The organism is Acidimicrobiales bacterium (assembly GCA_041394185.1).
GTDB lineage: Bacteria > Actinomycetota > Acidimicrobiia > Acidimicrobiales > Poriferisodalaceae > JAAETH01.
The window spans coordinates 806,015-862,096 of the sequence record JAWKIQ010000003.1 but is presented as its reverse complement, the minus strand read 5'-3'; the positions used below and the strand labels follow the sequence as shown (position 1 = coordinate 862,096).

The following is a 56,082-nucleotide window of genomic DNA, read 5'->3' as shown; positions in this document are numbered from 1 at the left end:
CTCGGCCGGGTACACGTTCTCGCCGCCCGAGATGTACATGTCCTTCCAGCGATCGACTATGTACACGAAACCCTCGTCGTCCATCCGTGCAGCATCGCCCGTCTTCAGCCAGCGCCCCTCGAACGCCTTGGCAGTGGCCTCGGGTTTGTTCCAGTAGCCGGGGGTGATGTTGGGCCCTGCCACCCACAACTCGCCAACCTGGTCTGGGCCGCAGTCGTTGCCGTCGTCGTCGACGATGCGGAACTCGGTGTGCATCAGCGCCTTGCCGGTCGAACCGATCTTGCGCAACGCGTCGCCCGGGTCCAAGAAGATGCACGCCGGGCTGGTCTCGGTCATACCAAAACCCTGCGCCAGCAGCACACCTCGTTCGGTCCAGGCCTCCATGATCGCCAGAGCGCAGGGTGCCCCGCCCACACCCGCGATTCGCAGCCGACTGAGATCGGTGGTCTCGAAGTCTGGGTGCTGCATCATGAACTGGTACGGCGCCGGCACCGCAAAGAAGTGGGTGATGCCCTGAGCTGGGTCGCCCAACACCTGCAGTGTCTCGGCCGGATCGAACGTCTTCAGAATCACAACCGTGCCGCCCGCGTGCAGCACCGGGTTGCTGTAGCAATTCAAACCACCGGTGTGGAACAGCGGAAGGATGTTCAGGTGAACGGTGTCGACTCCGATGCCCGCCGGGATGCCCAAGTTGACGCAATTCCAGAAGTTCATCCCGTGGGTGATCATCGCCCCCTTCGGCAGCCCCGTGGTGCCAGACGTGTACATGATGGTGATGACATCGTCGTGGGTCAGGGCCGCCCTTTGAAGCTCGGCGCCCGTCGCTTCGCCAAGCGCGCGCTCGTATGCGCTATCGGGTTTGCCGCCGTCGATCTCGAGCAGGGAATCGATCGAGCACAGTCGCTGAAGCTCGTTTGCAGAGTCGGCGAACGACTCGTCGTGGATCAGCAGCATCGGTGAGCTGTCGTTGATGATGTACTCGAGCTCGCTGACGGTGAGACGCCAGTTGAGCAACACACAGATCGACCCCGTGCGGGCGCACGCGAACTGGATGTCGAAATACTCGACACCGTTGTGGGCCAGCACGGCCACACGGTCGCCCCGCCCGATGCCCAACGAGCCGAAGTATCCGGCCAGGGCATCGGCGCGACGATCCAGGTCGGCGTAGGTGAAGCTGCGGTCGGTGCCCAGGTCGCGAACCGCTTCCTTGGCGGGACGATTCGCGGCGTGATGGTCGAGCCAGTCGTAGGCCCGCACCGGGCCCCACCCCGACGGTCTCGAGGTCGTCATCGAGGCAAGGGCCTCGGAGGATGGCTCGAAGTCGATCGGATCAGATGCACTCGACACGCTGAACTCCTGTTGGCTGCCTGACGGATCTCGCGAACGTAGCAACTGCAGAAGCCGCACCGCGCGTCGGATGCCGTGCTGCCTGTGTGGAAGGGCTCAGGGAAGCTATCTGCGCCCGAGGTGGTTTCGAGTGTGTGAAGAGATCGAACGACGCTCGGTACGACCTGGTGGCAATCGGAGGTGGCACGGCGGGTCTGGTAGCGACCCTGGGAGTCGCAGGCATGGGCGGGCGAGCGATGCTGATCGAAGCCGACCGCACCGGTGGCGACTGTCTGTGGACCGGGTGTGTCCCATCGAAGGCGCTCCTGGCGGCTGCAGCCGCGGCGCAATCGGCCCGTACCGCTTCCAGCTTTGGAGTCGACTTGCCGGAGCCGGCGGTCGACTTCGCTCGGGTCATGCGATACGTCCACGCGACCAGAAAAGCGATCGAGCCCCACGACTCGCCCGAGCGCCTGGCAGCCAACGGGGTCGAGGTGGTGAGTGGCAGGGGCCGCTTCGTCGCCCCGGGTCAGGTTCAGGTGGGTGAGCGAGTTGTTCGCTTCCGCGCTGCGCTCGTCGCCACCGGGTCTCGACCGATGGTTCCGGCCATAGAGGGGTTGGCTTCGGCAGAACCGCTGACCTCTGACACCGTCTGGGATCTCGACTCGTTGCCCACGAGGCTGCTGGTTCTGGGTGGCGGTCCGATTGGCTGCGAGCTGGGACAAGCCTTCGCCCGGCTGGGCTCCAGCGTCACGCTGGTCGAGGCTCTCGGGCACCTTCTGCCCGGTGAACATGCAGACGTCGGGCGGGCGCTGGCCGATCGCTTCGCTGCCGAGGGGATGCGCGTGTTGACCGGTGCCCGGGTTGTTTCCGTGGCGGCCGCGGGGTCGGGTTCTGTGGCCACCCTCGACGACGGGCGGCGGGTCGAGTTCGATCGGGTCCTGGTGGCGGCGGGGCGCACACCCAACACGTCCGGCCTCGGTCTCGAGGACGTGGGCGTGCAGGTGGGGCCGCGTGGCCATGTGTTGGTTGACGACCTCATGGCGACCACGGGCGACCGCATCTTTGCGGCAGGCGACGTCACCGGCCTGATGCCTTTCACCCATGTTGCGGCCAATCAAGCCCGGCTGGTTGTGACGAACTCGATGCTGCGCACCCGTCGCCGCTTCGACAGCGAATCGATTCCGTGGGCGGTCTTCACCGACCCTGAGGTCGCCAGAGTAGGTATCGACGCATCGATGGCCGAGCTTCGATGGCCTGGCAAGGCCGTTGTGCAGCGGTTCGATCATTCCAAGTTGGACCGGGCTATCACGCACTCGTCGACCGAAGGATGGGTCGAGTTGGTCGCCGACCCCAAGCGCAGGCTGGTCGGGGCGACCATCGTGGGTCCGGCTGCGGGCGAGAGCATCGCCGAGATCGTCGCCTGGATCCGTCAGCGAGCGAGGGTCGACGACGTGTCCTCGGCCGTTCACGCCTACCCGACCTTTTCCGAGGGTCCCAGCCGAGCGGCCGATGAAGTGCTGAGGGCCCGGTACTTCGACCCCAAGGTCACCCGCCTCAGCTCGAGGTTGTTGACCGTGCTCCGCTCGATCGACAAGCCTCGAACCGCCGGCTAGGACAGCTCGCGGAGCCCGAACACGGTCCGTTGCGCGGCCGTGAACCACACCATGCCGGCGAATATCCACAAGATCGTGGTCGCGTGTTGGGGCAGCAGGCACACCAGCGAGTAGGCAACGATGGTCTCGAATCCCTCGGCCAGCCCCGACACGAAGCGCACGGTGCGATCGTCGGCGATCTCCAGGCCGCCACCCCTGGCGGAGTTCGCTGTCAGCGACCCCCACGACAAGAACGCGGTTACCGAAACGCAGTAGGCCGCCAGCAACACCACCGATGCCAGGCGAGCGTCGGGTACGCGGATTGCGATTGCCACCACGAACCCCGAGTAGACGACGAAGTCGGCCACCAGGTCGGCGAAGGCGCCCGCGGCCGACGTGCGTTCGAGGCGCGCGACGGCACCGTCGAGTCCGTCGAACACCCTCGAGACCAGCAGCGCAGCCAACGCCACCAGCCACAACCCGACCGCGGCTGCGGCGGCTGCGCCAAGTCCAAGCAGCAGGCCGGCGACGGTCAGTTGGGCCGGTCGCACCGATCGGCGGTGCAGCCAGCGACCAACGGTGGTGGCCGCCGGCGCATAGGCCGAGCGAAGGAGGGCGTCGATCATCTGGCCGTCCGTACCGCAGCTATCAGGTCATCGACGCTGGGCCTGTCGTCTGGCGACCGGGGCCAGTGGCCCCACACCAGCGTGCCGTCGGCGTCGACAACGAAATCGCCGCCCAGCTGACGCGTGTCCTCGGTCGGCCTGCGCAGACGCCGCCCGCTTCGCAGCAGCCGCGCATACAGCTTCAGCGTTCCCACGTTCCAGATGTCTGCGACGCTGCCCCTGCCGAGCCCAAAGCGGCCGTATAGCTCACGTCCAGGGTCGGCATAGACCGGGAACCCGATCCCCAGGTGTTGTTCGTGGGCGGCCAACCGCTCGGGCTCGGCAAACGTAACCGCCATTACGCCTACTTCGGCGAAGTGTTCCAGACGATCGCTCACGGCGATCAGGTGCTCTTGGCACGGCAGTCACATCAGGTGGCGATGGAAGATCAGCAGCGTTCGGCGTGAGGTCAGCTCCGCCAGTGAGCGACTGTGTCCCGAGCTGTCGAACAGCACCGCATCGCCGACGCGGTCGCCTATTTCGATCATGGGTTGCTCACCGCGGTGGCGTCGAGCGCATCACGGGTGGCAGACCAGAACTGCAGGGCTACCTCGACGTGGTCTTCGCCGTCGAAGTCTGCGACGCGCAACACTCGGCCGGCGAAACCGGGTGCGTTCCAGAATGGGTCTGACGTGTCCAGATCGAGCCGGTCTGGCCACCACGCCGACACGTACAGGTAGGGCTCCTCGATGCTCTGGTCGCCTGGCGAGGCCCCATAGCTGGCCCGGTGATTCTCGTCGCCCGCCTCGATTGCGGGGTCGAAGTGACCAGGCCACAGCTGGGGGCGGCTCGGGTCGACGGTGTCGCTGTCGGCTCGCAGCGCCTCCAGAGCCGCAAACGCCATGCCGTACCACTGGCCCAGAAAATCGGCGGCCGCGGGGTCGATGTCGAGCACCTCGTCGACGTCGCCAACCGGTGGGCTGTCGTGTTCGGCGGCGGTATCGGGATCGATGTCGGTACCCAGGAAGTTGGCCGCAGCGGCGAGGCTGGTCATCTCGACCTCGGCCACGCTGGCACCCCGTTGGTCGATGAGCATGTTGCCCGCGACCCGAATTTGACGGTCTTCGCCGAAGAAGGGGGTGCCGAACCCGTCCAGTGTCCACCGCAGGCCGAATTTCCCGTTGGCGGCGTGGCGAGCCGGTGCGATCACGTAGGCCGCCAGGCGGTGAAGCGCGAGGCGGGTGGTGACGAGAGAGTCGGGCACCGGCGGCAATCGGCGGGTTCCGCCAAGCCAACGCCGGCTGACCCAGTTGGCCAGGTCGGGCCTGGTCTCGACGAACTGGTTCCACGAAACAGTTCCCGGTGCCCCGGTGGGAGACAACGTCGTCAGGCGCCCACCGTGCACGGCGACGGGGTCGTCGGCGAAGTGTGGGCCGATGCCCACAGCAGGCGGTGATGGTTCCAGAACGGCCGGCTCGAACTGCGGGCCCACCACCTCGCGTGCTTCGGCTCGGGCATTTCGCGGCATCGAGTTCGGTGACATGGATCTAGAAACAACCTAGGCCGGTCGTGCCTTCCCGATCGTCTCAGATCCCGACCCCACCGAAGGCGATGCCAGTCAGGAAGTGCATGTCGCGGTCGAAGGTCGTCAGGTCGCTCGCTTCGAAGTCGCTGAGGCTGTCGTGGCCGCAAGCGCGGGCCAGCACCTTCATCAGCTCGACCGACGAGGTCAAGAAACTGGCTAGCTGCGCTGCCGATTGTTCGACATCGAGACGTGCCCTCAGGTGTTCTTGTTGGGTGGCGATTCCCACCGGGCAGTTGTCGGTGTGACACGCCCGCATGCCCAGGCAACCGATGGCCTGCATGGCCGCGTTGGACACTGCAATGGCGTCGGCGCCCAGCGCCAGCGCCTTGGCGAAGTCGGCGGCGGTTCGTAGCCCGCCCGTGATGACCAACGTGACGTCGGGGGCCGATGCGTCGAGGTGCCGGCGGGCGCGGGCCAGCGCCGGAATGGTCGGCACAGAGATGTTGTCTCTGAACAGCAGCGGTGCGGCCCCGGTTCCACCACCCCTCCCGTCGAGGATGATGTAGTCGACGCCTATGGCCAGGGCAGCGTCGATGTCGGCTTCGATGTGCTGCGCCGACAGCTTGGCGCCGATGGGTATCCCGCCCGATGCGGCCCGAACCTCATCCGCTATGCGCCTGAAGTCGTCCAGCGTTTCGATGTCGGTGAAGGTCGCGGGCGACACGGCGGGAGTTCCGGGTTCGAGCCCTCGCACCTCGGCGATGCGTCCCTTCACCTTTATTCCGGGCAGATGACCGCCCGTGCCCGTCTTGGCCCCCTGGCCGAACTTGAAGTGAAAGGCCTGAACCTCACGCGTCTTCGCGATGTCCCATCCGAACTTGCCGGACGCCAGTTCGTAGAAGTACCTCGAGCACGCCTGTTGTTCGTCGGGCAGCATGCCACCCTCGCCAGAACAGATGCCCGTACCCGCTCGCTCCGCGCCGGTAGCCAGAGCGACCTTGGCCTCCGCCGACAGCGCGCCGAAGCTCATGTCGGAGACGAAGATCGGTATGTCGAGGCGCAGCGGCTTCTGGGCTCTGGGCCCGATGTTCACCGTCGATTCGACGTGATGGTCGTCCTGCAGAGGTCGTCTTGCCAGCTGTGCGGTGACGAACTGAATGTCGTCCCATGCCGGCAGCTTCGAGTGTGGCACGCCCATCGCTGCGACGGGGCCGTGGTGGCCGGTGCGCTCGAGCCCACCTCTCGCCAACGATTGGATCGAACCGACGTGGGGCTCGTCCGGGGTGCCATGGGGGTCGGCATAACGACCCAGGTAGGCATCCCGATCGTAGGGCTGGGGGTTCTGGCGCTCCCACTCGGCGATCTCGTCCTCGTCGACGAACACGCCACCGTCTTCGATCCAAGACCCGAACTTGTGCAGCCGTTCGGAGTTGTCGTACGAGCTGATACCCGTGCGATAGCAATAGTCCCAGCCATGAAGTCCGCACAGAAGATCGTTGCCGACGACCTTGCCGTCGCACATCAGGGCTCCGCGGTGCAGGCAGCGTCCGTACATCACCGAGACCTCGTCGTCGTAGCGGACGATGACCAGATCGACGTTTGCGACGAGAGCGCCGGCAGGGTCTCGATCGGCCAGATTCTCGAGTTCGATGATTCGCAGCGGTTGCATCACAAGATCCTGGCATGGACGGGAATTAGTTACGACCGCCCGACGTTGACTGGGCCCGAACAGGAGATGATCGATCGATGTTCTTGGCCTTGAAGGAGATGACGCGTGCCAAGGCCCGCTTTGGCCTGTTGATCGCCGCGATCGGTCTCCTGGTTTTCTTGATCTTGTTCCAGCAGTCGTTGCAGAACGGCTTGCTCACCTCGTTCGTCGGCGCCATTCGAAACCAGTCGGCGCCGGTTCTCGTCTACACCGTCGACGGTCAGCGGGTCGTGCAGGGCAGCGTCATCACACCAGACCTCGAGCAGCAGGTCGGCGGATTGTCCGATGTTGCGTCCATCGGCCGCATCGGTCAGGGAACCTTCAGCGTCACCGCAGGCGACGGCTCGCTGTCTGAAACCACCATCTGGGGTTTCGAGGACGCGTCATTGGGTGCGCCAGACAACATCGTCGAGGGGCGTCTGGCCCAGTCGGGCGGAGAGGCCGTAGCCAGCGAGGCCGATGCCGACTTGGGGTTCGACCTCGGAGACACGGTGCTCGTCGAACCTGGCGGCCTCGAACTGACCGTTGTGGGTCTGGCGCGAGACTCGCAGCTCAACGCCGGACCGACCTTGTTCGTTCTGTACGACACCTACGTTCAGTCGGTCCAGTCGGCCAACCCAGACGCGGGTGAGCCCTTGCCCAACGTGTTGGCGATGGCACCGCGCGGTGGTCTGGATGCCGACGGACTCGTCGAGCAGGTCAACGCGCTGTCGGACGACCTCGACGCGCTCACCAAGAACGATGCCGCCGACCAAACGCCCGGCGTGGCTCAGGTTCGGCAGTCATTCGCCGTGATCTTCCTGCTGTACGGCCTGGTCATCCCGTGCATCGTCGGTTTGTTCTTCCTCATCGTCACGCTTCAGAAGTCGCCGAGCCTGACCCTGCTGCGCGCCATCGGGGCGCCGGGCAAGCGACTGGTTTCAGCCCTGTTGACCCAGGCTGTGATCATCGTTGCGGCCGGTTTCGCCCTGGGAGTGCTGATGTACACGCCCCTTTCTCAGCAACGGCTGGGCGGTATTGCGCTGCGCTTCGAAACCCCGGCCGTGGTCTTCTGGGGTGTCTTGCTCCTAGTGCTGGGCTTGGGCAGCTCGCTGCTGTCGGCGAGGCGGGTTCTGGCCATCGATCCCATCGAGGCGACCACCGGAGGTGCCAACCGATGAAGATCGCGTGGAAGGAACTGCTGCGCCAGCCGAGCCGCTTCGTCTCGGCAACAGCGATCTTGGCCCTCATCGCCTTGTTGCTGATGTTCCTGGGCGGCCTGCTCGACGGCCTGATCCGGCTGTCGACCGGGGCCCTTCGAGCACAGGATGCCGAGGCCATCGTGTTCTCGGAGTCTTCGCAGGCGTCGTTCCTGCGGAGTCGCGTCGATGCACAGACGCGCATCCAGATCGAACAGCTCGACGGTGTCGAAGAGGTCGGGGGCCTCGGGGTATCGCTTCTGGGCGCCCGCGTTCCCGGCAATGGCCCTCGCGACCTGGCCAGCGTCGCTCTGTGGGGCTACGAGCTCCCCACCGGGTCGCTGCCGGCACCGCCGGGCGACGGCGAGGCCTACGCCGACGAGGTTCTCTCGGCCGATGGGGTCGAACTGGGCGACGAGTTGTTGGTGGGCCCGGCCCGCACACCCATCAAGGTGGTGGGTTGGGTCGACGACACGGCCTACAACGGTCAAGGCGGCCTGTGGGCCAACATCTCCACCTGGCAGGAGGTACTGGCCCAGAACCGGCCCGGTGCGCGACTGGCCGAAGGCACCGTGCAGGCCCTGGCTGTGAGGTCGAGCGTCGACGCAGCCGAACTGATCGACCAGATCGACTCTGCGCTGGCTGGCAGCGCCTATGCGCTGAGTGTCCAGGACGCAATCAACGAGATTCCCGGCGTTACCGAGCAGCAGAGCACCTTCAACCAGATCCTCGGGGTCACCGTGGTGATCGCGCTTGTGGTCATTGCGTTGTTCTTCGCCCTCATCACCGTCGAACGAACGGGGCTGTACGGAGTGCTCAAGGCCATCGGCGCCCGCTCTCGAAGCATCTTCGCAGGGCTCGTACTGCAGGCCGTGGTGGTGACTGCGGTGGCTTCGGCGATCGCCGGCGTGTTGGCAGTGGTGCTCGACCTCTTGATCGGCCCGGGATCCATACCCCTGTACATCTCACCCGGACGCATTGCGTCGAGCGTCTTGTTGCTGTTGGTTGCGGCGGTGGCGGGCTGTGCGTTCTCGCTGCGCCGCGTTCTTCGTATCGACCCGGCTTCGGCCCTCGGGAGTTGAAATGACCGAACCCGCACTCCAGATGTCAGACGTCCGCAAGGTCTACCAAGTGGGCGACGACGAGGTCGTGGCGCTCGATCACGCCACGCTGACGCTGGGCGAGGACGAGATCGTTGCGCTGGTCGGGCCGTCGGGCTCGGGCAAGACCACTCTCTGCTCGATCGCCGGCGGCATCTTGTCGACCACCGAGGGGTCTGTGAGGGTCGGCGGCGAAGAGATCACCGACTACTCAGACTCCGAGCTCACGCGGTTTCGACAGAGCCAGGTCGGCTTTGTATTCCAGTCGGTCAACCTCGTGCCGTTCCTGAACGCTCGAGAGAATCTGCTGGTGGTGGACGAGATGGGCCGCCGCCAAGGCAAGCCGGCACGCGATCGCGCCGACCGCCTGCTCGAAGAACTCGGCCTTTCCGATCGGGCCAAGAACCTGCCGTCGCAACTCTCGGGCGGCCAAAAGCAGCGGGTGGCCATAGGTCGCGCCCTCATGAACGAACCGCGGCTGGTGCTGTTCGACGAACCCACCTCGGCTCTCGACACCGAACTCGGCGCCCAGGTCATGGAACTCATTCGCACCGAGATGAAGTCGCGAAAGACGGCGGCCATCGTCGTGACCCACGACGAGCGCATCACCGACTATTGCGACCGCACGGTCCACATCACCGACGGAGTGCTTCGTAGCTAGCCGGGCAATCGCCTGCCCGGGTCAGCTACCGCTGTCGGCCAGGCTCTCGAGCAGTTCGCCCACGTTGTGGGTGTTCTCGAGCGGGTGTCTCAGGGGAAGGTCGGGATTGATCTGGTAGCGGTTGCGCCTGCCGACTTTTTCGTGCGACAGATACCCACCCCGCTCCAGTTCGTTGATTATCTTTTGCACCGCTCCGACGGTGAGTCCGACGGCGTGCGCAATGTCGCGTTGACGAAGCTCGGGATTGCGGTCGATCGCGATCAACACGTGGGCGTAGTTGGTGAGGAAAGTCCACGACGGAAGATCGGGTTCTGGCTCCATCAAGTCCATCACGCCATTATACGTATCCGATTACGTATGTTCTAGGGTGCTTTTCGGGCATGATGTATCCGTTCGACTTCGATGCAATCGAGCGGAGGTAGCGATGCCAGACCAAGGGGCGCGAGGGGCCATCCGGACCCGACGTGAGCCGCCACCGTTCAGGACCGCGTCTGTGGCCGAAGTCGAAGAGCTCGGCCCTCGAATGCTGCGGGTCGTGGCCGGCGGATCCGAGCTTTGCGATTTTGCCACCCCCGAGCCTGCGGCCAGCATCCGCGTTTTGGTCCCCGCGCCAGGTGATCGGCTCGTGTTGCCACAGTGGAACGGCAACGAATTCCTCATGCCAGACGGCGAAAGACCCTTGCTGCGCACGTTTACTCCCGTCGTGGTCGACGCCAATTCGGGCCTGATCGAGTTCTGGGTGGTGCGCCACCCCGGTGGCGCGGTTTCGGGATGGGCAGAGACGGCCCAACCGGGCGACCCGCTGGCCATATCGGGGCCCGGAAGTGGGTACGAGCTGCCCGATGCCGCCCGCAGCCTGCTGATCTTGGGCGACGAGACCGCGATACCCGCAGTGAGACAACTTGCCGGTCTCGCCGCCCAGGCCGGCCTGTCGGTAGAGGCCCACGTCGAGGTAATCGATCCTGGCGCCGTGCTGGACCTCGGGTTCGATGTTCGCTGGCACGTGACACAGCCCGGCGCTGTTGCCGGCCGTCGACTGGTCGAAGTCGTCGACGCAGTCGCTCACCTCGACGAGGGAGTCCACGTCTGGGCGGCAGGTGAGGCTTCGGCGATGCAGGCGATCCGCAAGCGGCTGTTCGATGCCCTGGGGGTCGAGCGCACGCGCACTTCGGTTCGGGGCTACTGGAAACCGCAACGAGGCTGACGGCCCGCCACCGGGTTCGGGTATCGTCCGGCCCCTGGCTCATAACCCAGGTGAACCGGCGATGCTGAACCCGACACCCAATGTGGCGCCCACGGCCAAGCGCCGCGTTCGTCAACACCCACCGTGGCCGTTGCTGATGCTGGCAATGGTGGGCGCCGCGCTGTTTGCCGTGCCGCTGGTGGGCCTCGCGGCCAGAACTCCCTGGGGCGATCTGGTGTCGATCGTCAGGTCCGACGTCGTCGTCGATGCTCTCGGCTTGTCGCTGTTCACCTCGGTGGCGGCGACGGCTATATCTCTGGTGCTGGGTGTTCCCCTGGCCTGGGTGCTTTCTCGGGTCGATTTTCCGGGTCGTTCGGTGCTGCGGGCCGTTGTGACGCTGCCGATGGTGTTGCCTCCCGTGGTTGGCGGTGCAGCCCTGCTGTTCGCGTTTGGCAGGCGCGGGTTGGTGGGCGAGCCGCTGAACGACGCCACCGGCTTCCTGCTGCCGTTCTCGATCTGGGGCGTCGTTTTGGCCAACACGTTCGTGGCGATGCCTTTCCTGATCATCACCGTCGAGGGGGCGTTGTCCAGCGTCGACGCCGGCTACGAACGCGCGGCGGCAACACTCGGCGCCTCACGGTTGACCGTGTTTCGGCGGGTGACCCTGCCGATGATCGCGCCCTCGCTGAAGGCCGGCGCGGTGCTGGTGTGGGCCCGCGCACTAGGCGAGTTCGGGGCCACCGTCACCTTCGCTGGAAATCTGCAGGGACGAACCCAGACACTGCCCCTGGCAGTGTTCGTCGCTCTCGAGAGCGACCGCGACGTGGCGGTGGCCGTGAGCCTGGTGCTGGTGGCGATTTCGCTGGTGGTTCTGGTCGCCTTGCGCGATCGATGGTGGGGGCGGCAGTGAGCGGCCGCACCGACAACGAGGGTCTCGCCGCCCACATCGTGGTGAGGCGAGGCGAAACGTTCAATCTCGACGTCGAACTCGACATCGACCCCGGCACCACGGTCGCTCTGCTAGGCCCCAACGGTTCGGGCAAGTCGACGACTGTCGAGGTCCTGGCGGGCCTACTGCCCCTAGACCGTGGGCAGATCACGCTGGCGGGCCGGGTTCTGGACGATCCGTCTCAACAGTGTTTCGTCGAACCCCAACATCGCCGGGTCGGAGTGGTGTTTCAGCAGTACCTGCTGTTCGAACACATGACGGTTCGAGACAACATCGCATTCGGTCCACAGTGCCGTGGCCTCGGCAGAGGCGAGGCTCGCGCCGCAGCACAAACATGGCTCGATCGGCTCGATCTGGTCGACTTGGCCTCTCGTCGACCGTCGGAGCTGTCGGGAGGCCAGGCCCAAAGGGTCGCCCTGGCCAGAACCCTTGCCGCCGATCCCGAGGTGCTGCTGCTCGACGAGCCATTGGCAGCTCTGGACATTGCCACCCGCACCAGCCTGCGCCGCACCCTGGCATCGCACCTTCAGCACTATCGCGGGCCTCGATTGCTGATCACCCACGACCCGACCGACGCGTTCCTGCTCGCCGATCGGATATGTGTCATCGAAGGCGGCAGGATCAGCCAGACCGGCACTCCAGACGACATCAGAATGCGGCCTGCCACGACCTATGTGGCCGCGCTGGCGGGTCTGAACCTGTTGAACGGTGTGAACTCTGGTGGCGTGTTGACCATCGAAGGTGTCGACCAGCGCCTGCAGAGCGCAGACACGCAGACCGACGGCGCAGTGCTTATAACCATCGCTCCAAACGCCATTGCACTGCATTCACAGCAACCTCACGGCAGTCCGCGCAACGCCTGGCCAACCTCGATCGCCACCATCGAACCGCTCGGCGACATCACCAGGATCATGCTCGGCGACCCGCTGCGGCTCAGCGTCGACATAACACCGGGAGCGGCATCGTCGATGGGCCTCAGGCAGGGTTCGTCGGTGTGGGCATCGGTGAAGGCAACCGAGGTCAACCTCAACCCCGCCTGAGCGCGCCGGCGAAGGTCAGTACCTCATGGTCACGGTGCGATGGTGCTCGCCGAAGGTGGCCGCTTGCGGACCCAAGACGGCCTCCGACCACAACCGATAGTCCAGGGCCGGAGCCGGCACATCGTTGCCGCGTTGGGCCAGAGCCTGCTTGAGCGCCGCACCTGCGTACACCGTGGCCCATCTGATGGCGTGTTCCTCGACCGACTCGGCTGCGATCTCGGTGCGGCTGTCGATGGCCGCGGCCAGCGCAGGGGTATAGACCAACACCCCGAAGTGGCGAAACACGCGGGGCAGCATGTAGTCGGGGTACACGGCGAAGTCGTCGTACCCCGAGAAGCCTGCGGCGTCCCAGCCCACGCCCGCTGCCATCACCGCGGCCGCCAAGTGCGACAGCTTGTCGAAGGGCAGAACACCAACCTCGGTCACCGGGCGGTCTTGGTACCCGGGCACAGTGTCGGTCAGGAGGTCGGCGATGCGGTGGCCATCGCGGCCCGCGGCGTCGACCAGGTTCAACGCCGAGCCATCCCAGCGCTCTATCAGCACGGTGGACACACGCCGCAGGAGGTCAACCCGCTCGGGTATCAGCTGCAGGGTTCCCGTGCCGGCGAACAGCGAGGCGCCGTGATCGTCGGACATCGTCGACATGGCCGCCAGGTCCAAGCCACCCGACCCGAGCCCCTTGGTGAAGACCGAGAAGATCCCCGGGGCATCGTCGAGCCACTGTCCGTCCATCTCGCAGTGCCAAACCTCGTTGCCGGCCGGGGGCCAAAGGCACGCCAACACCGACACGGCGAGCGTCACATAGTCGAACCACCAACTCTCGTCACGAGACGCGGGCGTGCCGGGGTAGCTGAAGTCCGGCATCGAGAACGAGTCGTTCGACCATGCATCGGCCAGGCGAGACAACGCCGCCAGGTCCACCGTGACACCCCACTCGGGCGGCGGCGGGCCGGCCGTCAGATCAACCAGGTCGTGATGCTGCATGAACGCACGCTAGCGGCCGTCGCCACTGGCCTCGCACCCCGCGCTGGTACCGTCGTGGCATGACAGACCGCAGCGACGAAGGTCAGATCATCGAGTTCCCCGAGCCTCGGCCATCAAAGGCCCGAGAGGCCGTCGGCCAGGTCCTGCGAGAAGAACGCCGCACCCAGGACCGCACTCTGGCCGACGTCGCGGAGCAGGCGTGGGTCTCGCTTCAGTACCTGTCCGAAGTCGAGCGCGGCCGAAAGGAAGTCTCGTCGGACCTGCTCGATGCCGTGTGCCGCAGCTTGGGCATCGAGGTCGCCGACGTGCTCGAGCGTGCTGCGGGCCGCCTACGGCTCAGGTCGCAAGGCAACACCGTCATGCGTCTGCTCGCCGCCTGATTCCATAACCCTGTCGACGATTCCATACTCGACCGCAGCCGCGCTGCGCAGAATCAGAGCCCGCTCGGTGTCGCTGCGTATCTGGGCGGCGTCGCGCCCGGTGTGAATGGCCAGAACACCCTCGGCCTCGCTGCGGATCCGCTCCATCTCCTCGGCCTCCAGCGCCAAGTCGGTGATCGAGCCTCGGCTCAACGCCGCATGTGGCTGATGCAGCAACACCCGGGCGTGGGGTAGCGCCGAGCGCTTGCCCTTGGTTCCCGCAGCCAGCAGCAGCGCAGCGGTCGATGCCGCCTGCCCCACACACATCGTGGCTACATCGCAGCGAACGAACTGCATGGTGTCGTAGATCGCCATCGCCGAACTGAACGAACCGCCCGGCGAGTTTATGTAGATGTGAACGTCCTGGTCAGGGGCCGCGGCCGCCAGGTGGAGAATCTGCGCCACCACCACATTGGCGACCCCGTCGTCTATCGGCGTTCCGACGAAGACGATGCGCTCGGACAAGAGCCTGCTGAAGACGTCGAAGGCCCGCTCGCCCTTGGGTGTGGTCTCGACGACCGTCGGAATCGTGTAGCTGCTCATCGCGCAACCTCGGCACCGGCCACCAGTCCCACCTGCCTGGTTATTCGCCTGGGCACGATCGCATCGAGGTGATCGACGACGTGATCGACAAAGCCATACTCGCGGGCCTGGACTGCATCGAACCAGCGGTCGCGGCCCACATCTCGCTCGACCTGATCCAGTGAATGCCCGGTGTGGCGGGCGATTATCCGCCTCATCCGGTCGAGGGTGGCCATCAGGTTCGATGCCTGTATCGCCACGTCGGCCGCCGAGCCCGCCAATCCGGCCGAACCCTCGTGCATCAGAACCTGGGCGTTGGGCAGCGCGAACCGCTTTCCGGGCGAGCCCGCACACAAGATCACCTGCCCCATGCTGGCCGCCAACCCCACCGCCACCGTGGCCACATCGTTGGGGATCAGCTGCATCGTGTCGTACACGGCCAACCCGGCCATGACCGAACCACCCGGCGAGTTGATGTAGACACAGATGTCGCTTTCGGGATCGTCGGCCGACAACAACAACAGCTGCGACACCAGGCGGTTGGCGCTGTCATTGGTCACCTCCTCACCCAGCACCAGGATCCGACGCTCCATCAAACGGTCGTAGAGGCTGCTCGTCATGGCGACATTGTGGAGGCGAACCCCGGCACGCCCGCTCGATTCTGCTGAGGGCAGAATCGCTCGGCTCAGTCGTTGAAGCGAGCGATCTGATGCTCGCTCGACCATGCCTTGACGGTCGACTCGTGGGCCCAGAATCCCCTCGGGCACACCAGGAAGTCGATCATGTACTCGAGCGCCGGAGCAAACGTCATACGTGCCTGACGTGTGTAATCGGCCGCCTCCTCATAGGGCCGCAGGTCAAACCCATGGGCTGTCAGATCGTCGTACAAGAACCGGAACATGTCCTCGTTGGAGCCCTCCACCAAAGCGGTCTCGTACTCCGAAAGGTCATGGCCCTGGGTCAGCTCCTTGAAGATCGCCTCGGCCCGACGCAAGAACCAGAACGCGTAGCCGTCGGTCGCCCCATTGATGATCTGTGCGTGCAATGCGGCATCGCACAGAAGGCCCAGACCGGTCACCCAATTCTGCTGACGATCGTGCGAACGAAACATCGCCAGCAGCGGCACCGACGAATGGGTCTCGAGGATGCCCGCCGCCCACTGCTCCCACTGGGCGAACTTGGCGTCGAGCTTCTTGGGGTCGGCATCGGGCGCCCAGGCCTTCACCAACTCGGTGGGGGTGATGCGCTCGGTGCTTCCGGCATCGAGGGTTATCAACTGGCGCTCGCGTTCGGAGTAGGCCGAATACAGCGTTGGCAGATAACCGATGACCAGAGCCACGGTCACCACGCCGGCAAACGCCTCGAACAGGGCTCCACTCCTGGGGATCACCTCGGTCGGAACGACCTCACCGAACCCGACGGTGAAATAGACGACGCCCGAGTAGTACCAATCGTCGCCGAACGTCGACACGTTCGAGATACCACCCAACGCCCACCACACCAGGGCAAACCCGGTTATCTGGAGAAACACCCACGACGCCAGAAGCGCGATGACCAGCAGGGGCCCAAAGGCGGCAAGCATGCGCTCGCGTGCCGGACGATCGCCTGGGATCCGCCTCGCAACCGCGCGCAGCGACGCGAACAGGGTCATCCCGATGACACGCGACGGCCACCATCGAGCCGGTGAAGTCGAGGTAGACACCAGGGTGTTCACCAGATCGGCGAACGACACCGCAATCAGCATGACGCCAGCAACGATGGCGATTGTTTCGGTCACGGCGCAACGGTAGGCCGCCGCCGATCGATGTGCTGCCCCGCTTGGGTGGCCAGGCCGGTGTTGGGCCAGACTGTGCGACATGACCGATGTCACACCCGACCTGATCACCGCCCACGCGGCCGCAAACCCGGACAAGATCGCGATCATCGACGATCGTCCCGGCCAGCAACCGCGCCAGATCACGTTCGCCGAACTCGACCAGTACACGAACCGCATCGCAAACGGACTCCTCGATCTGGGTGTCGAGCCCGGCGACAAGGTCATGTGGCTGGGGCAGAACTCGCTAGAGGTCATGTCGTTCAGCCACGCGGCCCGCAAGGCCGGCCTCATCAGCGTTCCGCTCAACTATCGCCTGACCGACGAAGAGTCTGTCTACGTAGTCAACAACAGCGACTCGGTGGTCATCTGGGCCGACGCCGAGTTCGCCCACATGCTCGACCGCATCAAGGGCCACTTCGAGAACGTGCGCAAGGTGGTGATCTTCGGCGGCGAACCGGTAGCCGGGTCGGGCCAGATCTCAGAGGCCGATTTCCTGGGCGACGCATCGCCCCCACAGCGAGATCAGTCGACCTCGGGAACCATGATCTACACCTCTGGCACCACCGGCAATCCCAAGGGTGCGGTCAGGCACCGAACCGCCTCCAACGAGCAGAGTGCGGGGTTGCTGCAGCTCATCGGGTACGGCCCCGGCGACGTCTACATCACCTGCGGACCGCTGTATCACTCGGGGCCGGGCGGCTTCGCCAACATCGCCCATGTGCTGGGCAACACCATCGTGTTGCAGCACAAGTTCGATGCCGAAGACTGGCTGCGCCTGATCGACAAATACAAGTGCTCGTCGACGTTCTCTGCCCCCACGCCCATCCGCATGGTCGTGAACCTGCCCGCCGAGGTGAAGGCCAAGTACGACACGTCGAGCATGAAGATCATGGTCGCCAACGCGGCGCCTTGGCCCTTTGCGCTCAAGCAGGCGTACATCGAGGACTTTCCGCCCGAGTCGTTGTGGGAGGTCTACGGCTCGACCGAGATGGGGGTCAACTGTGTGCTGGCTCCAGAGGATCAGATGCGAAAGCCAGGGTCTTGCGGCAAGCCGGCCCCGTTGGTCGAGGTCAAGCTGTTCGACGAAGACGGCAACGAGGTCACAGAAGTGGGCCAGCCCGGCGAGCTGTTCGTTCGCGCTTCGTCGGTCTTCGACACCTACTACAAGGCCGACGAAAAATACGCAGCAGACGACCGCGACGGCTGGCACACCGTGGGCGACATCGCCTATCGCGACGATGAGGGCTACCTGTTCATCTGCGACCGCAAGAAGGACATGATCATCTCGGGCGGCATGAACATCTACCCCGCCGAGATCGAGGCCGCTCTCGAACTGCACCCAGACATATACGAGGTGGCGGTCATCGGTGTGCCGTCCGAAGACTGGGGCGAGACCGTTCTGGCAATCATCGTGCAGGGCGAAGGAGCAGGGCTCGACACCGATGCGGTGCAGGCCTATGCCCGCGAACATCTAGCCGGCTACAAGGTGCCCCGGCTGGTCGAGTTCATGGACGAGATCCCCAAGACCGGCTCGAACAAGATCCTCAAGCGCGAGCTTCGCGAGCACTTCGCCCATCTGGCGAGCTGAAGGCGGCCGGTTACCTAGTTGGACTCGACGACGGCCTTCAGGCTGGCGAGACCCTTCTCGAAGTCGGGTCCGACCATCTTGTCCATCGACTTGCCCAACAACCCCATGACCCGTGTCATCAAGGTGACCTTGCCTGTCATGGCCCACACGACGTCGGTTCCGTCCGCGTTCGGCGCTAGCGAGAACACGATGTCGTTGCGGGCTTTGAACGGCTTCAGGAACTGAAGGTCGATCTCGACCCGGTTGGGTTCGTCCAGGCCTGTGATGGTCATCGACCCCTCACCGACCTTGCGGTTGCCCTTCCAAGCCGACCTCGAGCCGACCTGACCAGTGGCGCCCGAATAGGTGTTCTGCATGTTCGGGTCCATGGCGGCCCATGGAGACCAGTCGTTCCACGTGGTCAGGTCACGGAGGCGCGCAAAGACGACGTCGGGCGCCGCACCGATGGTCGTCTCACGTGAAACTGTGTAACCGTCGCTCATTCGGTACTCCTGGTTGGGGTCGCAAGGAATCCCGATGATCCCACAGCGGTCAGCTGCGCGGCACCTCGATCCAGGGAACGTCCTTGTCTAGACGCGGTTCACCGGGCAGACCGAGAACCTGCTCGCCGAGGATGTTCTTGAGAACCTCGGTGGTGCCGCCCTCGATGCTGTTCGCCCTGACCCGCAGGAACGGGTGAATCGCGTTGTCGCCGACCATGTCGCTCGACTCGGGGCGCCTGAACGTGTAGTCGGCGCCGATCAGGCCGCCCATGCCGCGCATGTCGATGGCAGCGGTGTAGATGTCCTGGTTGAGGATCGCCCACATGGCCTTGCCCACCGAGCCCTCGGGACCGGGGTTACCCGAACGTGCAGCTTCGGCAGCCCTGGCGTTGGTGAGGCGGAATACCTCGGAGCGCACCCACAGCTTCATCACCTGGTCGAGGGCGCCGGGCGAGACGTTGTCGCGGTTCTCCCTGTATGCGTCGACCAAAGCGGCAATCGGGCCCGACCCACGCTTGGGGCGCGAGCCGCCACCACCGCTGCCGCCGATGGCGGTGCGCTCGTTCATGAGCGTCGTGAGAGCCGCCCGCCAACCCTCGCCCTCGGCACCGATGCGGTGGGCGTCGGGTACGCGGACGTCGGTCATGTAGACCTCGTTGAACTCGGCCTCGCCGGTGATCTGGCGCAGCGGACGCACCTCGACACCGGGAGCCTTCATGTCGAGCGCGAAGTAGGTCATGCCCCGGTGCTTTGGAACACTGGGATCGGTGCGTGTGACCAGCATTCCCCAGTCGGCGATGTGGGCGAGCGTGTTCCAGACCTTCTGCCCGTTGATGATCCACTCGTCACCGTCTCGTACCGCCCGCGTGGCCAGTCCGGCGAAGTCCGAACCGGCTCCGGGCTCGGAGAACAGCTGGCACCAGCGCTCTTCGCCGGTGAACATCGGACGCAGGAAGCGCTGCTTGACCGCGTCGTCGCCGTGGGTTGCGATGGTGGGCCCAGCGAGGTTCATGAAGAACTGCGACGGCTCGGTTGCCGGTGCGCCCGCCTCGGCCAACCGCCGGTTGACGACGCGCTGAAGCTGTGGGGCAAGACCGAGCCCGCCCGAGCCTTCGGGGAATTGGACCCATGCGAGGCCGGCGTCGAACTGATGACCCCTGAACTCTTGGTAGCTCTCGGTCTTGGGATCGTGCGCGGCGAGGAGGGTGTCGAGTGCAGCCTCGACCCGGTCCAAATCTGTTTCAGCCATGCTGCAAGTATGTTGCCGAGACCTGCCTCAGAGCAAGTGCAGAACGGGTTCAGCCGCGCGGTGCGTCGTCGGGCAGAGGGCCGGTCAGCGAGGCGCGTTGCGAAAGCTCGATCCAGTCGCCGTCGGGCAACCGCACCATGGCGAAGAATGCAACATCGCCCAGCCTTATGGGAGCTCGTCCCTCGGTCAACCCGTTGTCGAGGGCGTGGGCGAAAGCCGCACGCACGTCGGCGATCTGGATCGTCAGATAGCGCAAGCCTGCAGCGGTCATCTCGTTGGTAGGAGCCCGATGGGGTGCTGCCCGAACATCCAACAGCGTCTCGCCGATGCGCATGCCCGCAGCAGTTGGTTCGGCGCCGAGCGCGGCCAGCGCATCGGTGGTAGCGGCAACGTTGGTCGCGTCGATGCCGACGACCGTGCATATCCCGTCGGGAAGCGAAGCGGGCTCGACCATCTGAATGACAGTGCCATCGGGTGTCTCGACGCGGCCGGAACGTCCACCCGGCCCTGCGATGGTGAGGCTGTGGTAGCCCGTGGGCTCGTCCAGGGCCAGGTCTGCACGCACGCTGTTGACCTTGCAGACGGCACCGTGAAGGTCGAAGCGATGCTGGTGCACCCCGCCGCCGACCTTCAAGAGGTGGTTGTATGGCAGGCCGACCTGGTCGCGCCAGAAGGGCTCGTGTTCGGCCCACCGGTTTGTCTGGAACCCGACATCCACCGCCGGCTTGACGATCTCGATAGCGGCCATGATCAACCCCGTTCGGTCACACGTCGTAGTCGACCCGCACCACCGCCGTGGTGGGAACAGACCGACACGTCAGCACGTTTCCGGCCTCGACCTCGGAAGGCTCGAGACCGTGGCAGATGTCCATCGTGACCTCGCCTTCGACCAGCCGAGCCATACAGGTCGAGCACACGCCGGCGCGGCACGAATACGGCACATCTGGGCGCTGCCTCTGGGCGGCTTCTAGGACCGTGTCACCCTCGAACACCGGAACCGTGGTGGTCTTGCCGTGGAGGGTGATCATCGCCTGGGCCACCGGCTCGGCCCCCGCCACAACCGGCTGGGGAGCGGGGCGGCCAAGCCGGCCCTCACCGGCGGTGAACAGCTCGTGATGGATTCGGGACGCGTCGACGCCGGCGCTGATGAGGCCGCTGGTGACCTCGTCGACGAGGCCCTGCGGCCCGCACAGAAATGCGTGATCGACGTTGTTTGGCAGGAGGTCACGCTCGATCATCTGGACTATCCGTCCAGCATCGGGTCTGCCGTCGAGCAGTTCGATCGCGCTGGCCTCGCGGGTGAATGCGTACCAGAGCTGGAAACGGCCCATGTACTTGTTGCGCAGGCCCTCGACGGCATCGAGCAACATCGTCGACGCCGTCGTCTTGTTGACGTATAGCAGTGTCACGGTCGCCCTGGGCTCGGCCGCCAGCACGGTCTCGGCAATCGACGAGATCGGTGTGATGCCAGACCCGCCGGCCACGAGCAGATAGGTCTTGGCGGCCTCGGGCTCGAGGTCGTGCGTGAACCTGCCGCCCGGTGGCATCGCCTCGATTGTGTCGCCGGCGGCCAACTCGGTGTTGGCCCAGGTCGAGAAGGCCCCACCGGGCACCAGGCGTATTGCGACCTTCAGCGGGCCGTCGGGAGCCCCCGAACAAAGCGAATAGCTCCTGCGTATCTCGGTGCCGTCGATATTGCGGCGCAGCACCAGGTGCTGACCGTGTGCGAAGGTCCATGTCTGGCCCGCTGGTGGCAGCAGTGTGACGGTGACGGAATCTTCGCAGTCGCGCTCGACGGCCGCCACGCGGCACGCGGCGAACCCTGTTGTACCTGTGGCGTTCACAGCGGCTTGAACCACTCGAATGGCTCCTTGCAGGCGTTGCACACATAGGGCGCCTTACACGCTGTGGCGCCGAACTCGGACTGACGGCGGGTCTGGCGCGACCCACATCTGGGGCACGCGACTGGCATGTCGAGCAAGACGCCCAGGTCGCCTGCGGAAACACCTGACGGAGGGGGAGCGATACCAGCAGCGGCCAGCTTGGCCCTGCCCGCTTCGGTGATCCAATCGGTGGTCCAGGCGGGGGCATAGGCAAAGCGGACGTCGGGCTCGTAACCGGCGCCGCGCAGAACTTCCTCGACGTCGTCGGCGATCTGCTGGGTCGCCGGGCAACCGGTAAACGTGGGGGTCAGGGTCACCGAAACTCGACCATCTGCGCCGAGCTCGACCGACCGCACCATGCCGAGATCGCCGATGGTGACGTGGGGCAGCTCGGGGTCGTCCACCGACTCGACCAGAGCCAGGGGTGCCTTGTCGGGAAGAGGGCTCACCACTTGGCCCCGGGGTGGGCGCGGGCCACTACCTGCATCTCTGCGATCAGGTACGAGAAGCTCTCAGAGTGAATGCCCCGGCGGCCACCGGTCGAGAAGGCGGCAGCAGCCAGGTCTGGGATGGCCAAGGTGGCTTCGGCAAGAGTGGCCTCGACAGACTCGGTCCAGCGCTTCTTCATCTCAACCGGGTCGGCCGCGACACCACTTTCGAGCAACGCCGTCTCGACCTCGTCGACCTCGAACAGTTCGGCCGTGTAGCGCCACAACCGGTCGACGGCGTCTTGGGTTCTGCGGTGGCTCTCGTCTGTACCGTCGCCGAGACGAATCACCCACGACCTGGCGTGTCGCAGGTGATAGGCGGTCTCCTTGACGGCCTTGCCAGCGATGGCGGCCAGAGCGGGGTCGGCGCTGGAGCGCATCAGGTCCCAATAGGCGGCGGCCCACGAGTCGTGAAGGAACTGCCTGACCATCGTCACGGCGAAGTCGCCGTTGGGTTGCTCGACCAGCAGGGGGTTGGTGAACTCGCGGTCGCTTCGGAAGTACGCCAGGTCGTCTTCGGTTCGGCCCTGGCCTTCGACCTGCGCGGCGTAGGTGAACAGGGCGCGGGTCTGGCCGATGAGGTCGAGTGAGATGTTGCCCAACGCCATCTCTTCTTCGAGTTCGTGGGCGTTGGTCAGCCACTGAGACAGTCGCTGGGCCAAAACCAGTGAACGATCGCCCTGGCGTACGAGGTATGTGAACAGATGTTGATTCACCCGAAGCTCACATGTGGTCGACTTCGGCGGGCAGGGGATAGTGCTCGGCGTGTCGATAGACCTTGTCGGCGGCCGGGTCGAACAGGGCGTCTGCGTCTTCGGGCTGCGATGCCAGAATCGCCGAGGTCGGGACGACCCAAAGGCTGACGCCCTCGTTGCGCCTGGTGTACAGGTCGCGGGCGTTCTGCACCGCCAGTTCGGCATCGGGCGCGTGCACGGTGCCGACGTGGACGTGGCTGGTGCCGCGCCTGGCGCGAACGAAGACTTCCCAGGCCGGGGCGAGATGATCCGACATCAGGCTGCGGCCTCTTCACCCGCGGCGTGCTTGGCGGCGTAGGCCTCGGCAGCCTCGCGAACCCACTGGCCGCTCTCGTGTGCGGCCACGCGCCGTTCCATGCGCTCGCGGCTGACGGGTCCGTTGCCCTTGACCGTCTGCCAGAACTCGTCCCATGGGGCGTCACCGGTTTCGTAGTGCCCGGTGTCGTCGTTCCAGCGCAGGTCGGGGTCTGGGATGGTCAGTCTGAGGAGATCTGCCTGGGGCACGGTCTGGTCGACGAAGCGCTGCCTCAAGGTGTCGTTGGAGAACCGTTTGATACCCCACGCCATGTTCTGTTCCGAGTTGGGCGACTCGGCGTCGGGTGGGCCGAACATCATCAGCGAAGGCCACCACCAGCGGTCGAGGGCGTCCTGTGCCATCGCCTTTTGTTCGGCGGTGCCGTTGCACAGTTCGAGCATGATCGAAAAGCCCTGGCGCTGGTGGAAGCTCTCTTCCTTGCAGATACGCACCATGGCCCTGGCGTAGGGGCCATAGGAGCAGCGGCAAAGAGGCACCTGGTTCGTGATGGCTGCGCCGTCGACCAGCCAGCCGATCGCGCCCACGTCGGCCCACGTGAGCGTGGGGTACGTGAAGATCGACGAGTACTTCTGTCGGCCGGTGTGCAGGCGGTCGAGCATCTCGGCCCGATCCATGCCGAGCGTCTCGGCGGCGCCATAGAGGTAGAGCCCGTGGCCGGCCTCGTCTTGAACCTTGGCCAGCAGAATCGCCTTGCGGTGCAGGGACGGTGCCCGGGTTATCCAGTTGCCCTCGGGTTGCATGCCGATGATCTCGGAATGAGCGTGCTGGGCGATCTGGCGAATCAGCGTGTTGCGGTACTCGTCTGGCATCTCGTCGGTGGGCTCGATGGGCTCATCGGCCGCGATCAGCTCGTCGAATGTCTTGCCTGGCATGCAGAGCACCTCCCCTCGGGTGTGAGCGATATGATACAGCGATCGAAGCTGTAGCCAACTGTTCTGTGTCATATCGCGGTGCGTCAAATCGCTGCCTGCGGTCTTGGCGTGCCCCGCTATCTGGTGCCCCGTGCCGGTAGAGGTCGGCGGCCTGGCGGCCCAGTTTGCGCGCCGCGGTGACATCTCGGCTCGCTCGGTGTTGGTGACCGTGTTCGGCGACACGATCGCCCCGCTCGGCGGCCGGGTGTGGCTGAGCGATCTGTTCGATCTGCTGGCCCCCTTCCCGTTCACCGAACGCCTCGTTCGCACCTCGATGTCGAGGCTGGTGGCCGAGGGGTGGTGTGTGCCGGAGAAGGTCGGCAGGCGCAGCCGTTACGCCCTCACCGACGCCGCCGCCTCGGCGACAGACGCGGCGGCGCGGCTCATCTACTCGCGCTCGGATCACGATTGTTCAGGCGAATGGACCGTGGTCTTCGTCGAAGACGACGACGCCATGTCCACCCGGCTTCAATGGCACGGCTTCGCCCGGCTGGCGCGTGCCGTGGTGGCAATGCCAGACGACGGCTCGGGCCGGGCCGGTACCATCCTCGACAGCCACGACGTGAGCAAGCGATACCCGGTGGCAACCGCTCGCTTTTCCAACCTCGAGGTTCTGGGCGCCGGCGGGCGCATCTCTGCGAGTCCCGAGTTCGCCGACCTGGTTGCCGGCTACGAGCGGTTCGTGCAGCAGTACTCGACGCTCGAGGCGCCTGCTCTCGAGAAGCTCGGCTCGGCCGATGCTTTTGCCGTTCGAACGATGGTGGTGCACGAGCTGAGACGCCTGCGGCTGCGCGATCCTGACCTGCCCGCAGGCCTGCTGCCCAGCCCGTGGATCGGGGCCGAGGCTTTCCAACTGGCCGCCAGGATTTATCGAACCGTCGACGCCGGCGCTTGGCGTTGGGTGTGCTCCAAGACGTCGACCGACCCCGGCAAGATCGACACCGAGGTAGCGCAGCGCTTTGCCTGACTGTTGGCCCGGCTAGCTACGGGCCGCTGTGTCGAGGCGTTCTAGGAGCGACTCGTCGCGGCTCTGTCCGGCGTTGTCGGTGGTCAACAGTCGATCGCCCAAGAAGATGCTGCTGGCTCCGGCGTGTAGGCACAGCGCCTGCAACTCGTCCGACATCTCGTTGCGTCCGGCCGACAGCCGGATCACGGTCTCGGGCATCATCAAACGTGCCGCTGCGATCGTGCGAACCAGCTCGAGCGGATCGAGCTTGTCGGTACCGAACAGCGCAGTGCCCGGAATCTGAACCAGCAGGTTGATCGGAACTGTTTCAGGGTGAGGCTCCAAGCGTGCCAACTGGGCCAGCAGACTGGCACGGTCGGTGCGGGACTCGCCCAAACCAACGATGCCGCCCGTGCACAGTCGGACCCCCGCCGCTCGGACGTTGTCCAGGGTTTCCAGTCGATCGTCGTAGGTGCGGGTTGTGATGATCTGCGGGTAGTACTCGGGGGAGGTGTCGAGGTTGTGGTTGTAGTAGTCGAGGCCGGCCGCAGCAAGCTCCTCGGCCTGGGACGCGCTGAGCATGCCCAGCGTCACGCAGGTTTCCATACCCAGATCGCCGACCGCCGTGACCGCCCGGGCGACCTGGGCTACTTGGCGGTCGCTCGGTGATCTCCACGCCGCGCCCATGCAGAATCGGGTGGCTCCGGCGGCCTTGGCAGCGATGGCGCGTTCGACGATGTCGTCGACCTTCATGAGCGGCTCGGGCCCCAGATCGGCGTCGTTTCGCGCCGATTGTGAGCAGTAGGCGCAATCCTCTGGGCAGGCGCCTGTCTTGATCGAAAGCAACATCGCAGCTTCGACCACGTGTGGTTCGTGGCGGTCGCGGTGCAGCTTGTGGGCCTCGAACAGCAGGTCATGAAACGGCATTGCCATGATCTGCTCGGCCTCTGCCACCGTCCAGTCGAACCTGATTTCGTTGTTCACAGCCGCCGATGATGGCATGCCGGGTCTGCATCAACCAGCCTGCCGCTGGCGACCATCGTCGTGGTCAATAACCTGGGCTGTCATGGGCACGGCGGGTCAGCCGAACCGGCGCGAACGCATGGAGTTGATCCTCGACCGAGACGGCGCGGCATGTGTCTGGTGTCGCAGGCCGCTCGAGGTCGGCCTGGTGGTGGCGACCACCGAACACCTCGTCCCTCGCATCAAGGGCGGGCCCAGCTGGATCGAGAATGAGCTGGCGGCCTGCAAGCGCTGCAACGGTCAAAGAGGCCACCGCACCCCCGCCGACTGGATCGAAGAATGTCGAGAGCGCGGGTGGGAGCCCGACGTCGATGCGGTGGTGGGCGCCTTGCTTGCGTTACAGGACGCAATCGCTGCCCGTGGGGGACAACGCCGGGCGCGGCCCTACATAGCTTCACAGCTGAGACGTCTGGCGCCCGGCCGGGGTTAGGCGCGCAACGGGCGGCCACCCCATGCGGGTGTGGCCGCCCGCGTTGGCGAGGCGATAGCTGGCGATCGGGCTACATCACAGACTTGATGCCCAGATCGGCGAAGCCCTTCTTCTCGTAGTTGGCGCGGAACATGTCGCGCAGCTTCTCGGCCTGGGCGTCGTAGGCCGCAGGATCGTCCCAGGTCTGGCGGGGGTCGAGGATCTCGTCAGGAACGCCGGGGCAGCTGGCTGGCATCTTCAGGCCAAGCGTCGGCTGGGTCGACAGTTCGGCACCATCGAACTCGCCGGCCAGGGCGGCATTCAGGAGGGCCCTGGTGTACTTGAGCGACATGCGTTCGCCCTTGCCGTATGGGCCTCCGGTCCAGCCGGTGTTCAGCAGGATGCAGCGAGCCTTGTGCTGGCTCATCCGGTCGGCCAACAGCTCGGCATAAACCGACGCCTTCTGCGACATGAACGGGCCGCCGAAGCAGGCCGAGAACGTCGCTTCCGGCTCGGTGACACCGACCTCGGTGCCGGCCAGCTTGGAGGTGAAACCCGTGACGAAGTGGTACATGACCTCGTCGGTGTCGAGGATCGAGACGGGAGGCAACACGCCGAAGGCATCGGCTGTGAGCAACACGATGGTCTCGGGATGCCCGCCCTTGGCACCCTCGGCCACACCCGGGTTGCAGGTGAGGGGATACGCGAAGCGCGTGTTCTCGGTGATGGAACCGTCGGTGAGGTCGAACTCTTGGGGGTCGGTGTCCTCGACAGCCTTGCCCGGCAGAGGTGGCACGTTCTCGATGAGAGTGCCCTTCATGCTCATGGCCGCCGCGATGACGGGCTCGTTCTCCTTGCTGAGGTCGATGAGCTTTGCGTAGCAGCCGTCTTCGAAGTTGGACACACCAGAGTCGGTCCAGACGTGCTCGTCGTCACCGATCAGGAGACGGTCGGGGTCGGCCGACAGCGTGGTCTTTCCGGTGCCAGAGAGGCCGAAAAGGATCGCCGTGTCGCCACGGTCGCCGATGTTGGCCGAGCAGTGCATCGACAGCTGTCCCTTGGCGGGCAGCACATAGTTCATCGCGGTGAACATCGTCTTCTTGTTGACGCCGCAGTAGTCGGCGCGTCCACAGACGAGGGCGATTCGATTGACGATGTCGATCACGACGACGCGCTCGGAGCGGGTGCCGTCTCGTTCGGGGTCGCAACGGAACGAGGGGACGTTGATCATCGTCCAGCCTTCGCCCGGATAATCGGCGTCATCGCGAACGCCTGCCGGGAACATGATGTTCACGAAGTAGGCGTGGGTGGCGTACTCGCCGATGAACCGGTATGGCTCTGCAAACTCTGGGTCCCAGCCACAGAACACGTCGGTGACGTACAGGCTGGCCTGCCTTTCGTTGAGGTGGGCCACCACGCGCTCGAGCAGGGCGTCGAACTTGGCGGGATCGAACTTGGAGAAGCCGTCCTTCCACCAGACGGTGTCTTCGACCTCGGGGCGGGCGACGGCGAAGGTGTCGCTGACCGGGCGGCCGGTGCACGACGGGTCGGTGTAATAGACCAGCGGGCCGTCGATTCCCAGGGCGGTCGGGTAGGCCTTCTGCTCATCGTCTGGACCGTCGGGGCGGATGCGCCCCCGGTCGTTCGCGATGGCTGCGTTGAACAGGTCGTCTTGACTCAACCCGTAGTTGAGTGTGACTGACTCCAGACCGAGCTGCTGTTTCAGCTGCTCGGCAACGGCCGAGGTGGGGGTGCTCATGGTTCGCTCCGACGTCGTTGTCGCTCGCTATGTCATCGATCCACCACACCGGGTCTTTAGCGCTACGCGAGACATGACGCGATGCAAATGGATTTGTCCACGATAGCGAGGATCAGCGCGCCAGTCATCATCGGGAGCGATAGATCGGCGTGAGCGATACTGAGTGGCGATGACATCAGCTCCCTCCAATCAGCCGATGTGGCAGATCGAAGCGGCCGAATATCGACGCCACGAAGCTCGCCGCGGCCGTCGCCACGCATTCGAACCGCTGCCAGCCAAGCGATCGGCGTTGGTCGTGGTCGACATGATCTCGTTCTTCGTCGAAGAGTCGACAGCGGCGCGAGCGACCGTCGAACCGATCTCGCGGCTCGCCGCGTCGATGAGGTCGGCCGGAGCAGCAGTGGCCTGGATCGTCCCGGCCGTCACCAAACCCAACGAACGCGACATCGAGTTCTACGGCCGAGACGTGGCGACCACGTACGCACTCTCCGGGGGCGAGGGGCCGGTCGAGCAGAGGCTGTGGCCGGGCCTGGGGTTCAGCCCGCGCGATCTGTTCTTCGAGAAGGCGGCGCCGAGCGCACTGTTCCCTGGGCGTTGTGGCCTCGAGGCCGAGTTGACGAGGCGCGGAATCGACACCCTCGTGATCGCCGGAACCGTTGCGAACGTGTGCGTCGAGTCGACCGTTCGTGACGCCTTCACGCTGGGTTATCGCCCAATTGTGGTGGCAGACGGCGTCGCAGCACCCTCGATCGAGATTCTGAATGCGACGCTTCGCACCGTCTACCGATCGTTTGGCGACGTTCGCAGCAGTGACGAGCTGATAGCGCTGTTCGATACCGGGCCGAAGTAGGTGCGCCACCCTTCGATGGGGTGCAATGGGGCATGGTCGATCCGCTTGGAACACTGTCAGACGTCGTGGCTGCCCTCGAGGCGAGGGAGGTTTCGGCCGTCGATGTCGTAACGGCTCAGCTTCAGCGAATCGAGTCGCTGAACCCCCAGGTCAACGCGGTGGTGACCCTGGATGCCGAGCGGGCGCTGGCCACCGCCCAGGCTGTCGACGCCGCCAGGGTGCGGGGCGACCGCATGGGTCCACTGGCCGGGGTGTCGATCACCATCAAGGACGCGATCGCCACCGAAGGTATTCGCTCGACCGGTGGCGCCGTCGAGTTGATCGACAACGTGCCTTCGGTCGACGCCACCGTGGTGAGCCGGCTGAAGGCGGCGGGCGCCATCGTGGTCGCCAAGACGAACGTTCCGCGCTGGTCGGGTGATGTCCAGACCTACAACGAGATGTTCGGCGTGACCAACAACCCCTGGAGTCTCGATCACACTCCTGGTGGGTCGTCGGGCGGAGCTGCGACGTCGGTGGCCATGGGGTTCTCACCTTTCGAGGTGGGCACTGACATTGGCGGCAGCGTGCGAATTCCGGCATCGAACTGCGGCGTCTATGGCCACAAACCCAGCTACGGGCTGATACCGACCCACGGCTATCTCGACAACAAGGCACAAAGCATCGTCGACGCCGATGTCAACGTGTTCGGTCCCTTTGCCCGTTCGGTCGACGATCTGCAGTTCGTGTTCGATCTGCTGGCCGGACCCGACGATGCCCATGCAGCCGGCTGGAGGCTCGAGTTGCCGACGTCGCGGGCCACCGATCTGGGTGACTTCAGGGTCGCCGCGTGGCTCGACGACCCGTTCTGCCCGGTCAGCGACGCAGTGGCCGGGGTGCTTGGCGCATTCGTCGACGAGTTGGAGCGAAACGGTTGTGTCGTCGACCGCTCGGCCCGGCCGGCGCTAGACGCAGGCCGTGCGTCTCGTCAGGGGCTGAGGTTGATCGGCGCCGCTACCGACATCTCGTCGACCGACGAAGAGTTCGCGGCCAAGGCCGACGCCGGCGCAGCTGTGAGTCACCGCGACTGGGATCGGATGAACCGCGAACGAGCCGCGGTGCGAGCGTCGTGGGCCGAGTTCTTCGAGTCCTTCGACGTGTTGTTGTGCCCGGTTGCTCCCACCGAGCCGATCCGGCACACGATTTCGCAGCAAGGGTCGAATTTCCTTCACAGCACACTGGCCGATCACGGCGATCGTCCGTACGCGGATCTGGTCGGCTGGACCGCCCTGATCGGGTCTGCATACCTGCCCGCGACCGTGCCGCCGGTTGGGCGTACGCCCCAGGGTTTGCCCGTGGGTGTTCAGGTCGTGGCCCCGTTCCTGCACGATCAGACCTCGCTTGCGTTCGCCCGAGCCGTCGAGAAGACCTTGGGGGGCTTCGTTCCCCCACCCCTCGCTTTGTAGGGCCATGATGGTGCTACGGACCTGCCGCTTTGGTCCGTCGGATAGCCCGAACCGAAGGGTTGCTAGTCATGATCGACGTCGTAGATGTGTCGTCCCAGGGGGCGCCCGATGCGCTGGCCCGGGCCCTGGCTTCGACGGGTTTCGTCCAGATCGTGGGTCACGGGCTCGATAGCGTTGTCGCCGACTCGCTGTGGACGGCGATGGACGACCTGTTCGCCCTGCCGCTGGAACGCAAGCTCGAGTTGATCGTCGATGACCCACTGGCCAACCGCGGATATCGGGGGCGTGGAAGCGAATCGCTGTCGTACTCGCTGGGACGCGAGGCCCCACCCGATCTGTTCGAGTCTTTCAACGTCGGACGTGGCCGGCGTCGCGCGGCAAACCAACATCGGCTGCTGGCGCCCCCACTGTGGCCTGATGCCGTACCCCACTTCCGGCAGGCGGCGGAGGCCTACCTCGACGAGATGGAGGCCATCAGCAGGATGCTCGACGGCCTGATCGGCGACCTGCTGGGAATCACCGACCTAGCCGTTCGCTCGAACGCCGGTCCTGACACGATGGCGTGCATCCGGTATCAGGCGGGCGCCGACGAGGCCGAGTCGGGCAGTTCGCGTATGGGCGCCCACAGCGACTACACGACCTTCACCGTTCTGCGCGCAGACCCGGTCCCTGGGCTGGAGATCTTCATCGGAGGCCGTTGGGTTCCGGTGGTGCCCGAGCCGGGGGCTCTGATGGTCAACACGGGCGATCTGCTGGCGATATGGACCAACGACCGATGGCCATCGACGCTTCATCGGGTTCCGCTGCGCGGCGACGGAACCGATGCGCCCCTGCGACGATCTGTCGCGTACTTCCACTATCCCGATCTCGACGTCATGGTCGAACCTTTGCAGCGTTTCACTTCCGACGAAGAGCCTCGTCGATATGGGCCCGTATCGGTGGCCGATCACCTCGCTGGCAAGCTCCTCGGTCCCAAACAGATGACCGCATCCGAGGGTGCTTCGACGCTGGGCGACCGGCGACTGTGAAAGGTTCCGAGCCGAGGCCGCTGGCACCGCTGCCGGTAAGGCTGGTCTTGATGGCCGTCGGCTTCGTCTCGCTGGGTCTCGGAATCGTAGGGCTCGTGCTTCCGGTGCTTCCGACCACACCGTTTGTGCTGTTGGCGTCTGTCTGCTTCGCCCGCTCTTCTCCGCGGTTTCACGCCTGGCTGCTGAACACTCGTCTGTTCGGTCCCCTGATCCGCAACTGGGACGAGAGCAGGTCGTTCTCGAAGCGAGCGAAGACATCGGCTGTCGCCAGCATCGCCATCGTGGGAGGAGGTTCGGCGTTCTGGATTGTCGAGCCGCTTTGGGCTCGCTCTGCCATGGTGGCAGTGTTGGCAGCTGTGTCGGTGTGGATCGTCACCCGTCCGACCGCACCATCGGCCCGAGAGATGCGGCCTTCCGCAGGTCAGGCCAGAAAGAGCTTGTAGGCCGGGTTGTGAGACTCGTCCCAGTATCGGTAGCCGACCGTGGACAAGAAGTCCTGGAACTCGGACTGCTCTTCTGGCGGCACCTGGATACCCACGAGCACTCGCCCATAGTCGGCGCCGTGATTGCGGTAGTGGAACAGCGAGATGTTCCAGTCGGGGGCCATGGCGTTCAAGAACCGCAGCAAGGCTCCGGGGCGCTCGGGAAACTCGAAGCGATACAGCTGTTCGTTGACCGCCAGGTCGGACCGTCCACCAACCAGGTGTCGCAGATGCACCTTCGCCAGCTCGTCGTCTGTCAGATCGATCGCCGACAACCCTGCGCCTTCGAAGGCCTGGGCCAGTTCGGCCGCAGCCTTGCGGTTGGTTATCTCGACACCGACGAAGACGTGGGCCTGGTCAGGGTCTCCCATCCGATAGTTGAACTCGGTCACGTTGCGGTCGCCCAGGACCTCGATGAATCGGCGGAAGCTGCCCGGGGTCTCAGGGATCGTCACAGCGAACACGGCTTCTCGCCGTTCGCCGATTTCGGCCCGTTCCGCAACGAAACGCAAACGGTCGAAGTTCATGTTGGCCCCGCACGCCACCGCCACCAGGGTCTGACCCGACACATCGTCTCGGTCGACGTATGACTTCAACCCGGCGATGGCCAGAGCTCCCGAGGGCTCGAGGATGGCGCGAGTGTCGGTGAACATGTCCTTTATCGCGGCACACACCTGGTCGGTGTCGACCCTGATGACCTCGTCGACGAACTCGGATGCAACTCGAAAGGTCTCCTCGCCGACCAGCTTCACAGCCGTTCCGTCACAAAACAGGCCCACCTCGCTCAACTCGATGCGCTCGCCGCGCTCGAGCGACAAGGCCATCGCATCGCTGTCGCTGGCCTGAACGCCGATGATGCGCGTTTCGGGCCGCAACTGCTTTATGAAGGCACTGATGCCGGCGATCATTCCGCCGCCGCCGATGGCGACGAACACGGCATCGAGCGGTCCGGTCACCTGACGGAGGATCTCCATGCCGATGGTGCCCTGACCGGCGATGACGTCCGGGTCGTCGAAGGGGTGAACGAAGGTCAGGCCCTGCTGGGCCGCGATCTCCTGTGCTGCGGCGTTTGCCTCGTTGTACGAGTCGCCTGCCAAGATCACTTCGGCGCCACGCTCTCTGACCGCGTCGACCTTCAGCGCCGGTGTGGTCACCGGCATGACGATCACGGCGCGGCACCCGAGCTTCTGGGCTGCCATGGCCACACCCTGAGCATGATTACCCGCCGACGAAGCGATGACACCCCGTGCCAGTTGGTCGGGGCTCAGGTTGGCCATCTTGTTGTATGCCCCGCGGATCTTGAACGAAAAGACCGGTTGCAGGTCTTCACGCTTGATCAGAACCCGGTTGCCCAGTCGTTTCGAGAGCAGGGGAGCCTCGTCGATGGGCGTTTCCTGGGCCACTTCGTAGACCCTGGCGTTCAGAGTTCGCTTCAGATAATCGGTGTAGGGCATCTCAAGCTCCGTCTCGCGGCTGGCCGAAGCCCTCGCGGCGCACACGTACCCGGGTATGGGTGCCGCGGGCCACCACGGTGTCGCCCATTACCGCTTGGACCTCGAACCGATACAACCGCCCCTCGGCCGAGACCAGCTCGGCCGTCGCATCGATCTCGCTGCCGATTGGGCTGGGTGCCAGGTGCTCGATAGATATCTGGGTGCCGACGGTGGTGTCTGTCGGCTCGAGCGAACCCCCTACGGCGGCGACGGCCGCTTCTTCCAGCAGGGCCACCACTCGAGGGGTTCCCAGAACTGCGACATCGCCGCTTCCCAGGGCGAGGGCGGTGTCGGCATCCGACACCACCAGCCGACGGGTTGCGGTGACCGGGCGCTGTTCGTCCATGAGGCGACTGTACGCCGCCGTTGCTCGACCCGGCTTCAGACCACGACGATGTCGAACGTCGGCGACTCTTGCGCCAGTACCGCCGCGACCTTCTCCGTGTCGTTTCGAGAGGGTTCTACCAGAGGTGGGTCGTGCGGTCGCACTCCATAGGCCCTGTAGCCCATCACCTTCAGCCTCATCGACGGGTCGATGCCGGCCAGCCACTGCCCAGACCGGCGAATGAGCTCCTCGTCGTCGTTCATCCCCGCAACTATCAGCATCCTGACCTCGTGCAGCAGCCCCATCTGCGACAGCTGCGCTATCGAGGCCAGCACTTCGTCGTTGGGTGAGCCGGTCATCTGGGTGTGCAGCTCGGGGTCGAAGGCCTTGAGGTCGACCATGACGCCGTCGGTAACCGGTGCGAGGTGTGTCCATGTCTTTGGCTCGGCCATGCCGTTGGTGTCGACCATGCACGTAAGACGTGAGATGCGTGGGTCGCGATGTTGCTTCACGGCCGAGAAGAGAGCGTGTACGAACTCGACCTGCAGGGTCGCCTCGCCGCCCGAGACGGTTATGCCCGACAGGAAAGGGGCAGCGCGTCCTATGTCGGCCAGAAGTGACTCGACGGTGCGTCGCGTCGCCTTCGGCGTGGCATCGATGGGGCACACGTCGATGCAGGTGTCGCACTGCTCGCAGCTGTCGGCGTCCCAGACCACGCCCTGGGCGGTGATGCTGAGCGCCTCCGACGGGCAAGGCTCGACACAGTCACCGCAGTCGTTGCACACCCCGATGGTGTACGGGTTGTGGCATGCCAGACAGTCGAGGTTGCATCCCTGCAAGAAGATCGCGAATCGATTCCCTGGCCCATCGACGTTCGAGAACGCGATGGTGTCAGTTACCAGGCCGCGGGTCTCGTTCATTGCAGACAATGCGCTTGGAGGCCCGCTCGGTCAGGTGATAGGCGTTCTCGCTTCCGGCGGCCAGGAAGTCGCTGGTGTGGCGGGCGCCCCGGTCGTCGATGCCAACCAGGTCGCATTTGCGAACCAGATAGCCGGTGATGCGGATGAACTCGTTCGAATCGAGGTTGAAGGTGAAGTCGCGCATCCCCGAACCGAACGCGCCTCGGATGATGTCGACTATCGCCTCGGGATTTCGGGTGGCGGTGTCGTCGAAGTGGAAGATGTCGCTGACACCCGATGCGAAGTGTCGATGATGAGGTGCACACGTCTCGATGTGACTCAGCAGGTCGGGCTCCTCACCGACGGGAATCCTGGTGCCAGCGGTCACCCCATCGTCGAGGTCGATGCCACTCTGTGAGTGCAGGTACGCAAAGCCGCCCCCGCCTTCGCAGTAGGGCTGAGGACGCTGGGCCACCAGCTCGGCGACTCGCTCGATGACCTCGACCCCAAACCGGTTGGCCCGCTTGCTGTGCCCATAGCGTTCGTCGGCGGCTCCGTCATGTGCCATCAGTACGTTGACGCACTCGGCCAAGCCGAAGATGCCGAACATCGCCGAGAATCGCTCGGGTGCAATCAGGCCTTCTCGCGCCAGCCAGCTCGACTCGAAGAACTTCTGATCCTCGACCAGTGAGCGGATCCTGGCCTCCAGCAGCTCAGATGTCAGCTCGACGTATCGGGCAAGGGTGGTGTCCAGGAACGAGCGGGCGGAACCCTCGTGGCGAAGGGCGGCTTCTTTCAGGTTCAGGCGAACCAGCGAGTACGAGCCGCCCCCGATCTTCAATGAGTTGTAGCAGCTGACCGATGCGTAATGCTCGCCGTGGTCGTTCACCATCATCGGGTGGTTCACGAAGTGGGGCTTCGCCGTCTGGAACACGGTCTCGATGGCGTCGAGCAGCAACGAGTCTGGGGTGAGGTCCGGATCGACCTTGAGGGTGATGTTGGGCACCGCTTGGCGCAGCGAGCGTTCGACCCTGAGGATCGACCTGGTGATCCTGCTGTCGTGAGGGCCCAGATCGGTGTGAACGAACGCATCGGGCTGCATCCGGTCTATGCCAACCCAGAGCCGGCGCAACGTTGCGTCTAGCTCGGCATCGGTGATCGAGTCGTCGACGAAGGGCTCGAGCAGTTTGTCGAGATCGCCCAGATAGACCGGGTAGGTGGTCACCGAAGGGACGTTGGCGTACATCACCTGCAGGAACGCAACTGCGTCGGACAGAGTGGTCGGGGCGTCGAGTTCGAGGTACCGCAGACCCTGACCCATGGCCTTTTCGTAGTCGGGCAGGATGTAGCGCGCCGTGTATGGCGTGTTGCCCTCGTACATGTCGCAGATGATGCGTTTGTCGAGTGCTTCGGCGCACTCGGGCGACAGCTCGGGATAGGGCATCGCCTCCAGGGCGAGGGCCGCAAGCTGGCGCAGTTTCTGGTCGTATGCGAGATGGGTCGCCGAGATCACCGAAGCAACCCGCGTCTGAAACTCTTGCATGTGCACGATCTGAGCTTCGGGGGCCTGGCGCGTGCCCACAAGGGCCCAACGGCCTCTTCTGCGAGGACGGCACTTCGGTCAGCGCTCCGGCGTTTGCACCTACTCTTAAGCAATGGGCTCTCGGACAATGGGAATCATCGAGAACCGGCTGGCCGACCTGGGCATCGAGTTGCCGCCAGCCGTCATCACACCCCCCGGGGTGGTTCTGCCATTCGCCTTCGTGAACGTCCTGGGCAACCGGGCCATCATCTCTGGGCATGGCCCTCAGGCCGCCGACGGCAAGATCGCAGGTCCGTTCGGCAAGGTCGGCGACGACCTGAGCGTCGAGCAGGGGTATCGGGCGGCCAGGCTCGTCGGGTTGTCCATCCTCGGGTCGCTGCAGCGCGAACTGGGCACCCTCGATCGGGTCTCAGGTTGGGTTAAGGCCCTCGGGATGGTCAATGCAACCCACGACTTCGCCGACCACCCTGCCGTCATCAACGGATTCTCCGACCTGATCATCGAGGTCTTTGGCCCCGAGGTCGGTCGTCACTCTCGTTCGGCTGTCGGCATGGCCTCGCTGCCGTGGCAGATTCCGGTCGAGATCGAGGCCGAGGTCGTCATCGACTGATGCCCCGCTCGGCGGCAACGATCGATTCGGCCAAACGAGCCCATTCGGGACGGCCGCGAAGCTGGTCGACGGTGCTCTCTAGGCGAAACGACCAGTTGTGAGGCCCGATGGTTCCTGGCTGATTGATGCGATCGTCGATCATGAACAGATCGTTGACCATGATGGCGGCATAACGTGAATGGCTGCGCATCAACGCGTCGATCAGCGACCACCTGACCCTGCTGGTGTAGCTACCCCTCGGCCTCACTCCGGCGAAGTCGGCCAATCGCTTCCACAGCGCGGTGGCCTCGGCAGCGTCTTCGGGGTCGTCGGACGCAGCGCGGGCAGCGATGTCCTTCCACTGGGCCGAGATCGGGTCGTGGTCGTGAGTCGCAAAGGTCGCGAAGGCGCACTCGTCCATATCCTCGGGTTTCACCACCGCGCCCTGCGGGTCGGCGTCCCAGTGCGGAATACGAAAGCCCGCTATGTCGAGTTCGGCGAGGTGCGGCCTGACATAGTCGGGGACCGTGCCGAGGTCTTCGCCCACGACCTCACCCGGGCCGGCGGCGTCCAGCACCACCCGCAGACGTCGGTCGCCGTCTGCGAGGTTCGCCTGCTTGTTGGTGACGTAGTCGTCGGGGCGAGGTACCCAACGGGGCAAGATGCCGCCGGTGGCCTCGGCGGCCTGAGCCCCGTCCATCTCGAGGAACTCTTCGTTTCGTTGGGGCAGCCACGGAAACGCATAGATGCGGTAGAAGCCGAGCACGTGGTCGATGCGGAACACGTGGAAGACCGACGTCAACTTCTCGATCCGCTGGCGCCACCACGGGTAGTCCTCGGAGCGCATCTTGTCCCATCGATACAGCGGGATGCCCCAGTTCTGGCCCCACTTGCGAATGAACGCGTCGTGCTTGAACATCGTCTCTGGCGGTGCACCCCCGCACCAGTCGAGGTCGAAGTCGTCCCTGCCGAAGAAGACGTCGGCCGAGTACCGACTGACCCCTATGGGTATGTCGCCCATCAGTTTCACGCCGCGCTGGTCGGCGTGCCGCCTGACCTTTCCCCACTGCTCGAACCCCAACCACTGAAGCCAGGCGAAGAACGAGATGCGCTCTGGGTGCTCGGCCGCGACGCTCCGGGCCGCATCGACTTCCTGCCATTCGTTTGGCCAGTCGTCCCAAACCGCCGAATCCGCCTTTTCGACCAGCACCCGAAACGAGCAATAGTCATCGAGCCAGCGGGCCTCGCGCTCGCGGAATTCGGCGAAGCGCTTCTGCAGGTCTGGTGACGCGTCTGTCCAGCGCTGCCAGGCGGCCTCCAACAGCGCGAGCTTCGTGGCTCTGGAGCGCCCGTAGTCGACCGAACCCTCGCCAACCTCGGTCGCAGCACGATCTAGTTCGCCGAGGTCGATGCCCGGAACGTCCTCCATCGAGAGGTAGAGCGGCTCGAGCGCCACACTGGAGATTGCGTCGTAGGGACTGTCGACCGAGCCCAGCTCGTTGATCGGCAGGAGCTGAAGAAGCCCCACCTGGTGGTCTGCCAGCAGATCGATCCACTCGAGCAGAGCGCGTGTGTCGCCTATGCCGAGGTCGCCGTCTCGGCGCGCCGAGAAAGCTGGCAGCAAGATTCCCGCTACTCGTCTGCTGGATTGGCCCGACACCGCTAAGAGAGTACGCCCTATTGGACCGATTCAGGCCCTGAGCAAGTAGTGTCGCCACGTGGTGTGTTTGGCAAGGAGCGTTCGGTGACGTACCAACTGGGTGTCGATCTGGGCACGACGTATACGGCTGCCGCCATCCACAGGGACGGCCGCACAGACATTTTCGAGCTCGGGAATCGCAGTTCGACGATTCCTTCCGTGATCTTCCTGGGAGAAGACGGAACGATCCTCACCGGCGAGGCGGCCAACCGACGCGGCGTTACCGAGCCCAACCGGGTAGCCCGCGAGTTCAAGCGTCGCATCGGTGATCCAACGCCCATCCTGCTCGGCGGTTCGCCCTATTCAGCCGAGGCCCTTTCGGCCAAGCTGCTGAGCTGGGTGATCGAGCGGGTCAGCGAGCGCGAAGGGTCACATCCCAGCAGGGTCGCGGTGACCCACCCCGCCAACTGGGGTCCGTACAAGCTCGACCTGCTCCAGCAGGCCGTGCGCATGGCAAACCTCGAAGACGTCGTGACGCTCACCGAACCCGAGGCAGCCGCAGTTCATTACGCCACCCTCGAGCGCATCGAGCCCGGCATGGTCGTGGCCGTTTTCGATCTGGGCGGCGGCACTTTCGACGCTGCCACCCTCCGCAAGAACCAGACCGGGTTCGAGTTCCTCGGTCGCCCCGAAGGCATCGAACGTCTTGGCGGCATCGACTTCGACGAGGCGGTGTTCGGGTTCGTAACCCGCTCGCTGGGTGGGGCGATGCAAGATCTCGACCCGTCCGACCCCGCAGCGGTTGCCGCGGTGGCGCGCTTGCGAGCCGAGTGTGTCGACGCAAAGGAAGCCCTGTCTGGCGACACCGAGGCCACCATCCCGGTGGTGCTGCCAAACATCCAGACCGACATCCGCATCACCCGATCCGAGTTCGAGCAGCTGATCCGGCCCAGTCTGGCCGATGCGATCGCGGCTATGCGCCGTGCCGTACGCAGCGCTGACCTCGAGATGGATCAGGTCGACATGGTCCTGCTCGTGGGCGGCAGCAGCCGCATCCCGCTGATCGGCCAGATGGTCGGAGGCGAATTGGGCCGACCGGTCGCGGTCGATGCGCACCCCAAACACTCGATCGCTCTGGGCGCATCGATGGCCGCGGCCGAAGAAGGCGCCACTCACCCCGTCACCGAGGCGGCAGCGTCGGCAGCCAAGGCGCTCGATACTCCAGAGGAGTCGGGCGCGGCGCAGTCGGCTGCATCTGCAGCTGCCGTTGTCGAAGCCGCGCCTGCAGCCCAGACCTCGCAGGCCGCCCCGGCACCCATCCGAGAGACCATCGCGCCTACCGAGGCGTCCGCTGCTGGCGGCTCGACGGGTGGCACGCCGCCACCGGCCCAGCCGCCGACGCCTGGCCCCGACCGCGAACCGGCGCCCCAGCCGTTGGGTGTGCAGGCGGCATCGTCGGGTGGTGGGGGTATGAACAAGGGTCTCCTCGTCGGCATCGCGGCCGCTGTCGTGTTGCTGATCGTGGGTGCAATCGTCGTGTTCGGCGGTGGTGGCGACGACGACCCCGACATCGTCGCGGGTGGCGCCTCCACCACAGAAGAGTCATCGACGACCGAGGCCGATGCCACGACCACTACCGAGGAACCGGCAACCACAACTACGCAAGCCTCGACCACCACCGAGGCGACCACCACGACCGCAAGGCCCACCACCTCGACCACGACCGAGCCACCGTTCGTGTGCAACGGCTTTTGTGCCACCATCGACGACTTCGAAGTGGTCGATGGTGAGTTGGTGGTCGAATGGACGGCCCACAACTTCACCCCAGACACCAGCAACATCCACGTGCACTTCTATTACAACGTGTTCGATGCTGCTCAGGTCGGCACCAACTTCGCCCAGTGGGGCGAGAGCGTTCAGGGCTTCTGGCAGCTCACCCAGGACATTCCGTTCCGAACGGCGGGCACTCCGGTGGCGATGGCCAGCCTGCCGGCGGACGCGACTCAGCTTTGCGTGACGCCCACAGACTCGGCGCATGGCGTGCTCGACCCAGAGCATTTCGACTGCCTCGACATCCCAGACGACCTGCTTCGCGGATGACGCTGAGACTCCGCACCGCCACTTTGCGCGTGCGGAGTTAATGGTTGTGCGCGAAGATCGCCACGATGCGTGAATTGCTCGACCAAGAGCGCCTGCATGCACCCGGCCGCAGCGGCTGGGTCGTGGTTGGCAAGGGGGGAGCCGGAAAGACGGCTGCCCTGGCGACCATTGCGTCGGGTCTCGCAGATGTGAGCGCCACCCGATGGATCAGGGGTCGCCGTCTCGGATCCAGTGAACCCTTCTCGTCCATCGAGTCGTTGCTGTCCGATGATGTGCTCGAGGAACTGCTCGTCGACGCCACCCGGCTGGTGAAGCTGAAGGCTCGGCGGGCGCTGCTCGAGGGGCTCCAAGACGGTGGTCTGCTGGTGATCGACGACGCGCAGTGGCTCGACACAGCCTCGTTGGAACTGTTGGCCGCGGTGGCAGACGCACGTGAATCGTTCGGGCTGCGAATGTTGGTGGGTCACCGGCCCCGTTTGGACCGCGAACACCTGGCCCACCTCGACTCGATCCTCACCTTCGACCATCCCGCGGTGGTGTTGGGCCATCTCGACGAGGAATCGTCACGCAGTCGGGTGGGCGTCGGGCCGATCGGAGAGCTGGGACCGATAGCCATAGATCACGCCACTGCGATGTGTGGTGGCGTGGTTGGTCTGATCGACCTGTTGGCCGACTCGTGCTCGGTGGAGCGCAGCGCCTATGAGGCTTGGGTCGCCGGGTCGGCGCCACCTCCGCATGTGGTCGAGGGTGTCCGGTCGCGGGTTGCCCTGTTGCCGGCGGCGGCCCGCGAGGTGTTGCTGGCGATGTGCTTTGGTGCTTCACCCGACGAGCCGCTCGTGGCCCAGCTCGAGTCGGTAACAGACCACCGCGCCCTGGGCCAGGCCATGCACGAGATCGACGACGAGGGCCTGCTCGACGGCGACAGCGCCGAGCCGGTGCCGCTGGTGGCCGAGGTCGTACCCGAGTTGCAGGCTCCCACCGAGCGCAGCCGCTATCACCTGGCCGTCGCTGCGGCACTCGCCGACCGCGCCGACGCCGTCGTCGGCAGGGCCGAACACTTGCTCGCCGGCGGTGACCACTCGGACGAGGCCATCCGGGTCTATCTGGCCGCGTGTGATGATTTGGCCGACGTGGCTCCTGATTTGGCCGATGGCTGGCTCGAGCGAGCCGAATCGGCGGGTGCCCACCGCAGTGCTGTTGCCGCCAGACGTATCATCGTCAGCGCAAGGCTGGGCCGCCCGCTCGACGCAATCCGCGCCGCCGAGCCGGTGCTCGGACAGCCGGGCATGGTTGATCAGCTCTTTGCGGTGGCTGGCGCATACGTCGATGCCAGGCGTCCGTCGCAGGCCATAGGGGCCCTCGAACAGATCGTATCCAGCGGCGACGACCCTGAAACGCGCGAGGTGGCTCGCATGTCGGCAGGTTTGTGTCGGGTGATTGCAGGCCTGCTCGACGACGACTGCGACATAGTCACCGAGGGGATGCAGTCTCGTCCCAAGGCCGACCCTCAGTCTGAGGTGGCACGGCTGGTAGCGGTGTCACTGTGCCTGCTGGGAGTGGACGATCTCGTCGCGTCGCTGGCGTCGGCATCCGATGCCAGCTCGCTCGAGTTGGCGGTACTGCGCGATCAGAGGCTTCCGTTCTCGGCCACGTGCTTCACCACCTGGCTGGGCGTGTACCTGGCCGATCTGGGATTCGCCCGTCTGGTCTGCGACCGCGCGCTGGCCGCACCGTCTCGCACCGATGCCGTTCGCCGCAGCAGGGTGTTGCGAAGCGAGCTGATCTCTGTGTTGTCGGGCTCGATCGAGACCTCCGTCGACCCTCATGCCGACTGGGACAGCCTGGGGCCGAGCGACCGCCTCGTGGCGGTGGCGGCCGCGTCTGGTGCTGCAAGGCGCGCAAACGACCTGGGCAGGCTTCACCAGCTGCGTCCTTACCTGCACGAGGTGTTGTTGCAGCCTCCAGACCTCTTGGGGTTGGTCGCCTATGGCGAGGCGATGGTGTGCGCCTCCCGGCTCGGAGATGCCGACGTGGTCGATTCGGCACGTGTGGCTCGCGATCGTTCGCTGGCGCTTTGTGTGCAGCGACCGGTTCGGATCCTCACGGCTTGGATCGACCTGCAGGTCGCCGTCGCAGCCGACCGCAGGCATGAAGCCGAGTCGCTGTCGAGCCGCATCGCCGAGTTCGCCGACGTGGGCGGACGCTTGGGCGACCTTGTCTCGGCTATGCAGGCATGGTGTCGATCGCTGGCACGCGATGTCGACGCAGAAGCGGTCACCGTTGCCGGACAGAAGTTGCGGTCTCTGGGGTTTCGATGGGAGGCCACCCGCATCGTCGGCGCGGCAGCCATGCACATCGACGACCAGGTGGCGGCCAAGAGCCTGCTGGCAGCGGCGCGGGAGATGAGGGCCGATCTGAAGGTCAGCGAGGTCGGTCATGCACCGCTGTCGGCCAAGCTCTCCGAGCGCGAGCTCGAGGTGGCCCAGTTGATCAGCGATGGTCAGACCTACAAACAGGTGGGCGCCAAGTTGTTCATCTCGCCCAAAACGGTCGAGCATCACGTGGCGCGGATACGGCAGCGCCTGGGGGTCGACTCCAGGGCGGAGATGCTCGAGCTGATCAGAGCCGAACTCGAACCAGCGCCGGCCTAGCCGGTCGGGCTACACCCGGGCAGCGTGGCTGGCGGCTATGAGGCCTTCACAGGTGCGGGTCAGCACCCTGGCGGCGTCAGCGGCGTCGCGCGACATCAGCGGGTTCTCGGAGAGGCGCTGCCAGTAGCTGTGTTGATCCAACGCCAAACGACCCAGCTCGGCCGCGGTGGTCGACTCATCGGCATCGAGGCGCTGGTGGGCAAGACCACCCGCCGCGCCCAACAGCCGCTCGGCGCGCTGCACATCGGACTCCGAGAGCGTGACGTATCCAGACCGCAACCCGTTGAGCAGCTGCACCTCTGCGAACTCGTGAACACTCGACGTGATGCGCTCGAGTTCGACGTCGAAATCTCTCGTGTCGATACCGTCGACCCCCGAGACGATGCGGTCCAGTGCCAGAAGGGCCGACCTGGCCCTCAGAATGTCGCTGCGGGCTGCAAGGTGGCTGTGAAGTGTTGCTCTCAGCTCGCCCAGGCCGCTTCGGTCGATGAGCACCTTCGCCAGTTCGGTGCTGGTCGTGGCGCGACCCTGGCGAAGCAGTGCGTTGGACAAGCGGATACCGAAGATGCCGAACCGATCGAGCAGCTCGGCCCTTTCGATTGGCGCAATCGACAGGTCGGTCTCTGCGTTGGCAAACCGGTCGACGGTGAGCGTCAGGGCATCGACCTCGGCACGCTCGGCCTCGGCCAGGATGCGCAACAGCCTGAATTCGTCCTGGCGCAGCGTCGTGGCCGTCTCGGCGAGCAGACCCGCTACGGGCAGCACTGTCTGACACAGGCGGCGGATCTTCGGATCCGAGCCGTATCTCTGGGCGATGCGCCGGGCCGAGCCGAGGGCGTCGATGCGCCCGACACCGATCTCGTCGGCCCGCGACAAGATGCCGATCGAGTTGATCGCGCTGGGTCGCGACGCCTCCTGGTCATGGAACGACTCGAGGAACCGCACGTCGCTGGCGTGCAGGTGCCGCATCAAATACAGCACTGCGTCGGTGGGGCTCGATCCGTCGTCGGGGTTCAAGAACTCGTGGGTGCGATCGGACAGATGGGTGCTGATCGAGTCGATGCCTGGCGTGTCGATCAGCGTCATGTCTGCCAACGCCGACGATGGCCACTCGACCTCGAGGTGATCGACGTCTGCGGTCGGCATGCCCTTGAGGTCGATGTTCAGCGAGCCTTCCTCGCGGGCGAATGGCAGCTGTCGCGGGTCGCCGGCACGCGGATGCATGGTGACCCGATAGGTCGAGCCGTCGCGGTACCACGTGACGATCTTTGTGCACTCGCCGGCGTCGGTCGGGGCCAATCGCTCGCTGACCAGGGCGTTCAACAGCGTCGACTTGCCAGCCTTCACCTTGCCGGCGATGGCGACGCGCAGGGGCTCGTATAGACGCCGGCGCGCTTCATCGACAGAAGCCTGCGCTGACGTTCCGGCCAGAGCCTGGGAAGCGAGCTGCGACAGATGCTCGATCTGATGGTCGAGTGGAGTCACTGGTCCATCACCTCCACCGAGGCCTTCAGTATTCGCTGGAGCTGGTCGATCGAAGCATCGAGTGTCTTGACCTCGGCGTTGCGCTCTGCCTCGTCGGTCTTCAGCGCAACCTGAGCCGCCTTCATCGATTCGGCGGCGGTCGTCGACAACTCCTTGGCCCGCTCGAGGTTGCTGTCGCGCAGGTCTCGCTGAATCTGGCGCAGCGTGTCCCGGCTGTGCTTCGAGACGCTGAACACGACCTCGTCGATGTACTTCTTGATGCCGATCTTGGCCTGTTGGCGGCGAAGTGTCAGCTGGCGTTGTCGTTCCTCTTTGGCCGCTTTGCGGCCCATGAAGCCACCGATGGCCAAGGTGACGGGCCCGAAGGTGGCCAGGCCCACCAGCCCGCCGAGCATGCCGAACATCAGCATGCCGCCGTAGCTTCCGCGCATGCCGGTGAGGAGCGACTGGGCGTACGACGGGGCTTCGCTCAGCTCGACATCGAGTCGCTGGCGGTCTTCCAGCAAATCCGATGGCGAAGCCACCTGGATGTCGGCCAGGTTGGAGTCGATCTCGAAGACCTCGAGAACCCGCTTCGACAGGTCTACGGCGTCTTGGCGCAGCAGGTAGTAGTTCTCGGCGATGTCGGCCATCAGCCGTTCTTCGACCATCGGAAACAGTTCGTCTCCGATCTTTGCGGGGTCGTTCTCGTCGATCAGGTCCTCTACCTCGGCTATCAGGGCCCGAGTGCGTTGCTTGAGGTCGTGGTCGGTGTTGGAGGTCAGGTCGGCGAAGCCGTCGTTCAGTACGACCTGCCACCGAGTCGCCGCCAACTTCATGCCCTCAGCGCGGTCTCTGGCCTCGTGGGCTCGGGCCAGCAGTGCCTCTCTGGTGGCAGGGTCGGCAATGGCTTCGCGTTTGGTGGTTTCGGTCTCGAGGAGCTGGTCGGCGACCGCTCGCACGTCCTTCATCGCCATGCCCACGTGGATGGCCTCGGCCGAGGACAGGATCTCTTGTTCGATGCGCTCCATCAGGGCCGGAAAGCCGCTCTCGTCGTGCAGCGCGGCGTCGTTGAGCTCGAGGGCCCGGGTACGCAGTGGCGAAGCGATCGGGAATATCTCGATCTCGAGGCCGGCGTCGGCCAGGTGGCCCTGGTTCAGTTCCATGATCTTCGACCAGCGGGGGTAGATGTCGATCTTGCTCATGGCACAGATGACGTTTGGGCACCTCTGGTGGGCGGTCTTCAAGAACTCGAGTTCGCTGGCCGTCAGCTCCTGCGAACTGTCGGTGACGAAGATGACCGCATCGGTCATCGACAGGGCGCCCATGGTGGCCTTGCCGTGAGCGGATTCGAGGCCCCCGACGCCTGGGGTGTCGACGACCCTGAGGCCGGCCCTCAAAATCTTGCGGGGAATCCTGACCTCGACGGTGTTCACCTTCTGGTTGGTGCCTGCGATGCGCCCCGAGACCACGAAGCCGCCGGCGTCGGCGACCTTGATCTCATAGTGCTGCTCTTCGCCGGAATCGTCGAGCGGTTCGCACGAGATCGACGCCCTCGAGTGGTCTGCGTATCCGATGACGGTGGCCACCGCCGTGGCGACGTCGTCGTCGACCGGGCACACCGGCGCCTTTATCAGGGCGTTGACCAAGCTGGACTTGCCCTGCTTGAACTCGCCGATGACCAGAACGGTCACCTCGGGTTCGGCCAGCCGTGCCGAAGTGGTCTCGAGCCGGGCCAGCAGGTCGGCCCGCTCGAGTCGCGATGCGGCCCCTTTGGCGGCCTCGACGATCTCCTCGGCCCTCTTGCGCTTTGTCGATTTCTGTGGAGTGTTCACTGGGCTGTCCGTTTGGTGGCTTGCTAGGAGGACCCGGTCCGTTCAATGAACCGACTCGGGCCCCGGCCTTGCGGCCAGGACCCGAGTCTGTACCTCGCTAGGGATTAATTCCAGCTCAGTCCATGTCCATGTCTTCGCTGATGTCGACGCTGTCGTCGATGACCATCTCGGATTCCTCGAGTGCCGTCGAGGTGCCGAAGTCGTCAGACACCGCCGATCCGTCGTCTGCGAAGGTCGAGTCTTCGATGACGGTGGTGTCGATATCGGTCTCGATATCTGTCGAGATATCGGTGTCAGTGTCGATGATCGTGTCGTTGTCCTCGATGGTGGTCGTGGTGGTGTCGTTGTCTTCGAGGGTGGTCGTGGTGGTGTCGTTGTCCTCGATGGTGGTGGTGGTGGTGTCGTTGTCCTCGTTGGTCGTTTCGACATCGGTCACCGTCTGATCGCCCTGAAGGTTCAGGTTCAGATCGTCACCGCTCGAGATGTCGCCGATCGACAGGTTGGTCTGGCTGCCGGCACCGGTGTTGACGTTGCCCTCTGAGTCGATGGCGTCGCCGCCGGCTGCCTGAGCGCCCTCGCCATTGGCGACGATGTTGCCGTCGCCCACGGTGGTGGGGCCGCTACCGCTGGTCTCTACCTGCGTCAGCTCCGATCCGTCGTCGGCGAAGGCCAGGTCGCCGCCGCCCGAGTCGAGGTCGTTGATCTCCGAACCGTTTGTGGCGAAGTTGGCATCGCTGCCGGTGTTGGTGATCATGTCACCGCCGACCTCACCAGTGTTCAGACCAGTTGCCTCGGCACCCTCGCCCAGCACGGCACCCTCGACGTCGCCGGTGACGGTGCCGCCGCTGACATCGCCCTGGACCACAGTCGAGTCCGTCACCTCGCCGGTGATCGCACCCTCGACCGAGCCGTCGGCGGCGATTGCGCCGTCCGTGGCGATCTGAGAGTCGGTGACATTGGCATCCTCGCCGAGCTGAACCGATCCGTCACCTGCGGTTTGGGTGGTGTTCTCGATCTCGAACTCTTCGGCGAACACGTCACCCTCGATCTCGACGCTGTTGTCGATCTCGGTGTCGCGGTCGTCGATGTTGTTGGTGGTGCTCTGGTCGACGTTGTTCGTGACGTTGGTGACGTAGTAGTTGATGGTCTGCGTGACCGCCTCGATCGGCGTCGCCGCCTCGACGACAGGTGGGGCGGGGGGAGGCGTCGGGGCTGCCGCAGCCGGGGCCGGAGCCGGGGCTGGGGCTGGGGCAGAGACAGGGCCGCTGGTCACCGGCGAAGCCGCTGTGCTGGCATCGACCTGGCTGACGCCGCCCACGTTGCCGCCGGCGACCGTGGTGTCTCCGGCGACCTCCTGGTTGATGACCGGGCCGGATTGCACCGTGGTGTCGGCGTTGGAAACGTCCTGGTCGGCCAGGGCCGTGGTGGCCGCAGCCTGTGCGGTGGCGCTGGTCGTGGAGGGAGCCAGCAGGCTCACCTGCTCAGGAGGAAGCTCTTCGCTCATCAGGGTGACCGCCTCGTGGAGGTCCTCGGGGGTCAGCTGGTCGAGGCCCTCGTCCTCGAGCATCTGCTGACGTCCTGCGTCGTCAGCCTCTGCCCACGCCTGCTGCTGGTCACCGAAGATGATGTTGTAAAGCTTGTCGAAGATCATGGTGTCAACCGCCATTTTCCTTCCTCTTTCTTCTTTCCCGGCCCTGTTCGCCGTGTCGTTTGTTGTTCACACCAACACTTCGTGGTGTGTGACATAAACGTATGAAGAAGTGAGGAGCCGTACATCGGGGACGATCCACGTTCGAGCACCCCAGATGCCACTGCGCGATCCCCTAGGGGATTAGGGGGGGAGGGGCCGCGACCATAGGGGACGCTCACAGCGGATCGGGGTCGGGCCCGAGCCGCGGGTCGCCGGGGCTAGGAACTGGAGACGATGAAGCGCGCCAGATCGGTTGTGGTGACGATTCCTGCCAGCTCGTCCCCATCGAGGACAACCACGGAGTGGAAACCTCCCTGGGCCAACACTTCAGCAGCGTCCTTGACCGTTGCCGTCGAGGGGATCGATCGCAGCTTCGAGGTCATGGCATCGTCGATCGAGTAGAAGTCGTCGATCGAGTTGCGCAGCGGCCCATCGAATTCGATGTCGAGCTCGTGCAACAACCGGACGATGTCGGTGGTCGACAGCATCCCGATGGGCTTGTCGTTCTCGGTGACGACGAGGTGGTGATACGGGGCCGACTCGAGCGCTCGGATGGCATCGGAGAGCGGGTCGGAGCGCTCGATCGTGGTCGGGTCGACGGTCATGATCTTGGTCACTGCTGTCATCGGCAGCGAGCCTAGGCCAAGGGTCAGGCCTTGCCGTGGAGCCGGGTGCGTATCCGTTCTTCGGTCTGAGGGTCGATGACGGTGTCGGGGTCGCGGAGCTTGCCGACGGCGGACTGCAAGCCCACCAAGGCCGCATAAAGGGGCGGACACGTGGGGCACACCCTCAGGTGCGACTCGATCAGATCAGCGGTGACAGCGTCGAGGTCACCGTTCATGTAGTCGCTGACGTGGGTTCTGGCGTCCCAGCAGTTCATGGGCACTCCTCGGGTGGCGGCGTCGCGGTCGGCGCCTGCGGCCAGAGCACTCACCATGGCCATACGCCCGCGTCTGAGCCTCTGTTTTGCTGCTGGTAGCGACACGTCTTGGATCTCGGCTATGTCGGCCACGCGCAGCCCCTCGATGTCGTGAAGTACCACGGCCGAGCGATAGATGAACGGCAACCGGACCAAAGCGTCCAGCAACTCGGCTCTGGTGGCGGCTCGTTCGACCACTTCGGCCGCATCGACCGTGTACGCATCGTCTGACCACGACCGCTCGATCGACTCGATCGACAGCTCGTCGGCGGGCACCTCGCGGCCGGCCCTGCGTCCCTTGTCGATGATGAGGTTGTGGGCTATGCGCATCAGCCAATGGCCCAAGGGGGCGTCCGAGCGATACTGCGCCCGGCGTTCGAGAGCTCTGACGATGGTGTCTTGGACGACATCGGCGGCCAGATCGGGGTCGCGCGTCACCCCGAGGGCATATCTGTACAACGGCTCGAGATGCTCGCTCAGCTCTGGCGCTTCGAAAGTCACCGGCGAGAACCCAGCCAGCCTCTGGCAAAGCCCGACAGTGCCCATAGACACAGTGCGCCGCCGATGGCCACCAGCGGCACGGTCGACATGATGATTCCGGCGCCCAGCAGCGCGGCGCCTGCCGCGCCGCGAATGGCGGTGAGTGACCCGGGCGGCGAAGTGTCGACCTTGCTTGCGGGGTCGGCTGCCGCCTCGAAGAGGCTCGCTATGGCGCTTGTGGTGTGAACCCCCACCAGCCGACCCGTCTCTTGGCCGTCGTTCAGCGCGATCAGCACCGGCACCGACTTCAGCCCGAATCGGTCGACCAGGTCGGGCGATTCGTCTACGCGCACCCGAACCAGCCTGGCCGCGTGGTCACGTTCTACCTCGGCCACAAGGGGTTCGATGGCCTTGCAGTTGTTGCACCACGGCGCCCAGGCCGACACGACCACAGGGCCGTCGTCGAGCTGGCCAGACGGTTCGCTCGACGTAGACATCAGGACTGGGAAGAGCCCTTGGCGGTGTTGATTCCCAGCATCGTGTACAGCGGGCAGAAACCTACGAGACCCGTGGCCAACGGAACGAGGCCCACGATTCCGAGGATCGTTCCGCCCGTGCCGCCGATAACGGCGAAGCCGACTATCGCCAGGACGATTCCCAGTACCACCCGAGCGATGCGATCTGCGCTGCCTTCATTGACCTTCATCTCAATCCTCCTCGATCGTCCTCGACGGGGTGTCGACGACTCGATGTCCAATAGACGATCCGACGATGCCCAGCGATACCCGATTTCTCAGATTTTTTCGTCGTACCCGGCCAGCGAACGAAGCTGGCCCCCAGAAACACGGCATGGCAGCCACTCGCGCATCACCTCGGCGCCCAGAGCTTCGTAGAAGCGGATCGATGGCTCGTTCCAGTCGAGCACCTGCCACTCGAGTCGGCCGTAGTCGCGCTCGACGGTGATCTCGGCCAATGCCGACAGCAAGGCCTTGCCTGCGCCGGTGCCTCGATGTTCGGGCAGGACGAACAGGTCCTCGAGGTATATCCCGGGCCTGCCCTTCCAGGTCGAGTAGCTCGGGTAGAACAGCGCAAACCCGATGGGCGTCGAGCGGGCCTCGGTGCCGAACTCGGCGATGAGGCACTCGAATGGAGGTCTGGGCGACTCGAGTTGTGTCCTCAGGCTCGCCGGTGTGGCTTCGACGGCGTCTGGTTCGCGTTCGTACACGGCCAGGCCCACGATGAACTGGTGAATCACCTCGGCATCAGCGGGACCTGCGGGCCTGATCATCAGACGGTCGGCCGAAGGCCCGGCGGCCAGCTCCACGATCGACTGGCAAACCTGCTCGACCGACCGGCCGGTCGTTTCGATCTGGATGAAGCGCCGATAGTGAGGGCCCCTTTCGGTCAGCAGTTGAGCGATGCGGGCTTCGTAATCGGTCCCCGAGAGAAGTGGCCTGGTGGAGCCGTCGGCTGCGACCCTGGCCGCGATGGCGTCTGGCGAAGCGCTCAGGCAATAGATCCGCGATGTCGGAGCCAAGGCCGCAACGTTCAGCGGGTCGAGCATCAGGCGACCTCCGGTGGCCACCACCAGCCGCGATCGCTTGGCCAGTTCGGATGCAACCTGTTGCTCGATCTTGCGAAATGTGGCTTCGCCGCGCTGCTCGAAGATGTCGGTGATGGGCCCGTGGAGGGCTTCGATCATCTGGTCGGTATCGACGAATTCGTATCCCAGTCGTTCGGCGACCAGGCGTCCCACCGTGGATTTGCCCGTGCCCATGAAGCCGGTGAGGACGATCTTGTCTGGTGTCATCAGCTCTACCGGGCGCACGAACTCTGTCACCACATACCTCTCTTGAACTGACGGCGAATCTAGCGGGTCCCCGAGCCGCCACTTGGCGCCGGCGCCCTCGATCGGCGAGGCTGGCGTCGCATTGCTAGAGCGGAAGAGGACGCACAATGGCGCCAAACCAGCTGGTCATTCGAGCCGACGCGGACGGGGTGGCGACGCTCACCCTCAATCGGCCCGACAAGCTCAACGCGCTGACGCCGGACTCGTTCGTCGAGTTGCGCGACCACCTGTCGGACATCGCAGGCGACCGAACGGTTGGTTGTGTGTTGCTCAAGGGCGCGGGCCGATCGTTTTGTGCCGGAAACGATCTCGATGCCATCGCCCGAGGCGAGCGAGGCCCATCGGCCAATTTCGAGTCGCTGACCGTCGAGGCCCTCGAGCACCTGCCCCAGCCGACCATCGCCATGATCCACGGGCATTGCTTCACGGGCGGTCTCGAACTGGCGTTGGGCTGCGACCTCTTGGTGGCGGCCGAATCGGCGCAGATCGCAGATACCCACGGGAAGTGGGGCCTGGTGCCCGTGTGGGGAATGACTGTGCGACTTCCCGAGCGTGTTGGCATCAGCGCAGCAAAACGTTTGATGTTCACCGGCCGGCGTGTCGACGGGCGTGAGGCGTTGGCCATGGGCCTCGTCGACTTCTGTGTCCCCGACGACGAGATCGAGCGGTTCACAGCCGAACTGGCCGGCGAGATCACGGCCAACTCGTGGGGCACCAACCGCATCGTCAAACAGTTGATCTCGGACCGTCAACAGCGAACCCGCACCGATGCGCTGGGTCACGAGCGCGTGCGGCCCTATGGGATGCCAGAAGACCGAGAAGAGCGCATGCGTCGAGGCTAGGGCTTGCTGTCCGGGGGTTGAGGTTGCAGGTCCCTCAGTCGAGGGGTCTGGTGATGGACTCTGTGGTTCCTTCCAGAGAACACAGGAGTCACATCACCATGGCCACCCCGACCGACATCATCTTCGCTCGCCGCGTGCGTTTGTTGGAACTCGCCGACGAGTTCGGCAACGTCTCTGAGGCGTGCCGGACGATGGGGATCTCCCGGACCCGCTACTACCAGTGGAAGAGGATCGCCGACGCGTACGGGCTCGAGGCGTTGATGCCCAAACAGCGCCGCCGTCCCCAACAACCGAATGAGACACCGACCCATGTGGTCGCGGACTTGTTGGCGGTCGTGGTGGTCGAGCCCACCATCGGGTGCCGCCAGCTCGCAGACCGCCTCGACGAGCTGGGCTATGAGATCTCCAAGTCCACCGTCCAGCGGATCCTGGTGGCCCACGGACTCGGCCAACGCCACCAACGTGTTGCCCGAGCCGCAGCGGTCGCCACGTTGGCTGGGCTGATCACCGAACCCGTCACCGAGCAGGCCGCTGAGCCGTTCGGGTTCTGCCACTGGGCCGCCCAACCAGGCGATCTGGTTGCTGTGGACAGCTTCTACATCGGGAACCTCAAAGGCGTCGGCAAGGTCTACCAACTCACCGCTGTGGACACCTGCACCCGGTGGGCCATCGTGAAATTGATCATCGGACCGGTCACCGCAGCCCACACCATCGCCTTCATCGACCACCTCCGCAAGGTCATGCGCCGATTGGGCATCCCGCTACGGAACGTACTGAGCGATAACGGGCCCGAATACGTGGCCCGAGCCTTCCAGGACCACCTCGCCGAAGTAGGGATCGGCCATGTCCGGATCCCACCACGCTCACCCAACCACAACGCCGTCGTGGAACGCTTCCAAGGCACCATGCTCCAAGAATGCTGGCGCCCCGCCTTCCACCGCCGCCGATTCACCTCACTGCGCCAGCTCCAAGCCGAAGCCGACACCTGGCTCACCCGCTACAACACCCGCCGCCGCAACCACAGCCACTACATGGCCGGCCGACGCCCCATCGACATCCTCGACAACCACCGAACCAACCAGGCAGCATGACCACCAACCACAGAGCCCATCTGCCACCTCGAACCCCGGACCGGAAGGGCTAGGGCCGCGGTGCAGACCGGCCGGCGGTGCGCAGTCTTGGGTGAACCCGCCACACCGAGCGGGCCAAGGCCATGCCGATGACGACCATCGCGACCATCACTGCGGCGGTCGTCAGGTACACAACCGCCCGACCGGCGGATTGATACAAGCCTCCGGCCACGGCGGCCATGGCCCCAGCGGCCAGCGCCTGTGCCGCGCCCAGCACGCCCTGGGCGCCCGCCTGCCGTTCCGGCGGCACCGTCAGGGCCACCGCGACCCCGCTGGTGGCGATGGTTATGCCGTCGGTCACCGCATGCACCATCGCGAACGTGAAGATCCAACCGCCCGACGGCAACAGTCCGTACGAACCCATGAACCCGGCGGCGAACAGCAGGCCGGCGGCGCCCAGCCGGAAAGGTCCCAGCTCCTGGGCCAGCCGGCCCCCGGTGGGTCCGAGGACGATGAGGGGAATGGCAAACAGCGAGATTCCCAGGTTGGCCATCCAGTCAGCGGTTCCGAGGTCGCTGTGTACGACATCCCACAAGGCGTCGAATGTTCCGATCATCAAGAACGCCGTGGCCCCCAGTACGACTGCCCCAGCGAAGGGTTTGATGGCCAGCAGGTCGAGCGCGAGCCGGTTGCCGGTGGGTTCGGCCACCTCGTCGACCTTGGCGCCGAACGTCAGTGCCACTACCGCCACCGAGGCCGCGGCGATTGCGATGAACGGAGCGGCCAGCCCGAAGGGTCCGACCAGCACCGCCGACACTGCGGGGCCCAGGGCGAAGCCGAACACGTCGGCCGATAGCAACCGACCCAGATTCCTGCCGAGGTTCGCCGGGTCGGCCAGCACGACGATGCGCCTGACAGCAGGGTTCGCTGCGCCGATCGCCAATCCCGATACCACGCGTCCGGCCAGGATGGTCGTCAGATCTTGACCGAATCCCATCATCAGGAGGCCCACTGCATTGAGGGCGACACCGGCTAGCACCAGGGTGCGGGCATGACCTCGGTCGCCGATGGGGGCGATGGTCATCTGCGAGACGAATCCGGCGAGGAAGCCGATGCCGATTATCCAGCCGATGGCGCTCTCGGAGATTCCATAGTTGTCGCGATAGTCGGCGACCACCGTGAACAAGACGCCATACCCAGCCGATAGGCAAGCCGACAGGGCACTGAAGCTGAACAGAAGTCGGTTGCCTACGGCGGGCTCGGTCACCAGGTGAGGCTAGGTGACCTCGGCGTTGCCGTCGGCCGATTTTTTCGCGGGACGAGTCGTGGCTACCTTCGTCTGCGATGGACGCGACCACACAGCTGGCCCTTTTGGCCAGAATCGATGCTCATCGCAAGGCTGGTCGCGGCACCGACACCGCCGATGCCGTCATGAGGGTGCCGGTCGATCACTACACGTCTGCGGTGCGCCTCGACCTCGAGAAGAAGGTGCTGCACTCGTCACCTGCCCTGGTCGGGTTGTCTGGTCTGGTGCCCGAGCCAGGTTCTTATGCCACGGTCGACATCGGGGATCGTTCTGTAGTGGTCACGCGCGATCGCCGTGGCGACGTGCACGCTCTGGCGAATGTATGTCGCCATCGCGGGGCCGAGGTCGCCCATGGTTGCGGCACCGCTCAGCGGCTGAGCTGCCCCTACCACGGTTGGGTGTACGACCTCGACGGCTCGGGAATCTCGCGCCGTCGCGACGAGTATTTCGACGGCGATGTCGAGTCGCTGGTCAAGCTGGCCTCGGTCGAGTCCGACGGGCTGATCTGGGTCAACCCCGAACCGGGTGGCGCGATAGGACCCGACCCTTCGCACGGCGCCGGCGTCGAACTCGCGCCATTCGGGCTCGAACGTTTCCAGCTGTTCGCGTCGACCAGCTTCACCCGGCCGCTCAACTGGAAGCTCGCTGTCGACACCTTCTGCGAGGCCTACCACCTCTCGAGCCTGCACAAGGCGACGCTTGCTCCGATGATCCACGACGACTTCGCGTTGTTCGATCCGTTTGGGTCACACGGGCGGATGATCGCCGTCAGACGATCGATAAGCGACCTCGACGGTCTCGACGACGCCGAGCGCTCGTTGATACCCCACGCGACGATTCTCTATTTCCTGGTGCCGAACACGGTCCTGATCTATCAACAGGACCACGTGCAGCTCTACCAGAGCCGACCGGGCAAGACCCCAGACGAGGCTCACCTCAGCGTCAACCTCTATGTGCCGCCGGATTCGGGGCGCTCAGATTCTCACTGGCAGAGAAACTTCGACCTGCTCGTCAGCGTCACCGACAGCGAAGACTTCGCCGCCGCCGCTGGTATTCAGCGCGGGTCGCACAGCGGTGCCCAACAAGAGTTCGTGTTCGGTCGCAACGAGCCTGCTTTGCAGCACTACCACCGATCGATCGACGCCCTCGTCAGCTCGGCTTGA

The 56,082-nt window shown here is 65.0% G+C and carries 57 protein-coding genes (2 of these 57 only partly in view); 21 read left to right on the top strand and 36 right to left on the bottom strand.

Annotated features, from left to right (window positions below; translation table 11 throughout):
* On the bottom strand, positions 1-1,347 hold the 5' portion of the coding sequence (locus tag R2770_17570) for a long-chain fatty acid--CoA ligase (protein ID MEZ5282274.1). The gene continues 285 nt to the left of window position 1, outside the view; only the first 1,347 of its 1,632 coding nucleotides appear in the window; the start codon lies at positions 1,345-1,347; the stop codon falls past the left edge of the window.
* A gap of 134 nt (positions 1,348-1,481) precedes the next feature.
* On the opposite strand from R2770_17570, the gene R2770_17565 reads away from it, so the two are divergent.
* Positions 1,482-2,942, top strand: a complete 1,461-nt coding sequence (locus R2770_17565) for an FAD-dependent oxidoreductase (protein ID MEZ5282273.1) — start codon at positions 1,482-1,484, stop codon at positions 2,940-2,942.
* Here the strand turns inward: R2770_17565 and R2770_17560 are convergent.
* The 5 genes from R2770_17560 to R2770_17540 are packed head-to-tail and all read right to left on the bottom strand — an operon-like array spanning position 2,939 to position 6,720.
* Positions 2,939-3,547, bottom strand: a complete 609-nt coding sequence (locus tag R2770_17560; GenBank protein MEZ5282272.1) for a CDP-alcohol phosphatidyltransferase family protein — start codon at positions 3,545-3,547, stop codon at positions 2,939-2,941. The two genes, R2770_17565 and R2770_17560, sit on opposite strands and share 4 nt — an antisense overlap.
* Positions 3,544-3,951 carry an AhpC/TSA family protein gene (locus R2770_17555; GenBank protein ID MEZ5282271.1) on the bottom strand — a complete coding sequence of 136 codons (408 nt, stop codon included), beginning with the start codon at positions 3,949-3,951 and terminating at the stop codon, positions 3,544-3,546. The genes R2770_17560 and R2770_17555 overlap by 4 nt, the downstream gene beginning before the upstream one ends.
* Positions 3,952-4,074, bottom strand: coding sequence for a hypothetical protein (locus R2770_17550; GenBank protein ID MEZ5282270.1), 123 nt, complete (start codon positions 4,072-4,074; stop codon positions 3,952-3,954).
* Positions 4,071-5,069, bottom strand: coding sequence for a hypothetical protein (locus R2770_17545; protein MEZ5282269.1), 999 nt, complete (start codon positions 5,067-5,069; stop codon positions 4,071-4,073). The genes R2770_17550 and R2770_17545 overlap by 4 nt, the downstream gene beginning before the upstream one ends.
* 43 nt (positions 5,070-5,112) lie before the next feature.
* Positions 5,113-6,720: a glutamate synthase-related protein gene (locus tag R2770_17540; GenBank protein MEZ5282268.1), complete on the bottom strand. Its 1,608-nt coding sequence runs from the start codon at positions 6,718-6,720 to the stop codon at positions 5,113-5,115.
* Positions 6,721-6,797: 77 nt separating this feature from the next.
* On the opposite strand from R2770_17540, the gene R2770_17535 reads away from it, so the two are divergent.
* Genes R2770_17535 through R2770_17525 form a run of 3 tightly spaced genes read left to right on the top strand, consistent with a single transcriptional unit; the run spans position 6,798 to position 9,698 of the window.
* Positions 6,798-7,919, top strand: a complete 1,122-nt coding sequence (locus R2770_17535; GenBank protein MEZ5282267.1) for an ABC transporter permease — start codon at positions 6,798-6,800, stop codon at positions 7,917-7,919.
* Complete coding sequence (locus R2770_17530; protein MEZ5282266.1) at positions 7,916-9,019, top strand: ABC transporter permease; 1,104 nt, start codon at positions 7,916-7,918, stop codon at positions 9,017-9,019. Before R2770_17535 ends, R2770_17530 begins: the two co-directional genes overlap by 4 nt.
* 1 nt (position 9,020) lies before the next feature.
* Entirely contained in the window at positions 9,021-9,698 is a 678-nt protein-coding gene (locus tag R2770_17525) for an ABC transporter ATP-binding protein (protein MEZ5282265.1), read from the top strand.
* Between the two features lie 21 nt (positions 9,699-9,719).
* Here the strand turns inward: R2770_17525 and R2770_17520 are convergent, their stop codons facing one another.
* Complete coding sequence (locus tag R2770_17520; protein MEZ5282264.1) at positions 9,720-10,028, bottom strand: winged helix-turn-helix domain-containing protein; 309 nt, start codon at positions 10,026-10,028, stop codon at positions 9,720-9,722.
* 163 nt (positions 10,029-10,191) lie between these two features.
* Between R2770_17520 and R2770_17515 the strand changes: the two genes are divergently transcribed.
* From R2770_17515 to R2770_17505, 3 genes are all read left to right on the top strand, one after another.
* Positions 10,192-10,902 (top strand): siderophore-interacting protein, encoded by a 711-nt coding sequence (locus tag R2770_17515; GenBank protein ID MEZ5282263.1) that lies wholly within the window; start codon positions 10,192-10,194, stop codon positions 10,900-10,902.
* 61 nt (positions 10,903-10,963) lie between these two features.
* Positions 10,964-11,791 (top strand): ABC transporter permease, encoded by an 828-nt coding sequence (locus R2770_17510; protein MEZ5282262.1) that lies wholly within the window; start codon positions 10,964-10,966, stop codon positions 11,789-11,791.
* Positions 11,788-12,870, top strand: coding sequence for an ATP-binding cassette domain-containing protein (locus R2770_17505; protein MEZ5282261.1), 1,083 nt, complete (start codon positions 11,788-11,790; stop codon positions 12,868-12,870). The genes R2770_17510 and R2770_17505 overlap by 4 nt, the downstream gene beginning before the upstream one ends.
* 15 nt (positions 12,871-12,885) lie before the next feature.
* On the opposite strand, the gene R2770_17500 is transcribed toward R2770_17505, so the two are convergent.
* A complete protein-coding gene (locus R2770_17500; protein MEZ5282260.1) occupies positions 12,886-13,854 on the bottom strand; it encodes a queuosine salvage family protein in 969 nt (322 codons plus the stop codon).
* 59 nt (positions 13,855-13,913) lie between these two features.
* Here R2770_17500 and R2770_17495 point away from each other — a divergent pair, with 59 nt between their 5' ends.
* Positions 13,914-14,234, top strand: a complete 321-nt coding sequence (locus R2770_17495; protein ID MEZ5282259.1) for a helix-turn-helix transcriptional regulator — start codon at positions 13,914-13,916, stop codon at positions 14,232-14,234.
* On the opposite strand, the gene R2770_17490 is transcribed toward R2770_17495, so the two are convergent.
* From R2770_17490 to R2770_17480, 3 genes are all read right to left on the bottom strand, one after another.
* Positions 14,184-14,816, bottom strand: a complete 633-nt coding sequence (locus R2770_17490; protein MEZ5282258.1) for an ATP-dependent Clp protease proteolytic subunit — start codon at positions 14,814-14,816, stop codon at positions 14,184-14,186. The genes R2770_17495 and R2770_17490 overlap by 51 nt on opposite strands.
* Positions 14,813-15,415 (bottom strand): ATP-dependent Clp protease proteolytic subunit, encoded by a 603-nt coding sequence (locus R2770_17485; GenBank protein ID MEZ5282257.1) that lies wholly within the window; start codon positions 15,413-15,415, stop codon positions 14,813-14,815. Before R2770_17485 ends, R2770_17490 begins: the two co-directional genes overlap by 4 nt.
* Before the next feature lie 65 nt (positions 15,416-15,480).
* Positions 15,481-16,572, bottom strand: coding sequence for a potassium channel family protein (locus tag R2770_17480; GenBank protein MEZ5282256.1), 1,092 nt, complete (start codon positions 16,570-16,572; stop codon positions 15,481-15,483).
* Between the two features lie 79 nt (positions 16,573-16,651).
* Here R2770_17480 and R2770_17475 point away from each other — a divergent pair, with 79 nt between their 5' ends.
* A complete protein-coding gene (locus R2770_17475; GenBank protein ID MEZ5282255.1) occupies positions 16,652-18,199 on the top strand; it encodes an AMP-binding protein in 1,548 nt (515 codons plus the stop codon).
* 14 nt (positions 18,200-18,213) lie between these two features.
* Here the strand turns inward: R2770_17475 and R2770_17470 are convergent, their stop codons facing one another.
* The 8 genes from R2770_17470 to paaA are packed head-to-tail and all read right to left on the bottom strand — an operon-like array spanning position 18,214 to position 24,244.
* Positions 18,214-18,681 carry an SRPBCC family protein gene (locus R2770_17470; GenBank protein MEZ5282254.1) on the bottom strand — a complete coding sequence of 156 codons (468 nt, stop codon included), beginning with the start codon at positions 18,679-18,681 and terminating at the stop codon, positions 18,214-18,216.
* 49 nt (positions 18,682-18,730) lie between these two features.
* A complete protein-coding gene (locus R2770_17465) occupies positions 18,731-19,930 on the bottom strand; it encodes an acyl-CoA dehydrogenase family protein (protein ID MEZ5282253.1) in 1,200 nt (399 codons plus the stop codon).
* A 49-nt stretch (positions 19,931-19,979) separates the two neighbouring features.
* Positions 19,980-20,678, bottom strand: a complete 699-nt coding sequence (locus R2770_17460) for a hypothetical protein (protein ID MEZ5282252.1) — start codon at positions 20,676-20,678, stop codon at positions 19,980-19,982.
* A gap of 16 nt (positions 20,679-20,694) precedes the next feature.
* A complete protein-coding gene (locus R2770_17455) occupies positions 20,695-21,816 on the bottom strand; it encodes a 2Fe-2S iron-sulfur cluster-binding protein (GenBank protein ID MEZ5282251.1) in 1,122 nt (373 codons plus the stop codon).
* Positions 21,771-22,262, bottom strand: coding sequence for a 1,2-phenylacetyl-CoA epoxidase subunit PaaD (gene paaD, locus R2770_17450; protein ID MEZ5282250.1), 492 nt, complete (start codon positions 22,260-22,262; stop codon positions 21,771-21,773). Before paaD ends, R2770_17455 begins: the two co-directional genes overlap by 46 nt.
* Positions 22,259-23,017 carry a 1,2-phenylacetyl-CoA epoxidase subunit PaaC gene (paaC, locus tag R2770_17445; GenBank protein ID MEZ5282249.1) on the bottom strand — a complete coding sequence of 253 codons (759 nt, stop codon included), beginning with the start codon at positions 23,015-23,017 and terminating at the stop codon, positions 22,259-22,261. Before paaC ends, paaD begins: the two co-directional genes overlap by 4 nt.
* Positions 23,018-23,024: 7 nt before the next feature.
* The gene (gene paaB / locus R2770_17440) at positions 23,025-23,312 is read right to left on the bottom strand and encodes a 1,2-phenylacetyl-CoA epoxidase subunit PaaB (GenBank protein MEZ5282248.1); all 288 of its coding nucleotides are present in this window, start codon (positions 23,310-23,312) and stop codon (positions 23,025-23,027) included.
* Positions 23,312-24,244: a 1,2-phenylacetyl-CoA epoxidase subunit PaaA gene (gene paaA, locus R2770_17435; GenBank protein MEZ5282247.1), complete on the bottom strand. Its 933-nt coding sequence runs from the start codon at positions 24,242-24,244 to the stop codon at positions 23,312-23,314. Before paaA ends, paaB begins: the two co-directional genes overlap by 1 nt.
* 130 nt (positions 24,245-24,374) lie before the next feature.
* Between paaA and R2770_17430 the strand changes: the two genes are divergently transcribed.
* Positions 24,375-25,250 (top strand): PaaX family transcriptional regulator C-terminal domain-containing protein, encoded by an 876-nt coding sequence (locus R2770_17430; GenBank protein MEZ5282246.1) that lies wholly within the window; start codon positions 24,375-24,377, stop codon positions 25,248-25,250.
* A gap of 12 nt (positions 25,251-25,262) precedes the next feature.
* Here the strand turns inward: R2770_17430 and bioB are convergent, their stop codons facing one another.
* On the bottom strand, positions 25,263-26,213 hold the full coding sequence (gene bioB / locus R2770_17425) for a biotin synthase BioB (protein MEZ5282245.1): 951 nt from the start codon (positions 26,211-26,213) through the stop codon (positions 25,263-25,265).
* 82 nt (positions 26,214-26,295) lie between these two features.
* On the opposite strand from bioB, the gene R2770_17420 reads away from it, so the two are divergent.
* On the top strand, positions 26,296-26,682 hold the full coding sequence (locus R2770_17420) for an HNH endonuclease (GenBank protein ID MEZ5282244.1): 387 nt from the start codon (positions 26,296-26,298) through the stop codon (positions 26,680-26,682).
* 70 nt (positions 26,683-26,752) lie between these two features.
* Here R2770_17420 and R2770_17415 read toward each other — a convergent pair whose 3' ends face one another.
* Positions 26,753-28,420, bottom strand: coding sequence for a phosphoenolpyruvate carboxykinase (ATP) (locus tag R2770_17415; GenBank protein ID MEZ5282243.1), 1,668 nt, complete (start codon positions 28,418-28,420; stop codon positions 26,753-26,755).
* 169 nt (positions 28,421-28,589) lie between these two features.
* Between R2770_17415 and R2770_17410 the strand changes: the two genes are divergently transcribed.
* The 4 genes from R2770_17410 (at position 28,590) to R2770_17395 (ending at position 32,186) form a co-directional block, all read left to right on the top strand.
* Positions 28,590-29,270 carry an isochorismatase family cysteine hydrolase gene (locus tag R2770_17410; GenBank protein MEZ5282242.1) on the top strand — a complete coding sequence of 227 codons (681 nt, stop codon included), beginning with the start codon at positions 28,590-28,592 and terminating at the stop codon, positions 29,268-29,270.
* Between the two features lie 32 nt (positions 29,271-29,302).
* The gene (locus R2770_17405) at positions 29,303-30,715 is read left to right on the top strand and encodes an amidase family protein (GenBank protein ID MEZ5282241.1); all 1,413 of its coding nucleotides are present in this window, start codon (positions 29,303-29,305) and stop codon (positions 30,713-30,715) included.
* A gap of 68 nt (positions 30,716-30,783) precedes the next feature.
* On the top strand, positions 30,784-31,743 hold the full coding sequence (locus R2770_17400; protein ID MEZ5282240.1) for a 2OG-Fe(II) oxygenase family protein: 960 nt from the start codon (positions 30,784-30,786) through the stop codon (positions 31,741-31,743).
* Positions 31,744-31,793: 50 nt separating this feature from the next.
* On the top strand, positions 31,794-32,186 hold the full coding sequence (locus R2770_17395; GenBank protein MEZ5282239.1) for a YbaN family protein: 393 nt from the start codon (positions 31,794-31,796) through the stop codon (positions 32,184-32,186).
* Here R2770_17395 and ilvA read toward each other — a convergent pair.
* The 4 genes from ilvA to R2770_17375 are packed head-to-tail and all read right to left on the bottom strand — an operon-like array spanning position 32,165 to position 36,485.
* Positions 32,165-33,679, bottom strand: coding sequence for a threonine ammonia-lyase, biosynthetic (gene ilvA, locus R2770_17390; protein ID MEZ5282238.1), 1,515 nt, complete (start codon positions 33,677-33,679; stop codon positions 32,165-32,167). The two genes, R2770_17395 and ilvA, sit on opposite strands and share 22 nt — an antisense overlap.
* 1 nt (position 33,680) lies before the next feature.
* Positions 33,681-34,064 (bottom strand): hotdog domain-containing protein, encoded by a 384-nt coding sequence (locus R2770_17385; protein ID MEZ5282237.1) that lies wholly within the window; start codon positions 34,062-34,064, stop codon positions 33,681-33,683.
* A gap of 35 nt (positions 34,065-34,099) precedes the next feature.
* Positions 34,100-34,963, bottom strand: a complete 864-nt coding sequence (locus R2770_17380) for a YjjW family glycine radical enzyme activase (protein MEZ5282236.1) — start codon at positions 34,961-34,963, stop codon at positions 34,100-34,102.
* Positions 34,935-36,485, bottom strand: coding sequence for a YjjI family glycine radical enzyme (locus R2770_17375; protein ID MEZ5282235.1), 1,551 nt, complete (start codon positions 36,483-36,485; stop codon positions 34,935-34,937). The genes R2770_17380 and R2770_17375 overlap by 29 nt, the downstream gene beginning before the upstream one ends.
* Positions 36,486-36,597: 112 nt before the next feature.
* Between R2770_17375 and R2770_17370 the strand changes: the two genes are divergently transcribed.
* Entirely contained in the window at positions 36,598-37,095 is a 498-nt protein-coding gene (locus tag R2770_17370; protein MEZ5282234.1) for a RidA family protein, read from the top strand.
* On the opposite strand, the gene R2770_17365 is transcribed toward R2770_17370, so the two are convergent.
* Positions 37,085-38,734 (bottom strand): 4-alpha-glucanotransferase, encoded by a 1,650-nt coding sequence (locus tag R2770_17365; GenBank protein MEZ5282233.1) that lies wholly within the window; start codon positions 38,732-38,734, stop codon positions 37,085-37,087. The two genes, R2770_17370 and R2770_17365, sit on opposite strands and share 11 nt — an antisense overlap.
* 84 nt (positions 38,735-38,818) lie before the next feature.
* On the opposite strand from R2770_17365, the gene R2770_17360 reads away from it, so the two are divergent.
* Both R2770_17360 and R2770_17355 read left to right on the top strand, forming a co-directional pair.
* Positions 38,819-40,813: an Hsp70 family protein gene (locus R2770_17360; protein MEZ5282232.1), complete on the top strand. Its 1,995-nt coding sequence runs from the start codon at positions 38,819-38,821 to the stop codon at positions 40,811-40,813.
* A 65-nt stretch (positions 40,814-40,878) separates the two neighbouring features.
* Complete coding sequence (locus R2770_17355) at positions 40,879-43,464, top strand: LuxR C-terminal-related transcriptional regulator (protein MEZ5282231.1); 2,586 nt, start codon at positions 40,879-40,881, stop codon at positions 43,462-43,464.
* 9 nt (positions 43,465-43,473) lie between these two features.
* Here R2770_17355 and R2770_17350 read toward each other — a convergent pair whose 3' ends face one another.
* The 8 genes from R2770_17350 to R2770_17315 all read right to left on the bottom strand — a co-directional run bounded on the left by R2770_17350 (position 43,474) and on the right by R2770_17315 (position 51,692).
* Positions 43,474-44,949: a dynamin family protein gene (locus R2770_17350; GenBank protein MEZ5282230.1), complete on the bottom strand. Its 1,476-nt coding sequence runs from the start codon at positions 44,947-44,949 to the stop codon at positions 43,474-43,476.
* Entirely contained in the window at positions 44,946-46,763 is a 1,818-nt protein-coding gene (locus R2770_17345; protein MEZ5282229.1) for a dynamin family protein, read from the bottom strand. The genes R2770_17350 and R2770_17345 overlap by 4 nt, the downstream gene beginning before the upstream one ends.
* Positions 46,764-46,878: 115 nt before the next feature.
* Positions 46,879-48,429 carry a hypothetical protein gene (locus tag R2770_17340; GenBank protein MEZ5282228.1) on the bottom strand — a complete coding sequence of 517 codons (1,551 nt, stop codon included), beginning with the start codon at positions 48,427-48,429 and terminating at the stop codon, positions 46,879-46,881.
* A gap of 242 nt (positions 48,430-48,671) precedes the next feature.
* Positions 48,672-49,079: a CBS domain-containing protein gene (locus tag R2770_17335; protein ID MEZ5282227.1), complete on the bottom strand. Its 408-nt coding sequence runs from the start codon at positions 49,077-49,079 to the stop codon at positions 48,672-48,674.
* A 23-nt stretch (positions 49,080-49,102) separates the two neighbouring features.
* Positions 49,103-49,873: a sigma-70 family RNA polymerase sigma factor gene (locus R2770_17330; GenBank protein ID MEZ5282226.1), complete on the bottom strand. Its 771-nt coding sequence runs from the start codon at positions 49,871-49,873 to the stop codon at positions 49,103-49,105.
* The gene (locus R2770_17325) at positions 49,870-50,349 is read right to left on the bottom strand and encodes a thioredoxin family protein (GenBank protein ID MEZ5282225.1); all 480 of its coding nucleotides are present in this window, start codon (positions 50,347-50,349) and stop codon (positions 49,870-49,872) included. The genes R2770_17330 and R2770_17325 overlap by 4 nt, the downstream gene beginning before the upstream one ends.
* Positions 50,349-50,558: a DUF2892 domain-containing protein gene (locus R2770_17320; protein MEZ5282224.1), complete on the bottom strand. Its 210-nt coding sequence runs from the start codon at positions 50,556-50,558 to the stop codon at positions 50,349-50,351. The genes R2770_17325 and R2770_17320 overlap by 1 nt, the downstream gene beginning before the upstream one ends.
* An 87-nt stretch (positions 50,559-50,645) precedes the next feature.
* Positions 50,646-51,692, bottom strand: coding sequence for a GNAT family N-acetyltransferase (locus R2770_17315; protein MEZ5282223.1), 1,047 nt, complete (start codon positions 51,690-51,692; stop codon positions 50,646-50,648).
* Positions 51,693-51,808: 116 nt separating this feature from the next.
* On the opposite strand from R2770_17315, the gene R2770_17310 reads away from it, so the two are divergent.
* A complete protein-coding gene (locus R2770_17310) occupies positions 51,809-52,543 on the top strand; it encodes an enoyl-CoA hydratase/isomerase family protein (GenBank protein MEZ5282222.1) in 735 nt (244 codons plus the stop codon).
* A 98-nt stretch (positions 52,544-52,641) separates the two neighbouring features.
* Positions 52,642-53,634, top strand: coding sequence for a DDE-type integrase/transposase/recombinase (locus tag R2770_17305; protein ID MEZ5282221.1), 993 nt, complete (start codon positions 52,642-52,644; stop codon positions 53,632-53,634).
* A gap of 49 nt (positions 53,635-53,683) precedes the next feature.
* Here R2770_17305 and R2770_17300 read toward each other — a convergent pair whose 3' ends face one another.
* A complete protein-coding gene (locus R2770_17300) occupies positions 53,684-54,880 on the bottom strand; it encodes an MFS transporter (GenBank protein MEZ5282220.1) in 1,197 nt (398 codons plus the stop codon).
* A 77-nt stretch (positions 54,881-54,957) separates the two neighbouring features.
* Here R2770_17300 and R2770_17295 point away from each other — a divergent pair, with 77 nt between their 5' ends.
* Positions 54,958-56,082: an SRPBCC family protein gene (locus R2770_17295; GenBank protein ID MEZ5282219.1), complete on the top strand. Its 1,125-nt coding sequence runs from the start codon at positions 54,958-54,960 to the stop codon at positions 56,080-56,082.
* Positions 56,069-56,082, bottom strand: the 3' portion of a protein-coding gene (locus R2770_17290) for a class I SAM-dependent methyltransferase (GenBank protein ID MEZ5282218.1). It continues 577 nt past the right edge of the window; only the last 14 of its 591 coding nucleotides appear in the window; its start codon lies off the right edge, out of view; its stop codon occupies positions 56,069-56,071. The two genes, R2770_17295 and R2770_17290, sit on opposite strands and share 14 nt — an antisense overlap.

What these genes read in the sequence shown, in the direction of transcription:
- R2770_17560 (MEZ5282272.1), bottom strand. Translation starts at nt 3,547, where the DNA reads ATGATCGACGCCCTCCTTCGCTCGGCCTATGCGCCGGCGGCCACCACC.
- R2770_17550 (MEZ5282270.1), bottom strand. Translation starts at nt 4,074, where the DNA reads ATGATCGAAATAGGCGACCGCGTCGGCGATGCGGTGCTGTTCGACAGC.
- R2770_17545 (MEZ5282269.1), bottom strand. Translation starts at nt 5,069, where the DNA reads ATGTCACCGAACTCGATGCCGCGAAATGCCCGAGCCGAAGCACGCGAG.
- R2770_17540 (MEZ5282268.1), bottom strand. Translation starts at nt 6,720, where the DNA reads ATGCAACCGCTGCGAATCATCGAACTCGAGAATCTGGCCGATCGAGAC.
- R2770_17535 (MEZ5282267.1), top strand. Translation starts at nt 6,798, where the DNA reads ATGTTCTTGGCCTTGAAGGAGATGACGCGTGCCAAGGCCCGCTTTGGC.
- R2770_17530 (MEZ5282266.1), top strand. Translation starts at nt 7,916, where the DNA reads ATGAAGATCGCGTGGAAGGAACTGCTGCGCCAGCCGAGCCGCTTCGTC.
- R2770_17525 (MEZ5282265.1), top strand. Translation starts at nt 9,021, where the DNA reads ATGACCGAACCCGCACTCCAGATGTCAGACGTCCGCAAGGTCTACCAA.
- R2770_17520 (MEZ5282264.1), bottom strand. Translation starts at nt 10,028, where the DNA reads ATGGACTTGATGGAGCCAGAACCCGATCTTCCGTCGTGGACTTTCCTC.
- R2770_17510 (MEZ5282262.1), top strand. Translation starts at nt 10,964, where the DNA reads ATGCTGAACCCGACACCCAATGTGGCGCCCACGGCCAAGCGCCGCGTT.
- R2770_17500 (MEZ5282260.1), bottom strand. Translation starts at nt 13,854, where the DNA reads ATGCAGCATCACGACCTGGTTGATCTGACGGCCGGCCCGCCGCCGCCC.
- R2770_17495 (MEZ5282259.1), top strand. Translation starts at nt 13,914, where the DNA reads ATGACAGACCGCAGCGACGAAGGTCAGATCATCGAGTTCCCCGAGCCT.
- R2770_17490 (MEZ5282258.1), bottom strand. Translation starts at nt 14,816, where the DNA reads ATGAGCAGCTACACGATTCCGACGGTCGTCGAGACCACACCCAAGGGC.
- R2770_17485 (MEZ5282257.1), bottom strand. Translation starts at nt 15,415, where the DNA reads ATGACGAGCAGCCTCTACGACCGTTTGATGGAGCGTCGGATCCTGGTG.
- R2770_17475 (MEZ5282255.1), top strand. Translation starts at nt 16,652, where the DNA reads ATGACCGATGTCACACCCGACCTGATCACCGCCCACGCGGCCGCAAAC.
- R2770_17470 (MEZ5282254.1), bottom strand. Translation starts at nt 18,681, where the DNA reads ATGAGCGACGGTTACACAGTTTCACGTGAGACGACCATCGGTGCGGCG.
- R2770_17465 (MEZ5282253.1), bottom strand. Translation starts at nt 19,930, where the DNA reads ATGGCTGAAACAGATTTGGACCGGGTCGAGGCTGCACTCGACACCCTC.
- R2770_17460 (MEZ5282252.1), bottom strand. Translation starts at nt 20,678, where the DNA reads ATGGCCGCTATCGAGATCGTCAAGCCGGCGGTGGATGTCGGGTTCCAG.
- paaB (MEZ5282248.1), bottom strand. Translation starts at nt 23,312, where the DNA reads ATGTCGGATCATCTCGCCCCGGCCTGGGAAGTCTTCGTTCGCGCCAGG.
- paaA (MEZ5282247.1), bottom strand. Translation starts at nt 24,244, where the DNA reads ATGCCAGGCAAGACATTCGACGAGCTGATCGCGGCCGATGAGCCCATC.
- R2770_17420 (MEZ5282244.1), top strand. Translation starts at nt 26,296, where the DNA reads ATGGGCACGGCGGGTCAGCCGAACCGGCGCGAACGCATGGAGTTGATC.
- R2770_17415 (MEZ5282243.1), bottom strand. Translation starts at nt 28,420, where the DNA reads ATGAGCACCCCCACCTCGGCCGTTGCCGAGCAGCTGAAACAGCAGCTC.
- R2770_17410 (MEZ5282242.1), top strand. Translation starts at nt 28,590, where the DNA reads ATGACATCAGCTCCCTCCAATCAGCCGATGTGGCAGATCGAAGCGGCC.
- R2770_17405 (MEZ5282241.1), top strand. Translation starts at nt 29,303, where the DNA reads ATGGTCGATCCGCTTGGAACACTGTCAGACGTCGTGGCTGCCCTCGAG.
- R2770_17400 (MEZ5282240.1), top strand. Translation starts at nt 30,784, where the DNA reads ATGATCGACGTCGTAGATGTGTCGTCCCAGGGGGCGCCCGATGCGCTG.
- R2770_17395 (MEZ5282239.1), top strand. Translation starts at nt 31,794, where the DNA reads ATGGCCGTCGGCTTCGTCTCGCTGGGTCTCGGAATCGTAGGGCTCGTG.
- ilvA (MEZ5282238.1), bottom strand. Translation starts at nt 33,679, where the DNA reads ATGCCCTACACCGATTATCTGAAGCGAACTCTGAACGCCAGGGTCTAC.
- R2770_17385 (MEZ5282237.1), bottom strand. Translation starts at nt 34,064, where the DNA reads ATGGACGAACAGCGCCCGGTCACCGCAACCCGTCGGCTGGTGGTGTCG.
- R2770_17380 (MEZ5282236.1), bottom strand. Translation starts at nt 34,963, where the DNA reads ATGAACGAGACCCGCGGCCTGGTAACTGACACCATCGCGTTCTCGAAC.
- R2770_17375 (MEZ5282235.1), bottom strand. Translation starts at nt 36,485, where the DNA reads ATGCAAGAGTTTCAGACGCGGGTTGCTTCGGTGATCTCGGCGACCCAT.
- R2770_17370 (MEZ5282234.1), top strand. Translation starts at nt 36,598, where the DNA reads ATGGGCTCTCGGACAATGGGAATCATCGAGAACCGGCTGGCCGACCTG.
- R2770_17355 (MEZ5282231.1), top strand. Translation starts at nt 40,879, where the DNA reads ATGCGTGAATTGCTCGACCAAGAGCGCCTGCATGCACCCGGCCGCAGC.
- R2770_17340 (MEZ5282228.1), bottom strand. Translation starts at nt 48,429, where the DNA reads ATGGCGGTTGACACCATGATCTTCGACAAGCTTTACAACATCATCTTC.
- R2770_17335 (MEZ5282227.1), bottom strand. Translation starts at nt 49,079, where the DNA reads ATGACAGCAGTGACCAAGATCATGACCGTCGACCCGACCACGATCGAG.
- R2770_17325 (MEZ5282225.1), bottom strand. Translation starts at nt 50,349, where the DNA reads ATGTCTACGTCGAGCGAACCGTCTGGCCAGCTCGACGACGGCCCTGTG.
- R2770_17320 (MEZ5282224.1), bottom strand. Translation starts at nt 50,558, where the DNA reads ATGAAGGTCAATGAAGGCAGCGCAGATCGCATCGCTCGGGTGGTACTG.
- R2770_17310 (MEZ5282222.1), top strand. Translation starts at nt 51,809, where the DNA reads ATGGCGCCAAACCAGCTGGTCATTCGAGCCGACGCGGACGGGGTGGCG.
- R2770_17305 (MEZ5282221.1), top strand. Translation starts at nt 52,642, where the DNA reads ATGGCCACCCCGACCGACATCATCTTCGCTCGCCGCGTGCGTTTGTTG.
- R2770_17295 (MEZ5282219.1), top strand. Translation starts at nt 54,958, where the DNA reads ATGGACGCGACCACACAGCTGGCCCTTTTGGCCAGAATCGATGCTCAT.